The sequence below is a fragment of the Amycolatopsis sp. cmx-11-51 genome (assembly GCF_047608665.1).
In the GTDB taxonomy this organism is placed as follows: domain Bacteria; phylum Actinomycetota; class Actinomycetes; order Mycobacteriales; family Pseudonocardiaceae; genus Amycolatopsis.
In genome coordinates this window covers 508,772-563,100 of sequence record NZ_JADNQO010000003.1, presented here as the reverse complement: position 1 = coordinate 563,100, position 54,329 = coordinate 508,772, and the positions used below count along the sequence as shown (strand labels likewise).

57 protein-coding genes, 4 pseudogenes and 2 riboswitches (2 of these 63 running past the window's edge) are annotated in these 54,329 nt (G+C 68.8%); of the genes and pseudogenes, 28 read left to right on the top strand and 33 right to left on the bottom strand.

The window, feature by feature from the left end; genetic code table 11:
• Nucleotides 1-1,287, bottom strand: partial view of an amino acid permease gene (locus ACM6LU_RS16095; protein WP_414938475.1) — the 5' portion only. Its footprint begins 99 nt before the window's first position; the window shows 1,287 of its 1,386 coding nt (coding positions 1-1,287); it begins with the start codon at nt 1,285-1,287; its stop codon lies off the left edge, out of view.
• Between the two features lie 170 nt (nt 1,288-1,457).
• Between ACM6LU_RS16095 and ACM6LU_RS16090 the strand changes: the two genes are divergently transcribed.
• From ACM6LU_RS16090 to ACM6LU_RS16080, 3 genes are read left to right on the top strand one after another with little or no spacing between them, the layout of a single operon-like run.
• Nucleotides 1,458-2,363, top strand: coding sequence for a glutaminase (locus tag ACM6LU_RS16090; protein WP_414938474.1), 906 nt, complete (start codon nt 1,458-1,460; stop codon nt 2,361-2,363).
• Nucleotides 2,364-2,405: 42 nt separating this feature from the next.
• A complete protein-coding gene (locus tag ACM6LU_RS16085) occupies nt 2,406-2,894 on the top strand; it encodes an MSMEG_6728 family protein (protein WP_414938473.1) in 489 nt (162 codons plus the stop codon).
• 2 nt (nt 2,895-2,896) lie between these two features.
• Nucleotides 2,897-3,106, top strand: a complete 210-nt coding sequence (locus ACM6LU_RS16080; RefSeq protein ID WP_414938472.1) for a DUF2945 domain-containing protein — start codon at nt 2,897-2,899, stop codon at nt 3,104-3,106.
• Between the two features lie 86 nt (nt 3,107-3,192).
• Here the strand turns inward: ACM6LU_RS16080 and ACM6LU_RS16075 are convergent, their stop codons facing one another.
• Together ACM6LU_RS16075 and ACM6LU_RS16070 are read right to left on the bottom strand one after the other, a co-directional pair.
• Nucleotides 3,193-3,609, bottom strand: a complete 417-nt coding sequence (locus ACM6LU_RS16075) for a hypothetical protein (RefSeq protein WP_414938471.1) — start codon at nt 3,607-3,609, stop codon at nt 3,193-3,195.
• Between the two features lie 39 nt (nt 3,610-3,648).
• The gene (locus ACM6LU_RS16070; protein WP_414938470.1) at nt 3,649-4,509 is read right to left on the bottom strand and encodes a LysR family transcriptional regulator; all 861 of its coding nucleotides are present in this window, start codon (nt 4,507-4,509) and stop codon (nt 3,649-3,651) included.
• Nucleotides 4,510-4,591: 82 nt separating this feature from the next.
• On the opposite strand from ACM6LU_RS16070, the gene ACM6LU_RS16065 reads away from it, so the two are divergent.
• The gene (locus tag ACM6LU_RS16065) at nt 4,592-5,533 is read left to right on the top strand and encodes an MBL fold metallo-hydrolase (protein ID WP_414938469.1); all 942 of its coding nucleotides are present in this window, start codon (nt 4,592-4,594) and stop codon (nt 5,531-5,533) included.
• Here ACM6LU_RS16065 and ACM6LU_RS16060 read toward each other — a convergent pair.
• The 4 genes from ACM6LU_RS16060 to ACM6LU_RS16045 all read right to left on the bottom strand — a co-directional run bounded on the left by ACM6LU_RS16060 (nt 5,480) and on the right by ACM6LU_RS16045 (nt 9,308).
• Nucleotides 5,480-5,656, bottom strand: coding sequence for a hypothetical protein (locus ACM6LU_RS16060; RefSeq protein ID WP_414938468.1), 177 nt, complete (start codon nt 5,654-5,656; stop codon nt 5,480-5,482). The genes ACM6LU_RS16065 and ACM6LU_RS16060 overlap by 54 nt on opposite strands.
• A gap of 127 nt (nt 5,657-5,783) precedes the next feature.
• Complete coding sequence (locus ACM6LU_RS16055) at nt 5,784-6,557, bottom strand: hypothetical protein (protein ID WP_414938467.1); 774 nt, start codon at nt 6,555-6,557, stop codon at nt 5,784-5,786.
• On the bottom strand, nt 6,544-8,076 hold the full coding sequence (locus tag ACM6LU_RS16050; RefSeq protein WP_414938466.1) for a substrate-binding and vWA domain-containing protein: 1,533 nt from the start codon (nt 8,074-8,076) through the stop codon (nt 6,544-6,546). The genes ACM6LU_RS16055 and ACM6LU_RS16050 overlap by 14 nt, the downstream gene beginning before the upstream one ends.
• The gene (locus ACM6LU_RS16045; RefSeq protein ID WP_414938465.1) at nt 8,073-9,308 is read right to left on the bottom strand and encodes a hypothetical protein; all 1,236 of its coding nucleotides are present in this window, start codon (nt 9,306-9,308) and stop codon (nt 8,073-8,075) included. The genes ACM6LU_RS16050 and ACM6LU_RS16045 overlap by 4 nt, the downstream gene beginning before the upstream one ends.
• Before the next feature lie 182 nt (nt 9,309-9,490).
• Between ACM6LU_RS16045 and ACM6LU_RS16040 the strand changes: the two genes are divergently transcribed.
• A complete protein-coding gene (locus tag ACM6LU_RS16040) occupies nt 9,491-11,143 on the top strand; it encodes a glutamate--tRNA ligase (RefSeq protein WP_414938464.1) in 1,653 nt (550 codons plus the stop codon).
• A 471-nt stretch (nt 11,144-11,614) separates the two neighbouring features.
• Here the strand turns inward: ACM6LU_RS16040 and ACM6LU_RS16035 are convergent, their stop codons facing one another.
• Complete coding sequence (locus ACM6LU_RS16035) at nt 11,615-12,331, bottom strand: hypothetical protein (RefSeq protein ID WP_414938463.1); 717 nt, start codon at nt 12,329-12,331, stop codon at nt 11,615-11,617.
• A 304-nt stretch (nt 12,332-12,635) separates the two neighbouring features.
• Between ACM6LU_RS16035 and ACM6LU_RS16030 the strand changes: the two genes are divergently transcribed.
• Both ACM6LU_RS16030 and ACM6LU_RS16025 read left to right on the top strand, forming a co-directional pair.
• Complete coding sequence (locus tag ACM6LU_RS16030) at nt 12,636-14,111, top strand: SulP family inorganic anion transporter (protein WP_414938585.1); 1,476 nt, start codon at nt 12,636-12,638, stop codon at nt 14,109-14,111.
• A 58-nt stretch (nt 14,112-14,169) separates the two neighbouring features.
• Nucleotides 14,170-14,391 (top strand): hypothetical protein, encoded by a 222-nt coding sequence (locus ACM6LU_RS16025; protein WP_414938462.1) that lies wholly within the window; start codon nt 14,170-14,172, stop codon nt 14,389-14,391.
• Nucleotides 14,392-14,409: 18 nt separating this feature from the next.
• Here ACM6LU_RS16025 and ACM6LU_RS16020 read toward each other — a convergent pair whose 3' ends face one another.
• Nucleotides 14,410-14,643, bottom strand: a complete 234-nt coding sequence (locus ACM6LU_RS16020; RefSeq protein ID WP_414938461.1) for a hypothetical protein — start codon at nt 14,641-14,643, stop codon at nt 14,410-14,412.
• A 214-nt stretch (nt 14,644-14,857) separates the two neighbouring features.
• On the opposite strand from ACM6LU_RS16020, the gene ACM6LU_RS16015 reads away from it, so the two are divergent.
• Nucleotides 14,858-15,862 (top strand): ferritin-like domain-containing protein, encoded by a 1,005-nt coding sequence (locus ACM6LU_RS16015; RefSeq protein ID WP_414938460.1) that lies wholly within the window; start codon nt 14,858-14,860, stop codon nt 15,860-15,862.
• Nucleotides 15,863-16,276: 414 nt separating this feature from the next.
• On the opposite strand, the gene ACM6LU_RS16010 is transcribed toward ACM6LU_RS16015, so the two are convergent.
• A complete protein-coding gene (locus ACM6LU_RS16010) occupies nt 16,277-16,639 on the bottom strand; it encodes a hypothetical protein (protein WP_414938459.1) in 363 nt (120 codons plus the stop codon).
• 132 nt (nt 16,640-16,771) lie between these two features.
• Complete coding sequence (locus ACM6LU_RS16005) at nt 16,772-17,404, bottom strand: hypothetical protein (RefSeq protein WP_414938458.1); 633 nt, start codon at nt 17,402-17,404, stop codon at nt 16,772-16,774.
• Nucleotides 17,405-17,767: 363 nt separating this feature from the next.
• On the opposite strand from ACM6LU_RS16005, the pseudogene ACM6LU_RS16000 reads away from it, so the two are divergent.
• Together ACM6LU_RS16000 and ACM6LU_RS15995 are read left to right on the top strand one after the other, a co-directional pair.
• Nucleotides 17,768-18,814 (top strand): annotated as a pseudogene (locus ACM6LU_RS16000) (DUF222 domain-containing protein).
• A gap of 105 nt (nt 18,815-18,919) precedes the next feature.
• Nucleotides 18,920-19,072, top strand: a pseudogene (locus ACM6LU_RS15995) (IS110 family transposase); the annotation flags it as partial.
• A gap of 63 nt (nt 19,073-19,135) precedes the next feature.
• Here the strand turns inward: ACM6LU_RS15995 and ACM6LU_RS15990 are convergent.
• Nucleotides 19,136-19,792: a TetR/AcrR family transcriptional regulator gene (locus ACM6LU_RS15990; protein ID WP_414938457.1), complete on the bottom strand. Its 657-nt coding sequence runs from the start codon at nt 19,790-19,792 to the stop codon at nt 19,136-19,138.
• A 137-nt stretch (nt 19,793-19,929) separates the two neighbouring features.
• On the opposite strand from ACM6LU_RS15990, the gene ACM6LU_RS15985 reads away from it, so the two are divergent.
• A complete protein-coding gene (locus tag ACM6LU_RS15985; RefSeq protein ID WP_414938456.1) occupies nt 19,930-20,574 on the top strand; it encodes an SRPBCC family protein in 645 nt (214 codons plus the stop codon).
• A 44-nt stretch (nt 20,575-20,618) separates the two neighbouring features.
• Complete coding sequence (locus tag ACM6LU_RS15980) at nt 20,619-20,984, top strand: hypothetical protein (protein ID WP_414938455.1); 366 nt, start codon at nt 20,619-20,621, stop codon at nt 20,982-20,984.
• Between the two features lie 38 nt (nt 20,985-21,022).
• Here the strand turns inward: ACM6LU_RS15980 and ACM6LU_RS15975 are convergent, their stop codons facing one another.
• From ACM6LU_RS15975 to ACM6LU_RS15950, 6 genes are read right to left on the bottom strand one after another with little or no spacing between them, the layout of a single operon-like run.
• A complete protein-coding gene (locus tag ACM6LU_RS15975; RefSeq protein ID WP_414938454.1) occupies nt 21,023-21,856 on the bottom strand; it encodes an ECF transporter S component in 834 nt (277 codons plus the stop codon).
• Complete coding sequence (locus ACM6LU_RS15970; RefSeq protein ID WP_414938453.1) at nt 21,853-23,448, bottom strand: ABC transporter ATP-binding protein; 1,596 nt, start codon at nt 23,446-23,448, stop codon at nt 21,853-21,855. The genes ACM6LU_RS15975 and ACM6LU_RS15970 overlap by 4 nt, the downstream gene beginning before the upstream one ends.
• A complete protein-coding gene (locus ACM6LU_RS15965) occupies nt 23,445-24,572 on the bottom strand; it encodes an energy-coupling factor transporter transmembrane component T (RefSeq protein ID WP_414938451.1) in 1,128 nt (375 codons plus the stop codon). The genes ACM6LU_RS15970 and ACM6LU_RS15965 overlap by 4 nt, the downstream gene beginning before the upstream one ends.
• Nucleotides 24,572-25,495: an ABC transporter substrate-binding protein gene (locus tag ACM6LU_RS15960; RefSeq protein WP_414938450.1), complete on the bottom strand. Its 924-nt coding sequence runs from the start codon at nt 25,493-25,495 to the stop codon at nt 24,572-24,574. The genes ACM6LU_RS15965 and ACM6LU_RS15960 overlap by 1 nt, the downstream gene beginning before the upstream one ends.
• A gap of 14 nt (nt 25,496-25,509) precedes the next feature.
• Nucleotides 25,510-26,091 (bottom strand): flagellar hook-length control protein FliK, encoded by a 582-nt coding sequence (locus tag ACM6LU_RS15955; protein ID WP_414938449.1) that lies wholly within the window; start codon nt 26,089-26,091, stop codon nt 25,510-25,512.
• Nucleotides 26,088-28,754, bottom strand: a complete 2,667-nt coding sequence (locus ACM6LU_RS15950) for a hypothetical protein (RefSeq protein ID WP_414938448.1) — start codon at nt 28,752-28,754, stop codon at nt 26,088-26,090. Before ACM6LU_RS15950 ends, ACM6LU_RS15955 begins: the two co-directional genes overlap by 4 nt.
• Before the next feature lie 103 nt (nt 28,755-28,857).
• Nucleotides 28,858-28,926: riboswitch (cobalamin riboswitch) on the bottom strand.
• Nucleotides 28,927-29,057: 131 nt separating this feature from the next.
• A riboswitch (cobalamin riboswitch) is annotated at nt 29,058-29,188 on the top strand.
• A 31-nt stretch (nt 29,189-29,219) separates the two neighbouring features.
• On the opposite strand from ACM6LU_RS15950, the gene ACM6LU_RS15945 reads away from it, so the two are divergent.
• Nucleotides 29,220-30,227, top strand: a complete 1,008-nt coding sequence (locus ACM6LU_RS15945) for a prenyltransferase/squalene oxidase repeat-containing protein (protein ID WP_414938447.1) — start codon at nt 29,220-29,222, stop codon at nt 30,225-30,227.
• A gap of 232 nt (nt 30,228-30,459) precedes the next feature.
• Here the strand turns inward: ACM6LU_RS15945 and ACM6LU_RS15940 are convergent.
• From ACM6LU_RS15940 to ACM6LU_RS15930, 3 genes and pseudogenes are all read right to left on the bottom strand, one after another.
• Nucleotides 30,460-30,939: pseudogene (locus tag ACM6LU_RS15940) on the bottom strand (LLM class flavin-dependent oxidoreductase); the annotation flags it as partial.
• A 119-nt stretch (nt 30,940-31,058) separates the two neighbouring features.
• On the bottom strand, nt 31,059-33,437 hold the full coding sequence (locus ACM6LU_RS15935; RefSeq protein WP_414938446.1) for a LuxR C-terminal-related transcriptional regulator: 2,379 nt from the start codon (nt 33,435-33,437) through the stop codon (nt 31,059-31,061).
• Between the two features lie 47 nt (nt 33,438-33,484).
• Entirely contained in the window at nt 33,485-34,081 is a 597-nt protein-coding gene (locus tag ACM6LU_RS15930; protein ID WP_414938445.1) for a QsdR family transcriptional regulator, read from the bottom strand.
• A 140-nt stretch (nt 34,082-34,221) separates the two neighbouring features.
• Between ACM6LU_RS15930 and ACM6LU_RS15925 the strand changes: the two genes are divergently transcribed.
• The 6 genes from ACM6LU_RS15925 to ACM6LU_RS15900 all read left to right on the top strand — a co-directional run bounded on the left by ACM6LU_RS15925 (nt 34,222) and on the right by ACM6LU_RS15900 (nt 39,805).
• Entirely contained in the window at nt 34,222-35,079 is an 858-nt protein-coding gene (locus ACM6LU_RS15925; protein WP_414938444.1) for an alpha/beta hydrolase family protein, read from the top strand.
• Between the two features lie 80 nt (nt 35,080-35,159).
• Nucleotides 35,160-35,909, top strand: a complete 750-nt coding sequence (locus tag ACM6LU_RS15920; RefSeq protein WP_414938584.1) for an ABC transporter ATP-binding protein — start codon at nt 35,160-35,162, stop codon at nt 35,907-35,909.
• Nucleotides 35,896-36,600, top strand: a complete 705-nt coding sequence (locus ACM6LU_RS15915; RefSeq protein ID WP_414938443.1) for an ABC transporter ATP-binding protein — start codon at nt 35,896-35,898, stop codon at nt 36,598-36,600. Before ACM6LU_RS15920 ends, ACM6LU_RS15915 begins: the two co-directional genes overlap by 14 nt.
• Before the next feature lie 10 nt (nt 36,601-36,610).
• Nucleotides 36,611-37,489 (top strand): branched-chain amino acid ABC transporter permease, encoded by an 879-nt coding sequence (locus tag ACM6LU_RS15910; RefSeq protein ID WP_414938442.1) that lies wholly within the window; start codon nt 36,611-36,613, stop codon nt 37,487-37,489.
• Nucleotide 37,490: 1 nt separating this feature from the next.
• The gene (locus ACM6LU_RS15905) at nt 37,491-38,495 is read left to right on the top strand and encodes a branched-chain amino acid ABC transporter permease (RefSeq protein ID WP_414938441.1); all 1,005 of its coding nucleotides are present in this window, start codon (nt 37,491-37,493) and stop codon (nt 38,493-38,495) included.
• Nucleotides 38,492-39,805 (top strand): ABC transporter substrate-binding protein, encoded by a 1,314-nt coding sequence (locus ACM6LU_RS15900; RefSeq protein ID WP_414938440.1) that lies wholly within the window; start codon nt 38,492-38,494, stop codon nt 39,803-39,805. Before ACM6LU_RS15905 ends, ACM6LU_RS15900 begins: the two co-directional genes overlap by 4 nt.
• 19 nt (nt 39,806-39,824) lie before the next feature.
• Here ACM6LU_RS15900 and ACM6LU_RS15895 read toward each other — a convergent pair whose 3' ends face one another.
• Complete coding sequence (locus ACM6LU_RS15895; RefSeq protein WP_414938439.1) at nt 39,825-39,986, bottom strand: hypothetical protein; 162 nt, start codon at nt 39,984-39,986, stop codon at nt 39,825-39,827.
• 6 nt (nt 39,987-39,992) lie between these two features.
• On the opposite strand from ACM6LU_RS15895, the gene ACM6LU_RS15890 reads away from it, so the two are divergent.
• From ACM6LU_RS15890 to ACM6LU_RS15880, 3 genes are all read left to right on the top strand, one after another.
• Nucleotides 39,993-40,475 carry a MarR family winged helix-turn-helix transcriptional regulator gene (locus tag ACM6LU_RS15890; protein ID WP_414938438.1) on the top strand — a complete coding sequence of 161 codons (483 nt, stop codon included), beginning with the start codon at nt 39,993-39,995 and terminating at the stop codon, nt 40,473-40,475.
• Between the two features lie 130 nt (nt 40,476-40,605).
• Nucleotides 40,606-41,040 carry a DUF6292 family protein gene (locus tag ACM6LU_RS15885; RefSeq protein ID WP_414938437.1) on the top strand — a complete coding sequence of 145 codons (435 nt, stop codon included), beginning with the start codon at nt 40,606-40,608 and terminating at the stop codon, nt 41,038-41,040.
• Between the two features lie 77 nt (nt 41,041-41,117).
• Nucleotides 41,118-41,831 (top strand): ANTAR domain-containing protein, encoded by a 714-nt coding sequence (locus ACM6LU_RS15880; protein WP_414938436.1) that lies wholly within the window; start codon nt 41,118-41,120, stop codon nt 41,829-41,831.
• A 27-nt stretch (nt 41,832-41,858) separates the two neighbouring features.
• Here ACM6LU_RS15880 and fahA read toward each other — a convergent pair whose 3' ends face one another.
• The 3 genes from fahA to ACM6LU_RS15865 form a co-directional block, all read right to left on the bottom strand.
• On the bottom strand, nt 41,859-43,040 hold the full coding sequence (fahA, locus tag ACM6LU_RS15875) for a fumarylacetoacetase (RefSeq protein ID WP_414938435.1): 1,182 nt from the start codon (nt 43,038-43,040) through the stop codon (nt 41,859-41,861).
• On the bottom strand, nt 43,037-43,882 hold the full coding sequence (locus tag ACM6LU_RS15870; protein WP_414938434.1) for a hypothetical protein: 846 nt from the start codon (nt 43,880-43,882) through the stop codon (nt 43,037-43,039). The genes fahA and ACM6LU_RS15870 overlap by 4 nt, the downstream gene beginning before the upstream one ends.
• A gap of 91 nt (nt 43,883-43,973) precedes the next feature.
• Nucleotides 43,974-44,507: a MarR family winged helix-turn-helix transcriptional regulator gene (locus ACM6LU_RS15865; RefSeq protein WP_414938433.1), complete on the bottom strand. Its 534-nt coding sequence runs from the start codon at nt 44,505-44,507 to the stop codon at nt 43,974-43,976.
• A gap of 139 nt (nt 44,508-44,646) precedes the next feature.
• Here ACM6LU_RS15865 and ACM6LU_RS15860 point away from each other — a divergent pair, with 139 nt between their 5' ends.
• The 3 genes from ACM6LU_RS15860 to ACM6LU_RS15850 are packed head-to-tail and all read left to right on the top strand — an operon-like array spanning nt 44,647 to nt 47,251.
• Nucleotides 44,647-45,261, top strand: coding sequence for a DUF1989 domain-containing protein (locus ACM6LU_RS15860; protein WP_414938432.1), 615 nt, complete (start codon nt 44,647-44,649; stop codon nt 45,259-45,261).
• A complete protein-coding gene (locus ACM6LU_RS15855) occupies nt 45,258-46,385 on the top strand; it encodes an NADH:flavin oxidoreductase (RefSeq protein WP_414938431.1) in 1,128 nt (375 codons plus the stop codon). Before ACM6LU_RS15860 ends, ACM6LU_RS15855 begins: the two co-directional genes overlap by 4 nt.
• Nucleotides 46,382-47,251, top strand: coding sequence for a polysaccharide deacetylase family protein (locus ACM6LU_RS15850; protein ID WP_414938430.1), 870 nt, complete (start codon nt 46,382-46,384; stop codon nt 47,249-47,251). The genes ACM6LU_RS15855 and ACM6LU_RS15850 overlap by 4 nt, the downstream gene beginning before the upstream one ends.
• A gap of 36 nt (nt 47,252-47,287) precedes the next feature.
• On the opposite strand, the gene ACM6LU_RS15845 is transcribed toward ACM6LU_RS15850, so the two are convergent.
• A complete protein-coding gene (locus tag ACM6LU_RS15845; RefSeq protein WP_414938429.1) occupies nt 47,288-48,856 on the bottom strand; it encodes a PucR family transcriptional regulator in 1,569 nt (522 codons plus the stop codon).
• A 116-nt stretch (nt 48,857-48,972) separates the two neighbouring features.
• Here ACM6LU_RS15845 and ACM6LU_RS15840 point away from each other — a divergent pair, with 116 nt between their 5' ends.
• From ACM6LU_RS15840 to ACM6LU_RS15830, 3 genes are read left to right on the top strand one after another with little or no spacing between them, the layout of a single operon-like run.
• Complete coding sequence (locus ACM6LU_RS15840; RefSeq protein ID WP_414938428.1) at nt 48,973-50,157, top strand: serine/threonine-protein kinase; 1,185 nt, start codon at nt 48,973-48,975, stop codon at nt 50,155-50,157.
• A 56-nt stretch (nt 50,158-50,213) separates the two neighbouring features.
• A complete protein-coding gene (locus ACM6LU_RS15835) occupies nt 50,214-50,840 on the top strand; it encodes a ClpP family protease (protein WP_414938427.1) in 627 nt (208 codons plus the stop codon).
• Nucleotides 50,837-51,427 carry a ClpP family protease gene (locus ACM6LU_RS15830; protein ID WP_414938426.1) on the top strand — a complete coding sequence of 197 codons (591 nt, stop codon included), beginning with the start codon at nt 50,837-50,839 and terminating at the stop codon, nt 51,425-51,427. The genes ACM6LU_RS15835 and ACM6LU_RS15830 overlap by 4 nt, the downstream gene beginning before the upstream one ends.
• Here the strand turns inward: ACM6LU_RS15830 and ACM6LU_RS15825 are convergent.
• The 7 genes and pseudogenes from ACM6LU_RS15825 to ACM6LU_RS15795 form a co-directional block, all read right to left on the bottom strand.
• On the bottom strand, nt 51,424-51,762 hold the full coding sequence (locus ACM6LU_RS15825; RefSeq protein WP_414938425.1) for a helix-turn-helix domain-containing protein: 339 nt from the start codon (nt 51,760-51,762) through the stop codon (nt 51,424-51,426). The genes ACM6LU_RS15830 and ACM6LU_RS15825 overlap by 4 nt on opposite strands.
• 127 nt (nt 51,763-51,889) lie before the next feature.
• Entirely contained in the window at nt 51,890-52,066 is a 177-nt protein-coding gene (locus ACM6LU_RS15820) for a CsbD family protein (protein WP_414938424.1), read from the bottom strand.
• Nucleotides 52,067-52,162: 96 nt separating this feature from the next.
• The gene (locus ACM6LU_RS15815; protein WP_414938423.1) at nt 52,163-52,555 is read right to left on the bottom strand and encodes an ATP-binding protein; all 393 of its coding nucleotides are present in this window, start codon (nt 52,553-52,555) and stop codon (nt 52,163-52,165) included.
• An 85-nt stretch (nt 52,556-52,640) separates the two neighbouring features.
• Entirely contained in the window at nt 52,641-52,847 is a 207-nt protein-coding gene (locus tag ACM6LU_RS15810) for a hypothetical protein (RefSeq protein WP_414938422.1), read from the bottom strand.
• Entirely contained in the window at nt 52,844-53,266 is a 423-nt protein-coding gene (locus tag ACM6LU_RS15805) for an ATP-binding protein (protein ID WP_414938421.1), read from the bottom strand. Before ACM6LU_RS15805 ends, ACM6LU_RS15810 begins: the two co-directional genes overlap by 4 nt.
• 225 nt (nt 53,267-53,491) lie before the next feature.
• Entirely contained in the window at nt 53,492-53,842 is a 351-nt protein-coding gene (locus tag ACM6LU_RS15800; RefSeq protein WP_414938583.1) for a hypothetical protein, read from the bottom strand.
• Between the two features lie 136 nt (nt 53,843-53,978).
• Nucleotides 53,979-54,329: pseudogene (locus ACM6LU_RS15795) on the bottom strand (MFS transporter) (its annotated part continues 453 nt past the right edge of the window); the annotation flags it as partial.

Sequence of the window (54,329 nt, the reverse complement as noted above, 5' to 3'; positions counted from 1 at the left end):
GTCGGAGAAGCCCATCAGGACCACCACCAGCGCGAGGAAGCCCAGCGTCGCCCAGCCGCTGTAGGGCGCCCACGGCATCCGGTAGGACGGTCGTTCCAGCTCCCCGCGCAGCGCCGCCTGGCGCATCCGCATCTGACAGAAGATCAACGTCGCCCACGTCGTGATCACCCCGAGCGAAGCGATCGCGATCGCGATGTCGAAAGCGTCCTTCGGCACCAGGTAGTTGAGCACCACGCCGAGCACGTAGGCGCCGGAGGTGAACAGGATGCCGCCGTAGGGCACGTGACGGCCGCTCATCTTGCCGACGAACTTCGGCGCCTCGCCCTTGTCCGCCAGCGCGCGCAGGATGCGGCCGGTCGAATAGAGCCCGGAGTTGCAGCTCGACAGCGCGGCGGTGAGCACGACGGCGTTCATCACGTCGCCGATGCCCGGGATACCGAGCCGCGAGAAGACGGTGACGAACGGGCTCTCACCACCGTTGTAGAACGGCCAGGGCAGCAGCATCGCCAGCATCAGCACGGAACCGACGTAGAACACGCCGATCCGCCAGACCACGCCGTTGATCGCCTTCGGCAGCACCTTGCGGGCGTCCTTGGTCTCGCCCGCCGCGATGCCGACGACCTCGATCGCCGAGTACGCGAAGATGACCGCCTGCAGGGTCATCAGCGCGATGCCGATGCCTGCCGGGAAGAATCCATTGTGTGCGGTCAGGTTGTGCACACCGGCCGTGGTGCCGCCGATGTCGGCGCTGGTGAGCACCAGCCCGATCGCGGTGACCAAGAAGACCACGATGGCGAGCACCTTGACCACCGAGAACCAGAATTCCAGCTCGCCGAACAGTTTCACCGAAAGGAGGTTCACCAGGATCAGGACGCCGAGGGCGACCAGGGCGCTGATCCACTGCGGCACGTCGGGCAGCCATTTGTGCACGTAGATCGCCACCGCGGTGATCTCCGCGATGCCGGTCATCGCCCAGTTCACCCAGTACATCCAGCCGGAGGCGAAACCCGCCCACGGCCCGATGAACTCGCGGGCATAGGTGACGAAACTGCCGGAAGTCGGCTCGTGCAGCACGAGCTCACCGAGCGCGCGCATCACGAAGTAGGCGGCGATGCCGCAGAGCGCGTACGACAGGACCAGCGACGGTCCGACCTGCTGGAGCTTGCCACCGGCACCGAGGAACAGCCCGACACCGATCGCGCCGCCGATGGCGATCATCTGCACTTGACGGTTGCCCAGTGCTTTTGAGTAGCTTTCACCTTTTTCGGTGAGCAGCGAGGGATCCATGGTTGCCAGACGCTAGAGCGTGTGCGGCACGTCACCAACCTAGCTAAGGAAGACTTAAGGTGTGCGGGACGTCACCCTGGCGGTTTTACTGGTATTTCCCTTTTCGATTTGACAATTTCACCCGCGAACCCCGATCTTCGCGCGCGAAGGCGGCCTCCTACGCTACGGCCGTGGACCTCGCAGCGCTGCTGGACCGGATCGCCGACGACGTCGCGCCGGAGATCGGCCGCGGTGCCGTCGCGGACTACATCCCCGCTCTGGCCAGGGTCGAGCCAAGGCAGTTCGGCATGGCGGTGGCCGAAGTGGACGGTGAGGTGCATGGAGTCGGCGACTGGGAAGTGCCGTTCTCCATCCAGAGCATGTCGAAGGTCTTCACCCTCGCGCTCGCGCTCTCCCACGGCGACGGCGTGTGGACGCGGGTGAGCCGCGAGCCGTCCGGCAACCCGTTCAACTCGCTGGTGCAGCTGGAGAACGAGGACGGGATCCCCCGCAATCCCTTCATCAACGCCGGGGCGCTGGTGGTGACCGACGAATTGGCGCACCACGGCGACGCGGCGGAAACCCTGCTTCGGTTCCTCCGTGAGGAAAGCGGTCGCGCGGACATCGGAATCGACGCCGAGGTCGCCGCGTCGGAAGCCGAGCACGCCGACCGCAACCGCGCCCTCGCCTACTTCATGGCGTCATACCGGAACATGCTCCATCCGGTGCCCGCCGTCCTCGACCAGTACGTCCGCCAGTCCTCGATCGCGATGACCTGCGGAGACGTCGCACGCTCGGCGGTGTTCCTCGCCCGCCACGGCGTCCGCAACGACGGCACCCGGCTGCTCGGGCTGAGCGCCGCCAAGCGGATCAACGCGGTGATGCTGACCTGCGGAACCTACGACGCGGCCGGCGAATTCGCCTACCGTGTCGGACTACCCGGCAAGAGCGGGGTCGGCGGCGGCATCGTCGCGATCGTCCCCGGCCGGTGCGCGGTCTGCGTGTGGAGCCCCGGGCTGGACGCGCGCGGCAACTCCGTCGCGGGCGTCGCGGCGCTGGACCGGTTCACCACGCTGACCGGTTGGTCGATCTTCTAGCCGATCCGGTTTCGGATCCCGGCGGGTGGGGAAGCCGCCGATGTGCAGACGTTCCTTCCGTTCGCCGACTTCCGGGCCTCCGCCACCGCGCTCGACCAGCAAAGGCTCGGCAAACAACGCGTCGAGACCATTCAGGTGCTGCGCGCACTGACGGTGCCGGGCTACGGCTGGCGCCACCATCCGGCCGCGGCGATGTGGGCGGGCTACGAGGAGGCGCTCGTCCGGTACGGATTCGACATCTGCGAGGTCTGGTGCGCGACGGGAAGGCAGGACACCTGTCGCGAAACACTGCGGCTCGACCTGCTCCGCGCCACCGGGCTGGATCGGGTCCGCACTCGAGCGGAACTGGCGGACGGACAGGACCTCCCGCCCTGGCTCGGTGACGCCGACTTCCACCGGAGTCATCGCTCCGCCCTGGTCCGTAAGCAACCGGAGCACTACCGCGCACAGTTTCCGGACGTTCCCGACGACCTGCCCTATGTCTGGCCCGCGTCCGATCGTCCACGACGGACACCCGCCGAGAAGGAGTGACGATGACGAAACGCTTTCACAAAGGAGACAAGGTCCGCTGGAACAGTCACGGCGGGCAGGCCGAGGGCGAGGTTCTGAAGGAGATCACCTCCGACACCGAAGCGGGCGGCCGCACGGTACGGGCGTCGAAGGAGGAGCCCCAATACCTCGTCCGCAGCGACAAAAGCGGTGGTGAGGCCGTCCACAAGCCCGACGCGCTGGAACACCTGTAGCCGCCTCTCTTGTCCGGGACTCGCCGTGAAGGCCTCCCCTGACCTCAAGGTGGGAGGGAGGCCTTGATGGACCTGCCACCCGGCCCTCAGGTGCTGGGCCGCCCCATCTCGTGTCCCGGCCGCCCGTCGGTCCGCCGCCGCCGCTTGATCCGCTCTTCGTGCAGGTGCCGCCGCCCGCCGGCGAGGTCACCGCTGACGTCCCGCGTCAGCTCGCGGAAGGCCGCGTAGTAGCCGTCGTCGTACTCCTCGACCAGCTGGAAGGTCCACCGCTCCGGCAGCACGTTGAGCCCGATCAGCTCGCTCTGGATCTGCTCGGCCCACTCGGAGTGCCCTGCCTTCCGGAGCGCCTCCGCGGCTTCGTCGAGTGCGAAGTCGGCGCTTCCCGTGAGGCGATGGAAGGCGTACAGCTGGCCTCTCGCCTGCTCGACCGTTTCGAACGCGGCGACCAGCTTGCCGACGGCGTCGACGGTCGCTTCGTCGGGTTCAGAAGGTGATTCCGGCATGACCTTTGATTCCCTGGACCGAGCGGTTTCACACCGCCCTCATCGGTGGCTTTCGACGGCGATCCGGGCGAACGAGCGGATCAGCGGGCTCTCCCGCCCGGTCACCCACGCCACGACGAGCGGGCTCGGCGGCATGTCGGCCAACGGCACCCAGGTGAGTCCGTCGGGCAGGGCGTGCCCGAGCGGCGCGATACCCGCCGTGCCGTTCCACAGGACGGCTTGCAGGCATTCGCTGACCGTGCGCACCACCGGGCCGGCCGGCCGCTCCCCGATCGGCGCCGCCCCGTTCCAGTACGCGCGCCACAGCGGGTCCGTCCCGTCCGGCAGCTGGAACCAAGGTCGATCGGCGACGTCGGCCAGCCGGAGTGACTCACGACCGGCGAGCGGATCGCCGGTACGCAGGACGAGCCCGACCGGGTCGGAGCGCAGGACACGGACGCTGATGCCGGTTTCGTCGAACGGCGACCGGGTCAGCGCGACGTCGGCGAGTCCGGCGCGCAAACCGGTGGTGGGGTCGGTGAAATCCGCCTCGCGGAACCGGATCGAGACCTCGGGATGACGTCGCCGGAACGCCGCTGCCAGCCGGGTGCCCGCCTCCCCCGCTCCGTCGGCGAGTGTGCCGACGGTGAGCGTCGCGGGGCCTGCCGCCGCCGTCACGCGAGCGCGGCCCCGCTCGGCCTGGTCCAGCAGGGTACGGGCCTCGGCGTACAGGGTGGTTCCGGCCGCGGTGGGCTCGACGCCGGCGGCCGAGCGGAGCAGCAGGACGACCCCCAGGTCGCTTTCCAGCTGCTGGATGGCCCGGCTCAGCGGCGGCTGGGTCATGTGCAGCCGCGCGGCGGCCCTGCCGAAGTGCCTCTCCTCGGCGACGGCCACGAAGTAGCGCAGCAGGCGGAGTTCCATCACCGGCGATGATACCCAGCCGGTATCGGGCCGGGAAGATCGGACTTGGACGGCGGACGGGTACCGGCGGCACATTCGGATCATGCCCTTCGAACCAGTCACCCACGAACCCGTCGTCAACACCGGCCAGGCCGGCGAAATCGCCCGCGACGTCGTGGTGATCCCGAACCTCGGCGTCGACCTCGTCCCCAATATCGGTGTCATCGGCGGCGAGCACTCGGTACTCGTCGTCGACACAGGACTGGGGCCGCGCAACGCCGAAAAGGTGCTCGCCTTCGCGGCCGAGCACGCCCGCGGCCGCAGGCTGTACCTGACCACCACGCATTTCCACCCCGAGCACGCGTTCGGCGCGCAGACTTTCGCGGAGCACGCGACCTACCTCGTCAACAGCGCGCAGGCGGCGGACCTGATCCACAAAGGACCGGCCTACCTCGAGATGTTCCGTGGCCTCGGCGCCCCGGTCGCGCGGCACCTGGAAGGCGTCGGCCTGGTCGTACCGGACGTGGTCTACGACGACCGGTACGACCTCGATCTCGGTGGACGGGTCGTACGCCAGGAGGCCACCGGACGCGCCCACAGCAAGGGCGATCAGGTGGTGACCGTCCCCGACGCGGGCGTGCTGTTCACCGGGGACCTGATCGAAGCGGGCCAGTTCTCGATCTTCCCGTGGTTCCCGCCGTACGACACCGACGTCTCGGGACCGCGGTGGATCGAAGTGCTGCGACGGCTGGCCGCCGCCAAGCCGGACATCGTCGTCCCCGGCCACGGCGACGTCTCCGGACGCCGGATCCTGACCGACGTCCGCGAGTACCTCGAAGTGCTGCGCGAAGAGACCTGGAAGCGGCGCGACTCGGCTCTCGCCGAGGAGACCATCGCCGCGGAGGTCGAAGCGCTGATGATCGAACGCCACCCCGAGTGGGAAGGCCGGGACTGGATCGCGAAGGGCGTCGGCTGCTTCTGCGCGGAACACTCAGGCCATGAGGCAGCAGGCGCCGGTGAAGCAGCCGAAGGCCCCTCCGCTTGACACGTTCTTCCAGTTGTCGAAGTGATCGATCACGATGTCGACTTCGGTCTGTCCCACCGTGGTGACGTCGAACGCGGAGTCGGCGAAGAAGCGGCGGATATCGTCGGAAACGGCGGTCTGCATTGGATTCTCCCCTGTCGAACCTGCGGTGTTCGGTACCGGAATCGTGCAGGTTCGGCCCCGCCGTCCGACAGTGCGAAGCGCCATGGGCGACGTGTGGGTTTCGTCTGCTCCATTCGGCCGTGGAGGGTTACTTGAAGATGGCGATGGGATGGACGACGAGTTCGCCGCTTTCGGGGTCCCAGTCCTCGACCTTGCCGAGGCATCGGGCCCGGAACGCGCCGGCGGGCACGGTGTCCCGCAGATCGCCGGTCACGCAGGTGAACCGGATCCGCCTGCTCTTCTCCGGGTCGTCCGGATTTCCGTACGGGGCGACGAAAACCGTCTCGCCGTCGGACTGGGATCGTTTCCGGAACAGGCCCTTCACCGAGACGAACGCTTCGACGCCACGCAGCCGTGTCTTGAGCTGGCGGGTGCTCTCGGCACCATCGGACCAGCCGAGTTCCTTGACCAGCGCGCGATTATGGACGAGTTCCTGTTCCGACAGGTCGACGTAGATGATGTCGTGGTGTTTCTCCAGCACCTTCATCACGATGCCGATCACGGTGATCGGTTCGGCCTTGTGGATGTAGCGCCGGAACTCCTCGTTGGTGTCGGTGCGTTCCGATTCTCCTCTGAGCAGACCGAATCCGCCCGATCCCCAGAACCGCCAGCCCCGGCTCCGCCGTTTCTCCACTTCCTGCTCCAGCGCCTCGTTGTAGCGGTGCAACTGGTAGAGGCCCATCACGGATTTCGAGTGCAGGTAGAAGCCGATACCCCGGATCATCCCCTGATCGCCGTCGGACCGCGTGCGGCGCCAGTGCTTCACGAGGATCACGATCGCGACGACGAAGGCGACCAGGGTCAGCACCCAGACGGCCAGCCACATTCCCCAGACGTCCCACCACAGATTATCGGCAGCCACGGATCTCCTTGAACGCGTCGAGCAGGGATGTCGAGTTCGCGTCGACCAGGCGGCCACCAGTGGCCACGGCCGCACGGCCGAGTTCGGCGGGATTCGCCTCGCCGAACCGGATGGTGTACGTGGGCACGCCGGATTCCTTTGGTGTGCGAAGGAAATCTTCGATACCCTGGCCGGCGTTGCTCTCTCCGTCGGTCATCAGCACGATCGAGACGTTCTGGCCGGGTTCGGCCCGGCGATGGGCGCCGGCCTTCGCGTAGGCCTCACCGAGCGCCGACCAGACGGCGGTGTCGCCGTCGAAGTCGTCGGTGGCGATGAAGGCCCGCAGTGCGTCGAGATCCCGCGGCCCGTTGATCGTGAAATCCCGGTCCCCAAGTATTCTCCCGCCGAAACGGAGGACCGTGAGCCGTTCGCCACGGTAGAAGCGATCGAAGCCGCCACCGGAATTGCTCAGCCCCGCGAAGGTCGCCCTGAGCGCGGCGATCCGCGCCCCCTTCATCGAACCGGAGAAATCCAGCACGAAAATCACCCGCCCGGGTTTCCAGCTCGCGGGATCGGCGTAGTCGGCGAGCAGTTCGTCCACCACGGCCGGGTCGTCGGGGAAGTACAGTGAGTTCCCGGTCGAGGCGGGCAACCTCGGATCGAGCCCCACTTCACCGATGACCGGCCGCCGGAGGGTTCTTTCCATCAATTTCTTCTGTGTCGCCGGACTTCTGACCCATGAGACGACCTTGTCGTACACCTCCCGTTTGGCCGGGTCGAGCAGGAGGATCGGGTATTCCGCCTGCACGATGCCATCGCGCGGGTACACCAGTTCCAGCGGCGCCTTGAGCCTGCCGCTGCCGTTCAGGCTGAGCAAAGTGGACTCGTAGCCGATGATCGCGTCGACTTCCTGGCGCTCGGCGAACCGATCGGTCAACGCGGCCGACGTGTCCGCGGTGATCGTGTGCCCAGTGCGGAAACCCTGCAGTTTGTCGCACTTCACGTCCTCCAGCCGCAGAGCCGCCCCGGTGCCCGCGGCCGCGGTCGCCACCCCGACGAGAGAAATGAGCCCGCTGGTCGCCGTGGCGGGGTTCGCCATCGCGAACCGGAACGAACCGCTCGCGGCGGCGTCCGCGAGGTCCGCCCAGGACAGTTTGCCGTCCGGTTTGCCGCGGCGGAGTTCCGCCGCCTTCGCCGACGTCATTCCGACGACGACCGGCGAGATCATGGTCTTGGTGGCCAGTGGCCGTTCGCCCTTGTCCGCGGCCCGCCTGAAGTCGAGCTGGAAGAACCGGTCGGTGGAGATCCAGGCGAGATCGTGCGTGGCCCTGCCGGGGATGAGGGCGGTACTCGTGTTGACGGTTCCCTGGAAATCCATCTCCAGGTCGATTCCCGTTTCCCCGCGGAGGTCGTCGAGGATCGGCCCGAGATCGGCGAGTTCGGGACTGGCCAGGACGCGCAGCTTCACCTTCTGTCCACCGCTCGTACACGCGCCCGCCACCAGCAGCAGGCAGCACAGGACCATCAGGAATCGCTTCATGAGCAGTCCCCGACGGTCTTGATCATCTCTTCCAGCACCAGGTTGTCCGGTAATGGCGTGGTGCTGTCGTTGTCCGCGATGTCCGGGGTCGGCAACCCCTGTTCGCGCAGGAAGTCGTACAACCGCGCGCTTTTCGTACTGCCGGCCGGGGTCGCGACACCGAACCCGAGCTCCATCGCGCGGCGCTGCAGATCGGGATCGAAGGTGATCAGTTCGCCCAAGCGTTCCGCTGCCGGCTTCAGGGCGAGGAACTGCGGCTTCGTCAGGATGTTGTCCTTGGGGTACAGCAGGACGCGGTCAAGGTCCGGCCGCCCGCTCTGCGCCTTGGCCCGCAACTGCATGGCGAGGTACTGGTGCTCGTAGATGACGACGATCGGTCTGTCACCCTCCGCCAGATTCGCGTAGGACTCCGACAGGTCGGTCGACGGGAAGCCTTGCGCGGCCACGAGCGGCTTGACCCGGCCTGCCAATTCCTTGGCGCTCGACAGGTTCGGCGGCCCGGCGGGCGCACCGGCCCGTTGCGGATCGACGACCGGGACATGGCGGCCGTTTTCGAGGAACGCCAGGAGAACCAGGTACGTCGCACCGGAATTGGAGTCGCAGATGTTCGAGGTCTGGGCCAGCACCTGGTTCCCGTTCGCCGCGCCGAAGTCGCCGACGCCCAGCGAGTCCCAGGTCGCCTTCCTCCTCATCGCCTGGATGAACTTCTCGGTGTCCAGCGTGTAGTAGAGCGGGTCCTGCCCCGGCGGTTTGAAAGCGATCTCCTTGCGCGCCAGTGTTTCGGCGTAGCGGCGGTACGTGGCGAGGACGATCGGACTGGTGAACGGCTGCCGCGCGCTGCCCGTCCACTGGTTCGCCCTTGACCGCCGGACGAGGCCCGCGGCGGGCTCGCCGGACATGAACACGAAGTCGTACTCGCTGAGGTCGTGGGTGGCGGCGTCCCGTGAGCCCGCCCTGGTCACGTGGACCCGGATGTGACGGCGCATCAGGATCTCCTGGATCTTCGCGTCCTCGAAGAGATCCGATTTGGAGCCCATCTTGCCGCGCAGGACCAGTGTCTGCTGAAAGGGCACCACGACCGTCCCGGTCAGGAGCAGCACGATCAGGCCGCTCACGGCGAGGGCCAGCGCGGGCCCGAAACTGCGCAGGAAACGGCGGCGCAAAAAGAACGCCGAAGGCTTTGGTCGGATGGTGAGCTGGGGTTCTTCACGAAGTGATCTATCGGTGGTCACCGATTTCCTCCCCGAATGTCCGGCGAGGCCCATTTTACCGGGTTGCACCGACGGAAAAGCACGTCTCGATTCGGCTTCCTCCCGCTTCAGGACCCACCCCCACCAGGCCGGGAGGCCGGACGGTTAGGCTCTTCGGTGGCGAAAACAGCCATGCACCACGACGCCGGGAGATCTGAACCGCCATGCTGGACCGAGCAGTCATCGACGCCCTCTTCCCCGCCGACCTGCCCGAACCCGAGCACTGGGAACAGCGTTACCCCGCCCGCGACCTCCCCGAGGGCGCCATGGTCACCCGCTTCGGCCCGTCGCCCACCGGATTCGTCCATATCGGCGGGGTCTACGTCGCCACCATCGACCAGGACGTCGCCCGCCGCAGCGGCGGCCGCTATCTGGTCCGGGTCGAGGACACCGACCGGTCCCGCGAGGTCGAAGGGGCCATCGACCAGTTCGAGCGCGGCTTCGCCTACTTCGGTCTCGCCTCCGACGAGGACATCCACCGCGGCGGCGACTACGGCCCGTACCAGCAGTCCGAGCGCGAGCAGATCTACCTGACCTACGTCCGTCATTTGCTCCGCCTCGGCCGCGCGTACCTCGACTTCGCCACCAAGGACGAACTGGCGGCGATCACCACCCGGCAGCAGGCCACGAAGCTGCCCACCGGCTACTACGGCTCCTGGGCGATCTGGCGTGACGCCGACCCCGCCGACGTCCAGGCCAAGCTCGACGCCGGCGACCCGTACGTCGTGCGGTTCCGCGCGCCGGACGACACCGGCGCCCGCGCCAGGTTCACCGACGCCATCCGCGGCCCGCTCGAAGCCGAGGCCAACCGCAACGACGTCGTCATCCTCAAGAGCTCCGACCAGAGCCCGCGGCTGCCGACCTACCACTTCGCGCACGCCGTCGACGATCACCTGATGCGCGTCAACCTGGTCATCCGCGGCGACGAGTGGATCTCGTCGGTGCCGACGCACCAGCAGCTGTTCGACGCACTCGCCTTCGAGCCGATCACGTACGCGCATATCGCGCCGCTGATGAAGCAGGAAGGCGGCAGCAAGCGCAAGCTGTCGAAGCGCAAGGACCCGGAAGCGAGCGTCGACTTCTACATCGAGTCCGGCTACCCCACGAAGGCCGTCCTCTACTACCTGCGCGGCCTCGCCAACGGCCGTCTCGCCGAGATGCCGCTCGAGCAGGCCCTGACCGAGCCGATCAACCTGGACGAATGCGGCGTCGCCGGCCCGCTGGTCGACCTGGTCAAACTCGACGACATCTCGGCCGACCACATCGCCACGTTGCCCGGCGCCGAGATCCTCAAAGAGGTCAGTACCTGGGCCGAGCGGTTCGACCCCGCGCTGCGGACCGTCCTCGACGCCGAGCCCGACCTCGCTCTCCGGGCGCTGGCCGTCGAGCGTGACGGGGCCGAGAACCCGCGCAAGGACCTGAAGAAGTGGAGCGAGTTCCGCGCCGTCTACGGCTTCTTCTTCCCGCAGCTGCACGCCGCCGTCGAGAGCCCCGGCGACGAGCGCATCGCCGCCCTCGGCGTCGACCGCGACGTCGTCCAGGCCGTGGCGCGCGACTTCGTCGAGAACTACCAGCAACTCGACGACGGCCAGGAGTGGTTCCAGCAGATCCGCGACGTGGCCGCGAAGCACGGCTTCGCGAAGAACGCCAAGGAGCTCAAGAAGGACCCCGAGCGCTACCCGGGTTCCATCCGGGAGGCTTCGCAGATCATCCGGATCGCGATCACCGGCTCGACCCGGAGCCCGGACCTGCACTCCATCACGCAGGCGCTGGGACGCGAGGAGACGCTGGGGCGGTTCGCCGGTCTCATCGGCTAGGTCTCGCGTCTCACGCGCTGAAGGGGACTTTCCCCGCGTGGCATGCGGGGAAAGCGCCCTTCGCGTGGCGAGGTGTGGCGATCCGCCCCCACGCCTGGTCGCGACGTAGTGAAGGCCTCCCTTGCCTTTCCTCAAGGTAGGAAGGAAGCCTTCACGTACTGGGGAGGCGTGTCGTTGTGACTGATGGTGCTGCTGGGACTGCTGGGACGTTCACCAGCGAGTGAGGGGAACTTCAAGAGACCCAGAGTCCCTCAAGGAGTCCTCCACGGACTTCAGATGGACGACGGCATCAGCCGCATGAAGAACACGAAGGCCCCTTCACTCCGCCAGACACAACGAAGGAGGCCTTCACCCACTGCGAAGCGGCCTTCACCCACCACCCTTGTGACTGATGGGACTGCTGGGACTGCTGGGACGTTCACCAGCGAGTGAGGGGAACTTCAAGAGACCCAGAGTCCCTCAAGGAGTCCTTCACGGACCTGCGAGCACGGTCTGAGGCAGGAACTGGTCGTAGAACGCCATCTTGACCGCGAAAACCGCCTGTTCGGTTTCGTGGAACCGCTCCCTGGCCTCACGCGAGTCGATCAGCTGCACGAGCCGCAACCCCAGCCGGTCCGAAAGCGGCGACGCGGCGGCGAGCGGGTGGGACGTCGCGTCGTGCATGTGGCGCGGATAGTAGAAGACGGACTTGTCGCCGAGCACCGGGCCGATCCGGCGCCACAGTTCGCCGTACTCGACGGAGGCCAGCACCTCGCCCCAGAGTCGCAGGATCGTCAGCAGTTCGACGTCGGCGTGCCCCGAGTCGCCGGCGGTGGCGATCAGTTCCATGGTGGTGTCGACGCAGGCCGACGTGGCCAGCGACTTCCTGGACCGCACCAGCGTTTCGCGGGGGACGCCGAGCGCGAGGATGTCGGCCATCATGTCCTCGCGGTGCGAAGGTGTGCTGCCGGGAGAGGTGTTGTCCGGGTACTTCTCACGGATGATGACGCGGGCGATCCGGATGGACCGCTCGTCAGTGAGCAGGTCGATCGCCAGGTCGTAAACCATGGTGCACGCCAGCGACAGGAACCGCCGCTGCAGCAGGACGTTCTGCAGCTCCTCCTGCGGGAGATCGGTGACGCCGCGCAGCGCCGGGTGATTCCGGAATTGGTCGATCAGGCCGTCTTCGAACTCGTCAAGGTCGCGCATCTCCACCCCTCTTGTTCGGAAACGGACCGTGTCGATACCTCAGTTTCCCACGATCCAAGAGGTTTCCGTGATCGGGGTCACCGCCTTGCCGCAAGACCATTCCTCCTCCGAAACCCAAGAAAAGAACCGAATCCTGAGCGGAATCCGCAGTGTGAAGGGAAATCCCTGATCGTGACCCAGACCTCACCACCGGGGAGGCGGCTGTTCGCACCCGCACGCGCGGGCCTAACCTGACTTCTCGCATCCCACTCCGATCACGTCAGGTTGCCGCGTGCCCTCATCGTCTTCGCTGTCGTTGTCCCGCATGCGGCCGTCCAGGCCTTCCTGGCTTTCGCCGAAGGTCGCCCGCATCGAGATCCTGGGTGGACTCGTGGTGGCCATGGCGCTGATCCCGGAGGCGATCTCGTTCTCGATCATCGCGGGCGTCGACCCGAGCGTCGGATTGTTCGCGTCGTTCACGATGGCCGTGGTGATCTCGGTCGTCGGCGGCAGGCCCGCGATGATCTCCGCCGCCACCGGCGCGATCGCGCTCGTGGTCGCTCCGATCGCCCGCGAACACGGCCTCGGGCATTTGATCGCCACCGTGATCCTCGGCGGGCTGTTCCAGATCGCGCTCGGTTCCCTCGGCGTGGCCAAGCTGATGCGGTTCGTCCCGCGCAGCGTCATGGTCGGCTTCGTCAACGCGCTCGCCATCCTGATCTTCCTCGCGCAGGTGCCCGAACTCATCGACGTGCCGTGGCCGGTCTATCCGCTGTTCGCCGCCGGCCTGGTGCTGATGGTGCTGTTCCCCCGCTTCACCAAGGTGGTCCCGGCGCCCTTGGTATCGATCGTCGCGCTCACCGCGCTGACCATCGGCGCCGGGATCGCGGTCCCGACCGTGGGCGACAAGGGCGCGCTGCCGTCCTCCCTGCCGGTGCCGGGACTGCCGGACGTCCCGTTCACCATGGGTACGTTCGCCCTGCTCGCCCCGTACGCGCTCGCCTTCGCACTGGTGGGGCTGATGGAATCGTTGATGACGGCGAAACTGGTCGACGACATCACCGACACCCGTTCGAACAAGACCCGCGAGGCGATCGGCCAGGGTGTCGCGAATGTCGTCACCGGCATCTTCGGCGGCATGGGCGGCTGCGCGATGATCGGCCAGACGATGATCAACGTGAAGACCGCCGGTGCCCGAACGCGGCTGTCCACGTTCCTGGCCGGGGCCTTCCTCATGGTCCTGTGCATCGTCTTCGGCCCACTGGTGTCCAGGATCCCGATGGCGGCGCTCGTCGCGGTGATGGTGCTCGTCGCCTTCGGCACCTTCGACTGGCACTCGATCGCCCCGGCGACGCTGAAGCGCCTGCCCGCGGGCGAGATCATCGTCATGGTCGTGACCGTGGCGGTCGTCGTGGCCACCGACAACCTCGCCATCGGTGTCGTCCTCGGCTCGATCGTCGCGATGGTCATCTTCGCGCGCCGCGTCGCGCACCAGGTCGAGGTCACCGCGGTCACCGACCCGGACGGCTCGCAGGTCGTCTACGCGGTCACCGGCGGATTGTTCTTCGCCTCCAGCAACGACCTCGTCCACCGGTTCGACTACGTGAACGACCCGGACTCCGTCGTCATCGATCTCACCGGCGCCCGCATCTGGGACGCCTCCACCGTCGCCGCGCTCGACGCTGTGACCGGCAAGTACCGGGCTCGGGGCAAGACCGTCGAGATCATCGGTCTCGACGAGCACAGCGCCACCCTGCACGGCAAGCTTTCCGGAGAACTCACCGGCGGCCACACAGGGTGAAACGCTCGGGGCCCGACAGACGACTTACTCAGTACGCAAGTACGGAAAGTTGTGGTCGATGAGCGCTGAGCGCGTTGTCCAGCTGCGCTGGGAGTCCAGGCAGGTGGCCGCCGGGCACTCGGCGCTGTCGTATTCCGGTATCGCCGTGGTCCGCCATCACGATGGCGAAGTCGTAGACCGGACCTGGGTGCCGATCGGCGACGAACCGACCTTCGACGACGACGAGGCCCTGATCGCCGCCCTGCACGCCGCTTGGCGATGGAGCAGGCCCGCCGCCTGACCATCCACTTCGGACGGTTTACTCGTCGACGGCCTTGTACCGGCGCCGGAGTTCTTCGTCCTGTTCACGCGGCGACTTTTCCACCCAGCGCCCGTGGACCAGGTCGTTCTCCGTGTAGTCCGCCCGCCGCGAGGCCCAGCTCGGCAGCATGAACTTGCGGGTTCCGCCTCGCCCCCGGTCGCGCAGATCGGTGAGCACGGCGATGCCGATCACCAGGACGAGTACGCCGAGCCCTATCCAGATTCCGACCATGTCCGCTCCCCCGCAGATGAAGTCAGTTTCCGCAAGGGTAGCGCCGAACTGTCCCAGGTCGGCATCCTTTTCCGGGCCGTGACCAATCCGATCGCCGAGCTGCCTCGAAATGGTCGGTCCACGAAGATCCAGCCCCCGCGTCGCGGTGACACCGCGGTGCTCGGGAATCGCCCGGTGATGTGCGGAGCCACCCCGGGCGGGAAGGAGATCGCCCGTGTTTGGCAAGCGCTACGCCGCTTCGATGATCAACCGCAGTGTGGAGAACGCACAGGACCGCCGCCGTTTCTTGCGGGCCGCGGGGGTGACCGGTCTCGGCGTCGTCGGGGCGGGGGCTCTCAGTGGTCTGGCCGGTCCGGCGGCCTCCGCCGTCACCTCGCGCCCGGCCGCCGTGAAAACCGCCGAAGCCGAGGGCGTCAGTGACGGCGCGGTACTCAACTTCGCCCTCAACCTCGAATACCTCGAAGCCGAGTTCTACCTGCACGCGGTCACCGGGAAGGGGCTCGCCGACTCGTCGACCACCGGGACCGGTACCCGCGGCGGGGTCACCGGCGGCCGGGCGGTGAAGTTCAAAACGAAGGCCGCGAAACAGTACGCCCAGGAGATCGCGGGCGACGAGAAGGCGCACGTCGAGTTCCTGCGCTCCGCGCTGGGTTCGGCGGCGGTCAGCCGTCCGGCGATCGATCTGCAGGCCAGCTTCACGGCCGCCGCGCAAGCCGCGGGCCTGGTCAAACGAGGTCAGAGCTTCGACGCGTTCGCCTGCGAGGAGAACTTCCTGCTGGCGGCGTACCTGTTCGAGGACGTCGGCGTCACCGCCTACAAGGGCGCCGCGCCGCTGATCAGCAACAAGACCTACCTCGAAGCCGCGGCCGGGATCCTCGCCGTCGAGGCATACCACGCCGCGAACATCCGCACCGCGCTCTACCAGCACACCGGCGGGCTGCTCGGGCTCGGCCTGCTCGGCAGGGACCTCCGCGAAGCCAGCGTCAAGCTTTCCAACGCGCGTGACAGCCTCGACGGCACCACCGACCTCGACCAGGGAGTCGTCGACAAGAACGGCCGGGCGAACATCGTGCCCACCGACGCCAACGGCATCGCTTTCAGCCGCTCCCCCGGCCAGGTCCTCAATATCGTCTACCTGACGCCCAAGGCCGCCACCTCCGGCGGCTTCTTCCCCAAGGGCGTCAATGGAGAGGTCAACACCAGCGCGGCCAACGGCTGAGCCCCGCTCACCCGATCGCTGCGACCGTTCCGCCGCGTTCCATCCAGGTACGCGGCGGAACGGGGCGGGCGGCCTGTGGCGACGATCGCGAGGAAACCGAGTTCGATCCGGTACGGGGAACCGGGGGCCAGCTCCCCGTTCGGCACCGGAGAGGCGCAGTACGAGCGCGGCCACGGGCAACCCCGGCGCACAGGCCGATCGGCCTCAGCCGGTTGACGATCACGACCTGAGATTCCCGGTGCCCTCCGGGTTACCACAACCTGTTCACCGATCCGGTGAGCATTCCTTTGTGCGCGTTTGGCCTCCGGCAGGAAGGGCATCGGACCGAAGAATACGCCTGATTACCCACTGTCGCGTGGGCATGACGGTAGCCGGTGTCCGCGAAGTCTCGCGGACACCGGCTACCGGGGGCGGTCAGCCCCGGGCGTTCGGGTCGATCGCGTTGCCGGCCAGCCCAGTGGCGGCGTCACCGAAGGCACCGGTGGAGTCGACGGCGCCCTGACCGGCCGCGGTAGCCGAGTCGACGGCGCCTTGACCAGCGGTGGTGGCGGAGTCGACGGCGCCCTGACCAGCGGTGGTGGCGGAGTCGACGACGCCCTGACCAGCGGTGGTGGCGTTCTCGGCGAGGCCCTGTCCGGTCTCGGCCAGGCCTCCGGTGGCCTGAGTGGCCTGGTCGGCGGCACCGGAAAGGTCGACGCCGGTCAGCTCGCTGACCTTGTCACCGGCACCACCCAGCAACTCGGCGGCCTTCTCCTTGAGCGAGTCGAACAGGCTCATCAGGGGTACTCCTCGGATCGGTCGAGCGGGTGCGACTGATGCTCACAGTACAGGACAAATCGGTCACACCGTGCGACGGGCCTTCAACCGTCTACAAGGGACGATGTGCTCACCGGTTCGGATAACCGGCGGTCAAAGGCAAGGCGGCCGATAGCGGTCGATCGCGAGGCCGCGGAAATCGAGCTTGTTCGGCGTCTTGCCGACGAAGACCAGGCCTCGCGCTTCGGCCAGCGCCGAAGCGAAGGAGTACGTGGGCTTACCCAGCTCTGGCAGCGTCGTCCACGCGTCGGGCGCGAAGCTGAAGAACTTCTTCTGGAGCTTCCCACCGGTCGACGGTACCTTCGTGAGCCATTTGTCGCCGCCACTCCAGTGCGAGGCCGGGCGCAGCTGGATGTAGAGATCGTCGGTCGCGCTGTAGGTCATCCAGAAACCGGCGGATTTTGAAAGATCAGCCTGCGCCTCGAACCGATTCCCCAGCCAGACGACGACCACGTGCCATTCTACGTTGAGGAAGGCCACCTTAACCGCGTAACCGCCGCGCTCACGGACGAGCAGACTGCCGGTCGCCGGAACCGTCGCACCCTCACCGGACGCGAGCCATTGCTGCAACCGGTCGATCGACGGGGTCGCACATTCGCGGCCGTGCCGAGGCGGATGCCCGCCGGACGCGTTCGCGACCGCTCCGGTGCCGATCAGCGAGACCATGAGCACGGACGCGGCCACCGCGAACGTCCGACCGAAAGGAACCCTGGATCCTCCGCGCATTCCGGGAAGCTAGCACAGGGATCGTCGAAAACCCTCGTACGGCGGGAAAGTGGGCCACGGTGCCCCACTCAGCGGAACCGTCCTTTGTGGATGATCAATCTCGGGCGACCCGGCCGCGATCGCGCACCAGTTGCCACGAGGGATGCAGCCTTGACGTTGCCTCACTGCCGGAACAACCTCGCCGCACAACCAGTCGACTAAATACGGTAATCGCGTCAAGCGACCGAACCACTCTTCAGTGGTAAATGTGCCGTTTCGCGGTAACGTAAAATTACGAACACCTGTTCGACAGGATTGCGGTATTATGGTGGGGTGTCCGAGACCCTCCCTGAACTGCCGCAAGAACTGTGACGTGCCGGCAAGCTGGAGCTTGCCCGCGGCGTGCAGCAGTTCCTGCAGGTGATGCGGGTGGCGTCCGCCGGTCTGGGCCAGTATCTGGCGGAGATCGAATCTCGTGGCGTTAAGGACTTGTACGGCCACCGCTACCGCGGCAGCCGAGGGTGCGATCGGGGAAGAACGGATCAAGCAGATCCTGGAGATCCTGCGGAGGATCCCGGCCGAGGTGGCCGTGGAGGATCGGGAGCATGCGGAGAAGACCTTCGCCACGTTGGCTCGGGACGCGGGTCCCCGGCAGGTCTCGAAACTCGGGGACAACCTACTCGCCTGACTCGACCCCGACGGCAACGAACCCAAGGATCCCGAACCCGCCCAACCCCGCCGCGAACTCACGCTGGAACGCCGCAAGGACGGCTTCTGGACACTGAAAGGCCTCCTCGATGACGAGGCAGGTGCCCGGACCGCGGCGGCACTGGAGGCTTACGCCAAACCCCGCCCGGTGGACGAGTTCGGCCAGGTGGATCTGCGTTCCAAAGCCGAACGCCAGGGTGACGCATGGGTCGACCTGGTGGATTTGGCGGTCGCCTGCTCCGATCAGCCCGGCACCAACGGCTACCGCACCCTCCTCCACATCACCATCGGCCTCGAGGAACTCAAAACCGGACTCGGAACCGCCTGCCTCGACTTCGTCGGCGAAATGACCGCCCGCGAAGCCGCATGGCCGCCTGCGACTGCCTCATGCTCCCCGTGGTCCTCAACGCCGCAAGCGAACCCCTCGACAGGGGGCGCCTCAGGCGGTTCGTCACCCCAGGCCAACGCCGAGCACTCAACATCCGAGACCGCGGATGCACCTTCCCAGGATGCCACCGCAAACCCAAAAACTGTCACGCCCACCACATTCACCATTGGGCAGACGGCGGACCCACCAACCTCACACTGCTCTGCGGTTTTCATCACCGCCTGATCCACCACGGCGACTGGGAAGTCCGCATAGCCCCCGACGGACTACCCGAATTCATCCCGCCCCAATACCTGGATCCACTGCGAAAAACCCGACGCAACACCCTGACCTGACCCGAAGAGCCCGCCAGCCACACGGCGACGAGCCCCTCGGCATGCCCGCACGAGACCCGAAGTCTCATTTCCTTCTTGCTGGCTTTTGATCAAAAGCCAGCAAGAAGGACCGGCAACCGCCGACTCGAACGCACGTGCTTCCTCGCCGCCTTCGCGGCCTTGCCCGACCCCACCAGCTGCGCTCACTACCAGCGCAAACGCGACGAAGGCAAGGACCATGAAGCCGCCCTCATCTGCCTCGCCCGACGACGATGCGACGGCTGCGCCGTCATCAACCTATCCATCGGCCACCCAGGCATCCCGTACGAGACCCGCCAAGAGTCACGCAACCCGAAGCCCTCCAGCCAAGAGGTCTTCCAGTTCGGCCGCGAAGAGCACGGCGGGATCGAACCCCATGCCCGCGAAGTGCCCGGCGAGTTCGAGGGACAGGACACCGTGGATCCGGGTCCAAAAAATCAGGGCACGACGGAGCACCGCGGACGACACCGGTTTGCCACCCACCCAGTCACGATGGTCGTCGAGATGGACCTCGAACGGCGTCGCCCGCCCACCCACGGTGCACGCGTCATGGACGTCGAGCAGCACGTCCATGATCTCGTTCGAGATCTTCGTGGTGTCGTCGGGCGCGCGGTAGCCGGGGATGGGCGTGCCGTAGACGAACAGGTATCGCTGAGGGGCCGCCAGCGCCCAAGCCCTTATGCCGTAGGCGACTTCGGCCGCGCCGCCTGACTCCGCGGCGGCTTGGACGGCGTCGGCGAGACTTCGGTAGGCATCGCGGATGAGGTCCGTGATCAAGTCGTCGCGGCTGGCGAAGTACCGGTACAGCGCGGGGCCACTCATGCCCACATGCTTGGCGATCGCGTTGAGGGACAACGCGGACACGCCCGTGGTGGCGAGTTGCTCCCACGCGTACTGCTTGATCTCCGCGCACACCTGAGCCCGGTAGCGCTCACGCGAGGTCTTCGCGTCCGTGTCCATCGACTGCTCCTTCCGGGCCCGCCGCCGTATTTAGTTAGAGGTTATCACTTTTCCTATTGACACTCACTCTATCTTGGTTATAGCTTCTAATTATCACGAGCGGCACTAACCGGCCGCCCCGGACAAGGAGAAGAACCATGACGGACACCCAGCCCGCCCCCAAGACCCGCCACCGCACCGCCGCCCGTGCCGCCGTGCTCGCTCTCCCGCTGGCCATCGGTCTGCTGGGCGGCGCCGTCACGCCGGCCCAGGCCGCCACCGCCGCCGCCCCGGCCCCGCTGTCGTGCCAGGGCAAGACCATCGACACGAAGGCCCCGATCCACTACCGAACCGAGACCATGATCAAGGCTCCGCTGAACAAGATCTGGCGGCTGCAGACGGACGTCGAGCGCTGGCCGTCCTGGCAGGAGCCGGTCCTGACCACCAAGCGCCTGGACTGGGGCCCGCTCCGGAAGAACTCCCGGTTCCGCTGGACCACCCCGGTGCCGCCCACCGCCACGACCCCCGCGACCACGCTGTCGATCACCTCGACCGTGCACCAGATCCAGCGCGGGAAATGCATCCGCTGGAGCGGTCCCGCGGTCGGCGAGGGCCTGAGCATCGACAACGGCATCCACGTCTGGAACTTCACCGAGGTCAAGGGCGGCGTCCTCGTCCGCACCGAAGAGAACTGGTCCGGCGCCCAGGTCGAGGCCAACGTGCCCACCGCGACCAAATTCCTCGGCTGGGGTCTCGAAGCCTGGCTGAAGGACCTCAAGGCCACCGCCGAATCCCACTGCTGACCCACACCCACGAACCCCGCCCCGCCCCGCCTTCAGGAGAAACGATGTCCACCCAGACGCTCGACCGCGAAACCATCGTCCGCCGCGCCCCGCGCTCCGTCATCATCTCGGCCTGGGCCGTCCCGATCATGATCATCGGCCAGTTCGCGATGATCGCCATCGTCCCGGTCGCTCTCGTCCTGATCGGCACTCTTCGCGACACCCGGCTCAAGGCGCTTCGCTGGGGCGCGATCGCCCTCACCGCCGCCTACCTCACGCCCCTGACCCTCTGGGCGATCGGACCAGAACGCGCCCAGAGCCTGTCCAAGGACATGCACCCCGTCTTCGCCGCGATCATCGTGGCCGTCGGCACGGCGTTCGCCGTCGCGTACCACCTCCTTCGCAGGAAGTCCCGCGCCGACGCCGCCTGATCGCCATCGCACGAAAAGCCACAGCAGCAAGTTTGCGCCTAAATGCGCGGCCGTCCGTCCGTGAACGAAGGAATCACGCCGTACGAAGCCTTTCGCGAAGCCCGCCGCAGGGTCGCCAGCACGGCGGGCCCCAGCACCAGGATCGCGACGGTGTTCGTGATCGCCCGCCCGGTGTCCCAGCCCGCCGTCGAGGTCAGCAGCGTGAACACGGCGAACCGGTGCAGGTTCTCCAGCAGCGGAGCGCCGGGAACGTACGAAATGTGCCCGTCGTGGTACGGCACTTGGGCGTCGGTGATGAACGGCCAGAACCACAGGTTCATCAGGAATCCGAACACATACGCGACGAAGATCCCGTAGGCCACCAGCATCGCGATCTCGGCCTTGCCGGTGACCCGGCGCGGCAGCAGTCCCGCGCCCATCCCGATCCACGCCGAGCACATCATCTGGAACGGCAGCCACGGCCCGACTCCAGCGGTCAGCAACGCCGACGCGAACAGTGACGTGCAGCCCAGCACGAAACCGAAGCCGGGACCGAGCACGCGTCCGGCGAGCACCAGCAGGAAGAACACCGTCTCGATGCCCGCGGTCCCCGCGCCCAGTGGCCGCAGCGCCGCGTTCACCGCCGAAAGCACGCCGAGCATCGCGAGGGCCTTCGAATCCATGCCCCCTTCGGACATTTCGGCCAGCACGATGACGATCAGGATCGGGAGGATGCCGATGAACACGAACGGCGCGTCCGGGCCGTGCTGCATCGACTGCGGTTCGACGCGGACCAGCAGCGGCCACACGAACATCATCAGCCCGGCGAGCGACGCGAGCCCGAGAACCGTCGCCGAGCGCGGGCCCAGCCGGACGGCGGGGGCGGTGTTCACCGGACCTCCTGCGGGAGCGCCGAGCGGACGTCGTCGACGGTGAGCCACGGTTCGCCGAGGATCTTGGCGACCTGTGTCGCGAACGACGGCGAGCCACCGAGCACCTCGCCGGTCGGGCCGTCGGAGACGACCTCCCCTTCCGCCATCACGACCACGCGGTGCGCGATCGTCGCGACGAACTCGACGTCGTGCGTGGCGACGACCACCGCCTTGCCTTCGGCCGTCAGCGACGCGATCATCTGCGCCAGCGCGGATTTCGCGGTGTAGTCGAGGCCTCGGGTGGGTTCGTCCAGCAGCATGATCCGCGGTGCGGCGGACAACTGCACCGCGAGCACGAGCGCGAGACGCTGCCCCTCGGACAGGTCGCGGGGATGCGACGTGGGGTCGATACCCGCAGCGAGCCTGTCGAGCAGGCCCCGGCAATAACCCGGTTCCGCGCCCGACTCCTTGTCGGCGGCCTCGCATTCGGCGGCGACGGTCTGCAGGTACAGCAGGTCGCTCGCGGTCTGCGGCACCATGCCGACGAGGGCGCGAGCCGCGGCGCTGCTCAGGGTCTTCGGGTCCTTGCCCTCGACGGTGACCTTGCCGCCCTGCCGCGGGCCGGAGCCCTGCACCGCCCACAGCAGCGACGACTTACCGGAACCGTTGCGGCCCATCATCGCCAGCACCTCGCCGGCACGCAGGGTGAGATCGACCTCCCGCACCGCGACCTTCGGCCCGTACCGCACGACGACTCCGGACGCGGTCAGCAACTTCTCACCAACGGTCACGGTCCGGACCGGCGGGATTCCCAGTGACAGTGAGCAAGCCCGGCGACGAGCGTCGCGCACCGTCATCGGCAGCGGGACCCAGCCCGCCAGCCGTCCCAATTGGACGATCGGCGGCGCGATCGGCATGTCCTTCAGCACCTCGGGTGGCGTACCGTCCACCACTCCCCCGGTGCCGGGGACATAGATCATCCGGTCCGCGAACGGGATCACGCGTTCCATCCGGTGCTCCGCCATGAGCACCGTCGTGCCGAGGTCCTCCACCAGTCTGGCCAGCGTCGCCAGTACCTCTTCGGCCGCCGTCGGATCCAGCGCGGACGTCGGTTCGTCCAGCACGAGCACCTTCGGGTGGGTGGTGAGCACCGAGCCGATCGCCACCCGCTGCTGCTGCCCGCCGGACAGCGTCCGCAAGGCGCGCCTGCGTAGTTCGGCGATACCGAGGAGATCCAGGGTTTCCTCGACGCGGCGCCGCATCACCTGCGGGTCGAGGCCGAGTTGTTCCATGCCGTACGCCAGTTCGTCCTCGACGGTGTCGGTGACGAAGCCCGCGAGCGGGTCCTGGCCGACGACGCCGACCAGGTGTGCGAACTCGCGCGGCGGCCGGGACCTCGTCGTGATGCCGTCGACGGACACCGTGCCGTCCAGATGACCGCCGGTGAAATGCGGGACGAGACCGTTGATCGTGCCGAGCAGCGTCGACTTCCCCGCCCCCGTCCGACCCGCGAAAAGCACGAGTTCGCCTTCACCGATGGACAGCGTCACATCGGACAGCACCGGCTCGGAACGGCCGTGGTAGGTGAAGGAGACCTGATTCAGTTCGATCATGCGTGCGCTTCTTTGTCGTGCGCTGCTTCTTCGAGCGCGGCGTGCGGGGGTTCGGGCACCGGGGTCAGGAAGGCGGGCAGCACGCCGATCAGCACCCCGAGCAGCGGCCCCCACGACAGCAACGGCCAGGACAGGTTGATCAGTGACGGGTTCATGTTCATCGGGTTCACGGCGGATGTCGTGAACAGGACCGCCGCCACGCCGATCCCGCTCGCGGCCACGACGAGTTCGGGCAGATGCCAGCGATCGGGCCGGTAGCGGGTGCGCTGGACCCGTTTGCCCGCGGACCAGAATCCGGCGAGCCCGACCACCACTCCGGCGGAAAGCACCGGCGCGGCGAGATACCGGGGTGTCGAACCGTCCAAAGTGGCGTAAACGCCGACACAGACGCCGATCAGGCCGATGATCATCAGTGTTCCGGTGAGCAGCCGGGCACGCGCTTCGACCATTCCCGCGCGGCCGTAACCGCGTGAGTCCATCGACGCGGCGAGCTGCAGCGAGCGGGAGAGCGCGTCCTCCAGCACCGGGATGAGAACGGTGTGCAGGGCCTTCACCTTCTTCTTGCCCGAACCACCCCGCAGCTTGCGGGCCCGTCGGACCCGCAGCACGCTCTCGGCGAGTTGCGGGAACACCGACAGCGCGACGATCACCGCGGTGCCGACCTCGTACAACGCCGGCGGCATCGCCTTCAGCAGGCGTTTCGGGTTCGCCAACGCGTTGGCCGCACCGAGGCAGATCACCATCGTGGCCAGCCGCATCCCGTCGTAAAGCCCGCCCAGCAACGATTCCGCGGACACGTCACCGAAGAGCCGGATCCCGGCCGCCCATTCGGGCAGCGGGATTTCGGGCAGCCGCAGGATGATCGTGGACCCCTCGGCGCCGCCGAACACGATGCGGAAGAACACGCGGATCGCCACGATGAACGCGCCGAGACAGAGGTAGAGCCGGAACGCCAGCGCCCACGGCGCTTCGGAGCGCCGGGCCACGACGACGTACCCCGCGACGGCCACGATGGTCAGCAGCAGCCACGGGTTCGTCGTCCGGGTCGCGGCGACGGCGAGCCCGAGCGCCCACACCCACCAAGCGGCCGGATGCAGGTCGCGCGGCAGGAAATAGGACGTCATCAGGCTCCCTGCGCGCTTTTCCGTCTGCGTGCCAAGAGGAATCCGGCTACGCACAACGCCAGCACGGCGCCGCCCGCGACCCAGGGTGCCCAGTCATCGGCACCGGACTCGCGTTTGATCACCGCGTTGACGTCCTCGGCGTTCTCGCCGCCGGTGAACGCGACGTTCGTCGACGGATCCTTCGCCTGCGGCCGCGCCGAGGCACTCGGACGCGGCTTGGGCGGCGGAAGCGCACCGGAACTCGGGCCCGCGGCGGGGGTTTCCCCTGGCCCCGCCCCGGCTTCCGCTGTCGACTGCTGTCCGTCGCCCGTCTGCTGCTGCCCGTTGCCGCCCTGCGGTCGCTGCTGCCGCTCGTTGGGGTCGTCGGTGACCGGCTTGGCCTCCTCACGCGGTATACAAGGCTGGCTCTCGGTTCCCGGGCGCACGGCGGAGACCCGTGGGATCGGGTTGGCCTCCGCGGTGGCGTTCAGCGAGAACGACCAGCCTTCGAAACCGCCGGGGATGAAGTCGCGGTTCTTGACACCCCACTGGCTGTAGTCCCACGCGCAGTTGTTCGAGGCGTGCCAGTACGACCAGTAGGCCTGCGCCGGTGGCGTGTCGATGCACAGCTCGCGGTACCTCTCACGGCCGGCGATCGGGACGTTCTCGGCCGCCGACGGCCGGTTCTCGACCCGGCAGACGAAGGCCTCGCCCCACCGCTGCACGCCCGCGATCTGGAAACCCGCGCCCCTGAGCGCGTCCAGCCCGGTACCGCGGGTGGGCTGCGGGTCGCAGCGCACGATGGTCGTGCCCCCGAGTTGCTGGAAGTCGACGACCACGGTGACCCCGGTGGCGTCCTTGCAGAAACCCGGGTGCCCCTTGCTCTGGTCGACCGCGTGGGCGGCTGGGGCCGAGGCGGCGATCAGGAAGATCACCGCCACCACCCCGAAGACCCTCCTCATTGGACAGTGCGAGCCGGATTGGTCGGCGTGACACCGGGCGGCGGGTTGGTCGTGGCCGACTTGTTCAGCGAGAACGACCAGCCCTCGAAACCACCGGGGACGACGTTGCGGTTGAGCGCGCCATAGCTGCTGTAGGTCCAGGTCGACCCGGAACCGTCGGCGTTCCAGTAACCCCAGTACGCGCCGGCGGGCGGGGTGTTGACGCACGGCTCCTTGTAGTTCGGGTTGCTCGAAAGCGGGACGGTCTCCGTCGCGGACGGACGGCCCGCCAGGCGGCATACGAAACTGAGACCCCAGCGAGCGGTGCCCGCGACGGCGATCCCGGCGTCCTGCAACGCCTTGATGCCGGTGCGGTCGGTGCCGGGGTTCGCGTTGGGCGAGCACCGGGTGATCGTCGGCGCGGCGGTGCCGCCGAGCTCGCCCAGTTCCTGGAAGTCGACCACGACGGTGACGCCGGTGAGGGCGTCGTTGCCGGTGCAGATCCCGTTGTACCCCGCGGCCTGTGCGGGCGCGGCCACGGCGGTGGCGAGTCCGGTCAGTCCGATGAGGACGGACGAGACGGCGAGCAGTTTTCTCACGGTGTTGCCCCCTTTGTCTTGATGAAACGGCGAAGCAGGAAGACGAGCACGATCGCGGCGGCAAGCAGGAGCACCGCGATACCGACGAGCCCCCAGGTCATCCACATCGGCTGAGTGGACTGGGCGGCGGCCTGCAACTGGGTGCCGGACGCGGCGTTCGCGGCGTCGACCTCCGAGAGCGGCAGACGGATCGCGGGCGACAGCGGCGAATCCGCGGCGGTGAGCCAGGATCGGCCCGCGACACCCTGCGCGGCGGCCAAACTGGTCGGGAAGTCGGTCTTCCCGTCACTAGCCACGACGGATCCCTTGGCGAAACCGCCGTCGGCCTGCACCAGCTTGCCCAGTGACCGCGCGGTGCCGCTCGCGTCGAGGCCCGCGATCTGCCGTGCGGCCGCGACGGAGGCGCTGAGCGCGACATCCGGCTCACCGGCCTCCCCGGTCACCATGCCGGCGCCGGTCGGCCGGACGCCGAGCGCGCCCACCGCGGAGACGAACGCCGCCACGCGCCGCTCGGACCAGCCGTCCGGCCGTTCGGTCGGCGGTGCCGCGTCGGTGAACGGCCGCACCGCGAGCGCGGTGACCGCGGCGGCGGTCGCACCGAGGTCCCCGGAGCCGCATTCCGCGGTGTCGAGGTGCTTCGGGAAAGTGCCGTCGGCGCATTGGCGCGAGAGCAGCAGTTCGATCGCGGCGCCGGGATCGGCGGCGGTGGCGAGAAGCGCCCAAGCGTGCCGCTCGACCGTCTCGTCGGCGTCGGCGAAGGAACCGGTGTCGGTGAACTTGCCGTCCTGGCCGCGGAGCTCCACCAGATCGGCGCGCAACTGACCGGCGACGTCCGCCTTCGCGAATTCGGCGACGAGCACGAGTTTGGCGAGCGGTTCGGCGTAGGCCGCCCCGCTCTGTTCGTACGGCGCACCGTGGGCGTAGGCCCGCACGGCTTCGGGGGTGAGCAGGAACTTCGACGCGCGAGCGACCGTGTCCGGCCGCTCGTCCAGTGACCTCAGCGCCAGCACGAGATCGGCGGTGGCGTCGTAGTCGACGTAGGTCTTGCCGTCCTCGGTCACCTCGACGTGGTCACCGCCGACGAGCCGGTTCGTCAGGTACGCGCCCAGCCGGGAGGCCGGGATCGCGCCCGTGGCCGGAACCGCCGCGGACGGCGGAACCCGTGCGCCTGTGGAGGCCTTCGGTGTGGCCGCCTTCTTGGGCTTCGGCGTGGTGTTCTTCGGCGCGGGCTTGTTCGCCTCGGGTTTGGCCGCGGGCGGGGTGTTCGTGACGATGACCGTGCTCGGCGCCGGCGGGCTGGTGAAGAGAGAGGAAGACGTTCCCGGTGTCGGCGTCACCGACGTCGTGGTGGTCGTGGTGGTGGTGGTGGTCGTGCTGGTCGGCGCGGGATCGCTCGTGGCCGACGTGGGCAAGCCCGTCGTCTCGGTCGGGGCGGTCGTCGGGCTTTCCGAGACGCTGCTCGTCGGCGGCACGGTTCCCTTCGTCATCGCCGAGAACCCGATCTGCGAGAGGCCGAGTGAGGCCTGGGCGCCGGAGCGGATCCAGGTGTCGAGTCCGCCGATCCCGTTGGCGCGCGCGGCGACGTAGGAATCCGGGTTGTAGGCGATCGCGCCGAGGTCACCGGCGAGCCTGTTGCCCGAGTCGGCCGCGGCGTTCGCCTGCGCGGATTTGAGGAACCGCACGCCCTTGTCCACCGCCGCGTCCGCACCACCGACGTCGGCGAGCGCTTGGAGGATCAGCCCGGTGCTGTTGGTGTTCGGGGCTTCGGTGCCGACGCCGCCACCCCAGCCACCGCCGGGAGTCTGGTTCGCGACCAGCCAGGACACCGTCTTGGCGATCGGGCCGTCGAGCCCCGCGGCACCCGCCTTCCGCGCGGCCAGCATCGCCGACAGCGCGAGACCGGTGGCGTCACCGTCCGAGGGAGACAGGTCGAACGGCTTGCCCTCGTCGCAGGTCGAGACCTTGTAGCCGGTCGGCGTGACGTGATCACCGGTCTCGGTCGTCTTGATGTAGCCGAAGAAGACCCGGAAGTAGCCTTCGGAACACTGCTGCGTCACCAGCTTGCCGATGGCGAGCTGGTCGTTCTCACCCACCGCGGCGAGCCCGATCACGCCGAGCGCCTGGCCGAACATGTTCGCGTTGTTGCTCAGGGAATCGGCGAGGGCGGGGTCTTTCGAGTAGTCGCTGACCCGGCCGATGTCGGGGCCCTTGCGCATGATCGCGGCCTTGGTCTCGGCCACCATGTCGTAGCCGTCGAAGTTCCGGGGATCCCGGCCCGCGACCTCGGCGGCGACCAGGGTCTTGGCCGCGGCGCCGCCGACGATGACCTTGTCGTACCCGGCGCCGGGTACGAGGCCGTCCCAGGTGAAGTAGTCGGTCGCGTGGCCCTGCTCGTCGAGGAACTGCACGATCGGCTCGGCACGCGCGCCCTCGCCCGAGGCGTACATCGCGAACAGCACGTCGAGCATCAGACCGTGGTCGGGCAGCTCGCCGCCGCTGGGGTTCTCGAGGGTGCCGTCCGGCTTCAGCTTCGTCGCGAGCCAACGGGAGTTCGCTTGCGCCGCGTCGCGGTCGCTGGCGGCCGTCGCCGTGCCGGTGAGCAGTGCGGCGACTACGCCGACACTGACGGCGAACGCCGATGCGGCCAGGTACCCGCGGCGCATGACTCCTCCTTGCGGCCGTGACGGAGGACAGGCGCGGGGCGCCGCAGTCACCCCTGTTATCGCGACAGTGGTTCGGACTTCTGGATCGTGCATCCACCCGTGCGGCATCCCGGCTCGCCCTGGTCAAGGGGCCCACGGTTGCGCGACAGCGCCGGATTTCGACCGGCTTCCCCGTCACGGGCGGCGGTGTTGAAGTTGTCGAGCCCGCCGAGGTTAACACCCGATTACCCGAGGCAGGCACCGCTGACCAGGTCGGTCGCCAGGATCACATCGATACTCGCGCCCGGCGGTACCCCGGCGCTTGCCAGGGATGAGAGTCTTCGGATCGTCAATTCAGCGCGGCCGTGGGGGAAGTCCGGTGAGAGTCCGGCGCTGTCCCGCAACGGTATGCCTCCAGGCGAGCCCGGTCACCCACGTCGCGCGGTGTCACCGACTCCTGTCGTGGACGTGCGGGAAAGGGTTCTCATGAGACGTTTGGTCCTCACTGTCGCCATGCTGTGCGGCATCGGACTGGTCGCCGCTCCGGCGGCGACCGCGGCCACCCACAACAAGGCGGACGCCGCCGCGGGATGGCTCGCCAGGCAGATGACCGACGGGGAAAGGTTCGAGGCCGATTTCGGCGGCCAGAAGTTTCCCGACCAGGGCTTGACCATCGACGCCATCTTCGCGTTCGCTGCGGCGGGCGTGTCGAACACGAACGCGGGCAAGGCGATCACCTGGCTGGCGAAGCCGGAGATCACCACGGGGTACGTCGGCAGCGGCACCGAGGCCTACGCGGGCGCGCACGCCAAGCTGATGCTGGCCGCGCAGATCCGGGGCAAGAACCCGGCGTCGTTCGGCGCCGTCGACCTGAAGGCGGGGCTGCTCTCGCTGCTCGTGCCGTCCGGCCGGTTCTCCGACCGGTCCGAGTACGGCGACTACTCCAACGCCTTGTCGCAGTCGCTCGCCCTGCTGGCGCTGGACCGCACGCCGTCGGGCGCTCCCGCGTCGGCCGTGACGTTCCTCGCGGGCACCCAGTGCGCGGACGGCGGTTTCCCGCTGAACTTCGGCGAAGCGACGTGCGTGAGTGACGTCGACTCGACCGCGACGGTCGTGCAGGCCTTGCGCGCCACCGGTGACGCGGTGAACGCCGGCGAAGGCACCTCCTGGCTGGTCACCAAGCAGCACGCTAACGGTGGCTTCGGCGTCGGCGCGAACGCCCCGAACTCCAACAGCACCGGCCTCGCCGCGGAAGCGCTGGCCGGTCACCGTCCCGCCGCCGCGGTCAAGGCGCGGGAATTCCTGCGGTCGCTGCAGACCGGCTGTACCGGTGCCGTGGCGGACCGCGGTGCGATCGCCTACGACGCCACCGGCCTGAACCCGGCGACCGCTCCGCGCGCGACCGCGCAGGCGATCCTCGGCCTGGCAAGGGTTCCGTTGAGCGACCTGCACGGCGGTGGCCGTCCGCAGGCCCCGGTGCTCGCCTGCCCGTGACGTCACCTCGTGAGCGGTGAGGACGGTTTTATCGAGGGGTAAGGGCAACTGTCTCGTGTTCGTGGGCGGGTCGCCGAAGGCTCCCTTCGCCGTTTCGTGGCGACGCGGTCCGGGGCTTCTTCATGAAGGAATCGGGACCTTGAGCGTCCCGATTCCTTCATGAACGCGGATGGCGCTGGAGAGCCCGGCGCAGGTAGGCGAATACCGATCCGCCTCTACGCTATTCACCCACTCACGAGCCTTGGACGCGGAGCGGCTCGACGGTCTTCGCCAGCTCGTCGAGGTGTGCCAGTGTCTCGGCCTCCGGCAGCGTCGGCAGCATGAGGGAGACTTCGTCGACCCCGGCGTCGGCGAGTCGTCGCAGCAACTCGGGATCGGCCGGGGCGCCGAACACGCTGATCCGGACGTCTTCGCGGCCCTGGTCGGCGAGCCAGGACCGGACCCGGCGCAACTCCTCCGCCGGCGTCACGAAATACGGCGGCCAGCCGTCGGCGTGCTCGGCGAGCCGGTTGAGCCCGGCCGGGCCCTGACCGGCGACGTAGATCGGCGGATGCGGTTTCCGCACCGGCTTCGGCCAGGCGTAAACCGGGTCGAAGTCGACGTGCTTCCCGTGGAACTCGGCCTCGTCCTCGGTCCAGATCTCCTTGAGCGCCTGGAGTTGTTCGGTCAGCAGCGCGCCTCGCGTCCGCGGGTCGACGCCGTGGTTGCGCATTTACTCTGCAACGACTCCCCTGGCCTGCCCGGTATTCCCGCTTACCGCCATTAGAGGACTACTTGCGGCGGTCGGTGTGCCCCAACGACCGCCATTAGAGGACTACTTGCGGCGGTCGGTCACTCCCCGGCGGCGACGCGGCGCGCGAGTTCCACGCGTGACCGGACCCCCAGGGCCGTGAAGATGTTCCGCAGGTGGTGGTCCACGGTCCGGTGGCTGATCACCAGCCGCCGCGCGATCTCCTTGTTCGTCTCCCCCGCCGCCACCAGCCGCGTGATCGCGTCCTGCTGCGGGGTGAGTCCGGCGAGGGACCGGTGCGGCGCGTCGACGGTCTCGCCGGTCGCGCGGAGCCCGGCGCGGGCCCGGTCGGCGAACCGGGTCGCGCCGACGTTTTCGAAGCCGCGCAAGGCATCGCGGAACTGGTCGCGCGCGTCCCTCGTCCGCCGGTGCCGTCGCAGCAGGATGGCGTAGGCGAACCGGGTCCTGGCGAGTTCCACCGCGCCGCCCGCGCGCCGGTGCGCCTCGATGGCCAGCCGGAAGTGCCGCTCGGCCACCATCGGATCCGACGCGGTCAGCGCGTGACAGCGATGGCTGAGGGCGAGCCAACACGGCTCCGCCCCCGCCAAGGTCCAGCGGTCGAACACTTCCAGCGCCGTCCGCGCGCGCTCGGGCCGCCCGGAGTGCACCGCGGCCTCGACCAGTTGCGGCGTGGCGAGCACGCGGATCACCGGCTGGTCACCGGAAACGCCGGACGCGAGATCTTCGAGCCTGCTCAGGGCGTCGTCCGGCCGGTCGTCGGCGAGGTCGAGGCAGGCGTTGGCCCACGCCGCGACGGCGGCGGGCCTGCCGAGACCGCGTTCTGCGATCCCTTCGGTCGCTTCGTCCAGCTCCGGTACGCGGTCCCCGAGGAGCGCGGCGGCGAGCCCGAGCAGTGTCAGGTGTTCCATCCGCAGGTTGTGGGGCGCGCGCGAGCCGTCGCGGGACGCCGCCCGCGCGCACGGGATCCGGTCGAGCGCGATCGCCGAGAGGGAGAGGTAGATCAACGCCCACGGCAGTTCCGCGTGCCGCCTGCCCAGCCGCGCGCGGCTCACTGCCGCGGCCGCGTACTCATGGGCCCGTTCGGCGTGCCCACGGGCGAAGGCCGCTTCGGCGGCCCAGACGGCTCCGGCGACGTCGGCGCCGGACATCCCCCGGCGGACGGCGTCGTCCAGCGGCAGGTCGGCGTCGTCGTGACGTCCGGCGTAAACCGAGGTCATACCGTGGAAGTGCGCGAAGGCGAGGCCTTCTCCGGCCGGAATCGTCCGCGCCAGAGCCCGGTAGCCGCTCAGGTCGCCGCCGAGCCGCCGCGCCTCGCCCGCGAGCAGGAGGGCGGACGCGGGATCCGTCAGCAGTTCCGCCGCCGTGCCGAGTTCGTGGGTGGCGACCGCGGGGTCGCCGTCGCGCAGTTCGATCTCCCCGTGCAGCAACGCCACCGCACCCGGCTCGGCGTCGACCCGCGACAGCAGCAGCCGCGCCCATCCCGGTCTGCCCGCCTGCCAAGCCGCGTCGGCCGCGGCCAGCAGTCGTCTCGCCCGCATCGACGGATCGGCGGTCAGGACGGCGGCGCGTTCGAGTTGCCGCGCCGAGGCCGCGTAATCCACCGCGGAGGCGGCCGCGAGTTCGTCGGCGAGGGGCGCGGACGGCACGGCGGCCGCCATCGCCCGGTGCCAGAGCACGTCCGGTCCCTCCCCCGCGGCGGCCAGATACTCGTGCGCCGCCCGGCGATCCGCCGGTGACGCCGCCGCGTACCAGGTCGCCTGACCCGCCGAAACGTCCATGCAGGTGACGAGAAAGCGCACCCGCTCGGCGGGCGGCATCGCGTCGAGCCGCGCCGTGTACCCGGGCAACCGCTCCCGCAGGATCGGCGAAACCGGCTCCCGGCCCGCCGCCTGCGCGGGAGTCAGCGAAGCGGCCAGCGCGACCAGATCGGCCGGATTACCGCCACCGAGTTCGACCAGTTGCGCCCGGACCCCGGCGGGCACACCTCGGTCGCGCAACAACAGGCCGGCGGCGGAATCGTTCAACGGCGTCAGCTCGACGGTCTCGAACTCGTCCGATCCGGATCGCGACGCGACCACCATCCCGACCGGGGCCCCGGTCAGCCGCCGGGCCGCGAAACCCAGTGCCGAGAGGGATTCCGGGTCGACCCACTGCGCGTCGTCGACCCAGCAGATCGTCGGTGCCGAAAGCGCGCTGAGCCGATCACGCGCCTCCACACCACCGGACACCGGGGCACCGAACATCCGATGCAGGGCGCCATACGGCAACGCGCGTTCGGCCCGCAGGCCCCGCACGCCGACGAGGCGGACACCGAGCGTGGCGCGCAAAGCGGTGAGCAAGGCCGACTTGCCCAGCCCTTCCGCGCCGCGGACCAGCACGGCACGCCCGGCGACCGACCGCAGCCCACCGAAGAGGTCGTCCCTGCCCCGCAACGGGTACACGACGTCCCGGACAGGCATCGGCGCCTCCTCGAATCCCCTTCGATGAAACACCAGGCGCAAGTGTTTCACAAGGTCCGGCTGGGTACCCGCCCCTCCACGAGCGCTCCGAGCAGCGTCGACGCCGCGTCGAGGTCGGGTGTCCGTGACGCGAGGACGTCCGAATACAGGAACGCCTCCCCCAAGCGGACGATCGCGTAACAGAGGCTGTCCAGGCCGACCGCGGGCACGAATCCGCCGTCGTCGACGTCGCGGCGCAGCAATCCGACATGCGCCGCGATGACCCTTGGCTGGACGCGTCCGTCCGGGTCGGTGAGCAGCCGGATCGCCAGCACCGGCTCGTCGTCGAGGAAGCGGCGGAACCCGGCACTCGCCGCGAGTACGGAGCGGTACTCGCGCATGATCGCGAGACAGCGCAGTTCACCGGCCGCGTTGCGCACCACGTCGCCCTCTTCGCGCTCCCAGGTGCTCACGGCGGCCGTCAGGGTGCGCTCGGACAGGTAGTAGAGGGCATCACCGAGCAGGTCTTCCCGGTTGCCGACGCGGCGGAACAGGGTGCTGCGTGAGATGCCCAGATAATGGGCGAAGGCGGAGGTGTCGACGCGGACGCCGCGATCGATCCACCGCGCCGCGGTACGGACTATGTCCTCGGCTGAGCGATTCACGATCGCCGATCGTACGGGCGCCCTGCCCGGCTAGTGCGGCCGCGGACGAAGACTGGCGATTTCGCCGATGCGGTCCCTCGCGTTCGTTTGCCACAGTCCATCACCACGGACTGTGTTCAACGGCGAACGGAGAGGGCACCATGCGTTGTACGACCCGGATCCTTTGTGGACTGGCGACCGTCGCGGCACTCGCTATCGCTCCGACGGCCTACGCCGCCGAGAACCCGTACGAACGAGGCCCGGACCCGACGGAGAACAGCATCGAGGCCTCCCGCGGCTCGTTCGCGGTCTCGGAGACGTCGGTGTCGCGGCTGTCCGTCACCGGTTTCGGTGGCGGCACCATCTATTACCCCACCAGTACCTCGCAGGGCACCTTCGGCGCGGTCGCCATCTCACCGGGCTACACCGCGACCCAGTCGAGCATCGCGTGGATCGGCCCGCGGCTGGCGTCGCAGGGCTTCGTGGTGTTCACCATCGACACCAATACGATCTACGACCAGCCCGCCAGTCGCGGTGACCAGCTCCTGGCCGCGCTCGACTACCTGACCCAGCGCAGCACCGTGCGTTCCCGCATCGACACCTCGCGCCTGGCGGTGGCAGGCCACTCGATGGGTGGCGGCGGTTCGCTCGAGGCGGCACAGGACCGGCCGTCGCTGCAGGCCGCGGTGCCGCTCGCGCCATGGAACACGCAGAAGTCGTGGTCCTCGCTGCGAGTGCCGACGTTCGTCATCGGCGGCGAATCCGACGCGGTCGCGCCGGTGGCTTCGCACTCGATCCCGTTCTACACCAGCATTCCCGCCGCCGCGGAGAAGGCATACATGGAACTGGACAACGCGAGCCACTTCTTCCCGAACACGGTGAACACGACCATGGCGAAGTACACGATCTCGTGGCTGAAGCGGTTCGTGGACAACGACACCCGCTTCGAGCAGTTCCTCTGCCCCGCCCCGGACGACCGCGCGATCAGCGACTACCGGGACACCTGCCCGCACGCGTGAGCCCCTCGGGTCCCGGCGCCCTCGCGCCGGGACCCCCTTTCGCCGTTAGGAGTTCTTGCGTGACCCTGTCGACCTTCGAGATGTCCGGCGTTTCGGTGACCTTCGGTGGTCTCGTCGCGCTGTCCGACGTCTCCCTGACCGTCGCCCCAGGCCAGGTGCTCGGGGTGATCGGCCCGAACGGGGCGGGCAAGACCACGCTCTTCAACGTGGCGTGCGGTTTCGTCCGGCCGGACACCGGCACACTGACCTGGCGCGACACCGAACTGCGGCGGCTGCGCCCGCATCACCTCGCCGGCCTCGGTATCACCCGCGGTCTTCAGGAACTCGGCCTCTTCGACCGGATGACGGTGCTGGACAACGTCTTGGTCGGCGCCGACAGGCACGCGCGGAGCGGCTTCTGGTCGTCACTGGTTGGCCGGACGCGGGACGAGAAGGCCCTGACCGAGCGGGCGATGGCGCAACTCGAAGACTTCGACCTCGCCGACGTCGCCCATCGCTATCCCGCCAGTCTTCCTTATCCCGTCCGGAAACGTGTCGCCCTCGCGCGGGCGCTGGTCAGCGAACCGGATCTGCTCCTGCTCGACGAACCGGCGGGAGGCCTGTCGTCGGCCGAGATCGGCGAGCTCGGTGAACTGGTCCGCGGCCTGACCGACCGCATGTCGGTGATGCTCGTGGAGCATCACATGGATCTGGTGATGAGTGTGTGCGACGAGATCGTGGTGCTGGACTTCGGCAAGGTGATCGCCCGCGGCGCCCCGGACGAGATCCGCGCGGACCCGGCGGTGCAGGCGGCTTACCTCGGCGAGGAGGTGGCCGGTGCTGACCGTTGAGCACCTCTCGGCGAGCTACGGCCCGGTCCGCGCGCTCGATTCCGTGAGCCTGTCCGTCGCCGAAGGCGAGATCACGGCCGTCCTCGGCGCGAACGGCGCGGGCAAGACCACCTTGCTGCGCGCCATCTCCGGACTCGTCCGGCCGACAAGCGGCAAGGTTTCCCTCAACGGCGAGGACATCACCAGAGTGCCCACAGAGGACCTACCCGGACTGGGCCTCGCCCATGTCCCCGAGGGCCGTGGTGTACTGGCCGAACTGACGGTCGAGGAGAACCTGCGGCTCGGCGCGCTCGGCTCCGGCAGCCGCGCGACCCCCCGTCAGCTGCGCCGGATCTACGACCTCTTCCCGGTGCTCGCCGAACGAAAAACCGGCCTCGCGCACGTGCTTTCCGGCGGGGAACGGCAAATGCTGGTGATCGGCCGCGCGCTGCTGTCCCGGCCGAAAGTGCTGCTGCTCGACGAGCCGTCGCTGGGCCTCGCCCCGCGGATCGTGGCGCAGATCTTCGACCTGCTGCGCGGTCTCGTCCGCGACGACGGGCTGGCCGTCGTGCTGGTCGAGCAGAACGCGCGCAGCGCGCTGTCCATCGCCGACCACGGCGTCGTGCTCAACCTCGGCGAGGTCGTCGTCCGGCGGGACGCGGCCGCCCTGGTCGCGGACGACGGCCTGCGGCACGCCTACCTCGGATTCTGAAAGGAGCCTCGTGCAGCAACTGCTGACCACCACGCTCACCGGGCTGACCCTCGGCGTGGTCTACGCCGCGTTCGCCCTGGCGCTGGTGCTGATCTGGCGGGCGACGCGGATCGTGAACTTCGCGCAGGCGCCGATGGCGATGATCACCACCTATCTCGCGCTGGTGCTGATCGACGCGGGCTGGTCGTACTGGCTCGGTTTCGCCGTCGCCCTGCTCTCGGGACTGGTGCTCGGCGCGGTGGTGGAACGGTTCGTGGTCCGGTTCGTCTCCGGCAAGGCCGAGATCAACGCCGTGATCCTCACCCTCGGCCTGTTCATCGTGCTGCACGCGCTGGCGGCGCTGGTGTTCGGCTCGCGGTACCGGTCGTTCCCGGCGCCGTTCGGGCTCACCGGTTTCCAGGTCGGCGGCACGACGATCGCGCTGACCGGGTTCGGCGTGTTCACCATCGTCGCGGTCGGCGTGGTGCTGACCGGGCTCGTGTTGTTGTTCCGTGGCACCGATCTCGGCCTGCGGATGCGGGCCGCGGCCTTCGACCAGGAGGTGGCACGCCTGCTGGGAGTGCGGGTCGGGCGGATGCTCACGCTCGGCTGGGCGCTGGCCGCTCTCGCCGGTTCGCTTTCGGGGCTGCTGATCGCCGGTGGCGGGCTCGTCCACCCGTCCTATATGGACGGCGTGGTCGTGTACGGGTTCGTCGCCGCGGTGCTCGGCGGACTGGACAGCCCGGTGGGCGCGGTCGTCGGCGGCGTCTTGCTCGGCCTGTCACTGAGCCTGGTCAGCGGGTACATCGGCTCGGAACTGGTGCCGCTCGCCGCGCTGGCGATCCTCATGGTGGTGCTGCTGCTCAAACCCGGCGGGCTGTTCGCGAGTGTCCGCGAACGGAGGGTCTGACGTGCTGCGCAGACATCTGCTGTTCGCCCTCGCCGCGCTGGTCGTCGTCGTACTCGTGCTCGAGAACACCGGCCCGTTCCTCAACGCGCAGTTCACCGCGATGGCGTACTTCGCGATCGCGGCGGGTGGCCTGACCATCCTGACGGGACTGAATGGCCAACTGTCGCTCGGCCACGGCGCGCTCATGGCTGTCGGCGCGTACTCGACGGCGTTGCTGCTGAAGTCGGCGGATGCCTTGCCGCTGCCGGTGATCTTGCTGCTGGCGGTGATGGTCACCTTGGCCGTCGGAGCGCTCGTAGGTGTCGCCGCGGCCCGGCTGCACGGGCCGTATCTCGCCGGCGCGACACTGGCGCTCGCCGTCGCCATACCTGGGATCCCGTTGTTCTTCGGCGAATCGCTCGGCGGCGAGCAGGGCCTCGCCGTCCGCCTGCCGGAAATCCCCGGCAGGCTCGCGGACGCCGCGTACTTCGTCACCGGCCAGGAACTCACGTCGATCCGTTATCTCGCCTACGTTTCCTGGCTCGCCGTGCTCATCGTGTTCGTGCTGCTGGCGAATCTCTCCGGTAGCCGCGTCGGCCGCAACTGGCGGGCCGTGCGCGATGGCGACGTGGCCGCCGAACTGGCCGGGATCGACCTCGGCCGCACGCGGGTGCAGGCCTTCGTGGTCAGCGCCGGCTGCGCGGGGCTCGCCGGGGCGCTGATGGCGTTGTCCGCGCGGCTCGCCGCGCCGAGCGGGTTCGCGCTGACGTTGTCGCTACTGCTGGTGTCCGCGGTCGTGCTCGGGGGGTTGGGCAGTCTCGTCGGCGCGCTCGCGGGAGCGGCGCTCCTGACCTTCCTGCCGCCGCTGGTGACCGGCGCGGGAACGGATCTCGGCCTGTCCGACGTCCAGGCCGCGCATCTGGCGCCGTTGATCTACGGCCTGGTCACCGTCCTGATCGTGCTGCTCGCACCGGCCGGACTGGCGGGCGGGCTGCGGAAACTCATCCACCGGAGGAAAAGCCCATGAAGCGCTTGACCAAGATCGTGGCCCTCTTCCTCGCCGTCACGGTCACCGCCGCCTGCGGCGCGGGCGGCAGACCCGAGGGTGAGGAGAAGGGCTCGGCCGTCGGCGTCACCGACACCACCGTCAAGATCGGGGCGCACTTCCCGCTCACCGGCGTCGCCGCGCCGGGCTACAGCGAGATCCCCAGCGGGCACCAGGCCTACTACGACTACGTGAACGCGAACGGCGGGATCAACGGCCGCAAGATCGAGTTCGTGGTGAAGGACGACGGGTACAACCCGACCAACACCAGCGCGGTCACCAACGAACTGGTGCTCAAGGAGGAGATCTTCGCGATGGTCGGCGGCCTCGGCACGCCGACGCACAGCGCCGTCGTCGATTTCCTGAACAGCTCGAAGATCCCGGACCTGTTCGTGTCGTCGGGATCGCTGCGCTGGGGTAACGATCCGAAGAAGGCGCCGTTCACCTTCGGCTGGCAGCCGGACTACGAGAGCGAAGGCAAGATCATCGGCGACTGGGTGCGGAAGAACCTGCCGAACGCCAAGGTCGGTCTGTTCGTGCAGGACGACGACTTCGGCCGCGATGGCGAGAAGGGCGCACGCCGCTTCCTGGACAAGCAGATCGTCGAGGTCGCGAAATACTCGCCGGGCAACACGGACATCGCGCCGCAGATCGCGAAACTCAAGGCCGCGGGCGTGGATCTGGTGCTGGGCTTCAACGTCCCGTCCTACACCGCGCTGTCGCAGCTGGCGTCGCTCAAGATCGGTTTCAAGCCAAAGTGGTTCTACAGCAACGTCGGTTCCGACCCCGCGCTCGTCGGCTCACTGCTCGCCCGGTTCTCCGAAGGCAAGGTGACCAACGGCGCGTCGCTCATCGACGGCGTCCTCACCACCGAGTACCTGCCGGGTGTCGACGCCCAGGACAACGCGTGGACGAAGCTCTGGCAGAAGGTCTGGAAGGCACACGGCAAGGGCGGCGACCTGACGAACTACCGGATCTACGGGATGGCGCAGGCGTACACGTTCGTCCAGGCACTGCAAGCGGCCGGGCGGGACCTGACCCGGGAGCGCATTGTCGAGGTGATCCGGCAGTCCGGCAAGACGTTCGAGGGCCCCGGCTTGGCGCCGTTCCGCTACACCGGCGACAGCCACATGGGCATCTCCGGCATGTCGGTGGTGGAGCTGCACGGCGGTGTCGGCAAGGACCTGACGCCGGTACTGGTGACCGACATCGGCGACGCGCCCATCGAGGCGAACGACTCCGCCGCCAGCGACGCGCCGCCGCCGAACGGCATTCCGGGAGCGGGCAAGTGAGGGGGTTCCCGCAGGTTGTTCAGGTGATGATGTCGGCGAGCCGGTCGACCTCGTCGATATCGAGGTCGGCGTACTCCGCGATGGCCTGTTCGATCGTCCCCCGAGTGGTGCGGAGTACCGCGTTGGCCGCGATCTCCTCGAGGGCCAACCGATAGAAGTCCGAAGCACCACATGACAGCATTCTGTCATGTCCGGTAAGCCAGTGATACGACAGCATACTGTCAAAGTCGGTGATCAAGTCTGCGACGCCTACACCGCCCTGATCGACCAGGTCGGCAGGCTCACCAAGGTCGTCGAGGCGATCGGCAACGGCATCGCCCGGCCCACCGGCCAGAGCTTGGCGCGCTGGCAGGTCCTCGCCGAGATCGACCAGGAAGCCGCGCCTGTCGGGACCATCGCCCACCGGCTCGGCCATACCCGCCAGAGCGTTCAGCGCGTCGCGGATCTTCTCGTCGACGACGAACTCGCCCGCTATCGGCCCAATCCCGCGCACCAGCGGGCCAAGCTGCTCGAAGTCACCCCGGCCGGCCGCGCCGCCTCGCACCGGATGCGGGCGGCCTCCACCCAGCTCGCGTTGCGCACCACCGAAGGCCTCGACCCGGAGAGGCTCGACCTCGCGCGCGAAACCCTCAGCGAGCTACAACGTCGCCTCGAATCCGAACTGCCCTGACCCTTCGGCAGCTTCGGGTTTGAACCGGCCGGTTTCTGGACACCCAGTAACCCGTTGGCGTGAACCTCATTGCCGCGTCAAGCAGACGGCGTCCGATGACGGAGCACCGAGCGTGAGGTGGAGATCGAGCATGGAAGCGGATTTCGGCGAAGCGGCTTTGCACGGCCTTCGACGGTATGTGCGCCGCGTGAGCGAGGAACTCGGGCTCCAAGGGGAGGCGTTCAACGCGCAGACCGAGCCGACCGCGAGCGCGTATCTCGCGCTGGACCGGCGGCTTCCCGACCGGCCCGACCGCGATGTGGCGTTACTCTGGACCGAGCGGCATGGCTGGGCGTTGACGATCGAGACGAACGCCGGTGAGGACCTCGTCGTCGCCGGCTACCTCACCGCCGAATCGCTCCCACCGCCTCAGGTCGTCGCCGAATTCGCCAGAAGCCTGCTCTCGGGCGAACGCTCGCCGAGACCGGAACCGCCGCCCCAGTTCGACGGCGAGGCCGATTTGGCGCACAGACTGGCGGCGTACCCGACTCCCGACGCCGAACCCGCCTTCCCTCGGCACGGGTGATCACCTCGCTCCGTTCTGCGACCTCGTGCCCCGGTGGGTGATGATGGGGCCGGATTCCCGAAACGGAGGTGGCGACAGTGGACGGTCGGCGCCGAAAGCGGCTGTGGCGGCTCGTCACCGAACGGGTGGCGGACCGGGACCCTGGCACCGGGTGGGTGGGTGTCGTCTGCGCGGTCGCCGTCGGGGAACTCGACGTCGACGGTTCGGCGGTCTCCCTGCGCCTGCGGGACAACGACCAGGAACTGGTGGCCGCGGACGGCCCGTGGGCCACGTCGCTGGAAGAACTGCAGTACACGGTTGGCGAAGGCCCCGGCGTCGAAGCCTTCGCCGTCGGTGATCCCGTGCTGGTCGACGAACTCGTCAGCGGCGAACAACGCTGGCCGGGGTTCGCCGACGGGGCAGCGGCGAGCGGAGTCGGCGCGGCGTTCGCGTTCCCGCTGGGAGTCGGCGCTCTGCGGCTCGGCACCCTGGACCTCTACCGCCGCGAGCCCGGAACACTGGGCCAGGAGGGGCTGGGCGACGCGCTCGCACTGGCCACCATCGCCACGACGGCGCTGCTCACCGACAGCAACGGCGGCGACCCGAACGCGCGATGGGCTCGGCACGACGTCGCGGGCCACTACGACGACGTGAACGTGGCCACGGGGATGCTGGCCACCGACCTACGGATCAGTCTGGAAAACGCCATGCTGCGGTTGCGCGCCCACGCCTTCAGTCACCGGCTTCCGGTGACCGAAGTCGCGCGAGCGGTGCTCAACCGGCAATTGCGCTTCGACGCTCCGCGGGAATGAGCCGGATTCGGCCGAGACCGCAACCAGTCACCTACTCGCGGACGGCAGCACGCGGCCCCGGACCTCGCCGAACCCGATCCGCCCGCCGCCCGCGCCCGGCGCGGTCCCGGTGATCACGACCTCGTCCCCGTCCAGCAGGAAGGTGCGCTCCTCCCCCTTCACCGTGAGCGGTTCCTTACCACCCCAAGACAATTCGAGGAACGCGCCGCGCTGGTGCTTCTCCGGTCCGGAAATCGTTCCGGAGCCGTACAGGTCTCCCGTACGCGACGACGCGCCGTTGACCGTCAGGTGCGCGAGCATCTGGGCGGGCGACCAGTACATCTCGCGGAAGGGCGGACGGCTGACCTCCTCGCCGTTCCATTCGACGACCAGGTCGATGTCGAGGCCCCACGGGTCGCTCTCACGCAGGTACGACAGCGGCACCGGATCCGTCTGGCCCGGCAGTGGGATCCGCGCGGCCTCCAGTGCCAGGATCGGTACCACCCAAGGAGAGATCGAAGTCGCGAAGCTCTTGCCGAGGTGCGGGCCCAGCGGAACGTATTCCCATGCCTGGATGTCGCGGGCCGACCAGTCGTTGAGCAGGACCGCGCCGAAAACGTGGCGGGGGAAGTCGTCCGGGGCGATCGGGGTGTGCAGCGGGGTTCCGGTGCCGACGACGAAACCCAGTTCCGCCTCGATGTCCAGCCGCGTGCTCGGCCCGAACACCGGCACCGTGTCGACGGGGGCCTTGCGCTGACCGCTCGGGCGCACGATGTCCGTGCCGGAGACCAGGACCGTGCCGGACCGTCCGTGGTAGCCGACCGGGAGGTGCTTCCAGTTGGGCAGCAACGGTTCCGCGTCGGGGCGGAACAACCGGCCGACGTTCGACGCGTGGTGCTCGGAGGCGTAGAAGTCGACGTAGTCCGCGACCTCGATCGGCAGGTGCAGGGTCACCCGCCCGACGGGATGCACCGCACCGTCGGGGACTTCACCGGAGACCAGCTCGCGGATCCGCTCCCGGACCGCCACCCAGCGGTCGTATCCCTGCGCCATGAACGGGTTCAGCGACGGCGCGGCGAAGACGTCGTCGTCGAGCGCCGCGGCCAGGTCGAGGACCGAGTCACCGACACGCACGCCGACGCGGGCGGGATCGCCGTCGACGGAGAACACACCGTAGGGCAGGTTTTCGATCCCGAACAACGAGCCGTCGGGGATGTCGATCGTGGTCATGCCTCTCCTCGGGGCGTCTCGAGCAGGCCGAGTCCGGCCAGCTCGATCAGGGGGTCGGTGATGCTGCAGGTGCCGAACGACGTGAAGCCCGCGCGGGCGGCGGCGACCCGGTCCGCGTCCAGTGCCAGCAGGCGCGCGGCGACGACAGCACCGTCCCGCTCGGCGAGCAGGGCTTCGGGGTCGCCGTCGGCGTGGAGGACGGCGTCGGTGGCGAGCAGCAGGTTCAGGAACCCGTGCTGTTCGAAGCCGGTCTCCGGATCGGTGTTGCGGAGCGCGTGGTGCAGCCCGGCGGTGGCCTTGAACGGAACGTCCGCGCCGACGGCCGCCCGGACCGCGGCGGCGAGTTCGGCCTCGTCGGGATACAGCTCGGCCCGGACGCCTCCGGTGCGGAACTTCGCGCGGTGACCGGTTCCGGAAAGGGCGGTCAGCAACGGGACGCGCCGGTCGTCACGCGGGATTTCGACGTGAACCGGTGCGGTGGCGGCGGAAATCGCGGCGAGCACCTCGTCCGGTCCCATGCCGTCCGGCACGGCGATTTCGAGCGCGTCGAGGTTCACCGGCAGCGCGGCGACGGCCTTGAGCACGCCGTCGAGTTGCGCGGGCCCACCCGGCAGCGTCACCGAGACCGGCAAGGGGACTTCCCGCCCCCCGAGGACACCGTCGAGGTCGTCGAGTGCCGTGGCGGCGACCACCAGCGGCCCGACGAGGCCGGCGTACCAGGCGGCGACGTGCTCGTCGTGCGCGACGACGGCGTCCGGCAGTGGAGCCAAACCCGGTGGGAACACCGCGGCGTCGTCGCACAGCCCGGCGAAGAGCGCGGGAATCCGCCCGCCGTCCACCATGGTCTCCTCCTCGCCGATTTAGTTCACACTTTGACTAACTGCTGGGCAGCGTAGTCCGGTCCTCCGGGGGCATGAAAGAGGCTGAAGGGGACTACTTGCGGCTGCGGGTGCCGAACTCGGCACGGCTCGTGATCAGCTTGCCCAGCAGCATCACCAGGATGCGCTGCTCGGTCTCGGTCAAGGCGTTCGTCCAGCCGAACTCGCGCTCGTTGTGCTCACGGAAGACCGAGACCATCTCCTCGTGCCCGGCCTCGGTCAGCGAGAGCTGTACGGACCGGCCGTCCCGTTCGTCCGGGACCCGGTGGAGCATCCCCTCCGCGACCAGCGACTTCACCAGATTCGACACCGCCGCCCTGCTCATCCCGGTCAGCCGCGCCGCGCTCGTCGGTTCGAGCGGACCGGCGAGCCAGACGACGAACAGCAGCCGGAACGCCGACCAAGACCGGCCGCGCGGCCGGTGCACGGCGGCTTCGAGGTCATAAGTGACCAGGTCGGAGGCCCGATTGAGGGTCAGCAGCACCTCGGTCGCCAGCTGGTGCCGGAAGCCGTACTCCTGCGCGAGCCGCTGGTTGGCCAGCGCCACGAACGACCAGAAGTCCAGCCGGGCCGCGTCCACGTCTTCCATCGCCGAACATTAACCTCTCCTCGTGAAACTGGTCAAAGTCGAAACTAGTTTCCGCAAATAGCGATACCTCCATCAGCAAGCCATGATCATAGAGATTCCTCCATGGCACGTAGCCCGCCCGAACCGGTTTGCTGAAGACATGACCAGAACGGAAGTACCGCCGGGGACCGCCCGGGCCGTGCGAGTGGCCGCGGGTGACCTCGTGCGAGTGATCGACGTCGAAGGAGGCCAGGTCGGTGACGTGTTCGCGTTCAAGGACAGCGGACGCGAACTGGCCGAGCATCACAGCGCGGCGCACACTCGCGCGGCGATCGACCGGCTGTTCCCCACCCTCGGCGAGTCCTTCGTGACCGACCGGCGCCGCCCGATCCTGACCCTGGTCGAGGACACCTCCCCCGGCGAGCACGACATGCTCATCCCGGCCTGCGACCCGGCAAGGTACGCCGCGCTGGGGGCTCAGAAACACCGGTCCTGCGCGGAGAACCTGCGCGAGGCGCTGGCCGGAGCCGGACTGAGCTTCACCGGTCCGACCCCACAGCCGATCAACGTCTTCATGCGAATCCCGGTCGGCGAGGACGGGCGGCTGAGCTGGCTCACCGCGTCTTCCCTGCCCGGCGACGCGGTGACCCTGTGGGCCGAACTGGACTGCGTGGTCGTGGTCTCCGCCTGCCCGCAGGATCTCGTGAGCATCAGCGACGCCGGACTCTCCCCGCTCGCCATCGAAACCGTCCACAATGGAGGAACCCTGTCATGACCACCACCGTCGAACACGCCCATCCCGCGCTCGCCCCGATCACACTCGGCGGCCTGGCGCTGCGCAATCGCTACGCCGTCGCCCCCATGACCCGCGTCTCGGCGCGGCCCGACGGCACCCCGACCGGCGAGATGGCCGACTACTACGCCGAATTCGCCCGCGGCGGCTTCGGCCTGGTGTTCAGCGAGGGCACCTACCCCGACACCGCGGCCAGCCAGGGCTATCTCAACCAGCCGGGCCTCGCGGGTGACGAGCACGTCGCGGGCTGGCGCGTCGTCACCGCCGGAGTGCGCGCGGCGGGCGGCCGGATGATCGCCCAGCTCATGCACGCCGGGGCGATCACCCAGGGAAATCCGCATCAGGACCACACCGTCGGCCCGTCGGCCGTCCAGCCACGCGGGGAGAAGATGAGCGCGTACGGCGGTTCCGGGCCGTGGCCCGTACCCCGGGAGTTGTCCCCCGCCGAGATCGACGACGTCGTCGCAGGCTTCGCGGCGGCGGCCGAACGCGCCCGTCAGGCCGGGTTCGACGGCGTCGAGGTGCACTCGGCCAACGGCTACCTGCTCGACCAGTTCCTCACCGACTACACCAATCAGCGCACCGACGAATACGGTGGCCCGGTCGCCAACCGGATCCGACTGACCGCCCGCGTCGTGACCGCCGTCGCCGAAGCCGTGCCGGATCTGCTGACCGGGGTGCGGCTGTCGCAGACGAAGGTCAACGACTTCACCTACCGCTGGCCCGGCGGCCGCGACGACGCCGAGGTGATCTTCGCGGCGGTCGCCGAGGCGGGTGCCGGCTACCTGCACATCGCCAGCGAGGGCCGGAACTGGCTGGAGACGGCGAGGCTGGCCGGCGGTGGCACGCTCACCTCCCTCGCCCGGCGGGTCACCGGTCTGCCGGTGATCGCGAACGGCGGGATGCACGACCTCACCCAGGCGCACGAGGTGCTCGCCGGCGGGCACGCCGACCTGCTTTCACTCGGCCACGGCGCGCTGGCCAACCCCGATCTGCCCGCCCGCGTCGCCGCGGCGGAACCCCTGGAAGAATTCGACCGGGCGATGGTCTCCCCGACGGTCACGGTGGCGAACGCGCGCCGCTGGCGGGAGAGTCGGCAAGCGTGACGGAAACCAGCTGGCACGGCGGCGCGGCCGCGGTGGCGACCCTGACCTTCGACGTGGACGCGGAGTCCCCGATCCTCGCGCGAGGCCGGGGCTACGCCGAGCACCTGTCGACCATGTCGCATCAGGCGTACGGGCCACGGGTCGGGGTGCCGCGCATCCTCGACCTGCTCGACGAACTGGCCGTACCGGCGACGTTCTTCGTACCGGGCTGGGTCGCCGAACAGCGGCCCGGCCTGGCCGCCGCGATCGTGGAGCGCGGCCACGAGGTGGCCCACCACTCCTACAGCCACCGGCCGCCGACCGCGATGACCGCGGCCGAGCAGCGGGCCGATTTCGAGCGCGGCATGGCGGTCTTCGCGAGCCAGGGCATCGAGATCAGCGGGCATCGCGCGGCGGGCTGGGAGTCCACCTGGGACACTCCGGGGCTGGTGGCCGAGTACGGGCTGAGCTACGACTCGTCGCTGATGGCCGACGACCGGCCGTACCTCATCGAAACCGAGGCGGGCCGGATCGCCGAGCTGCCGGTGCACTGGTCGCTCGACGACTGGGAGCAGTACGCGTTCCTTCCCGCGCCGCAGATCGGCTCGGTGATCACCTCACCGGTGCGGGTACTGGAGATGTGGCGCGCGGAGCTGGACGCGATGCGCCGCTACCACTGCCTGTTCAACCTGTGCCTGCACCCGTTCCTATCGGGCAGGCCGGGACGGCTGGCCGCCGTACGGGCGCTCATCGAGTTCGGGCTCGGTCTCGGCGACGTCCGGTTCGCCCGGTGCCGGGACGTGGCGGCCGCGGCGCTGGCCGACCCGGCTCTGCCCGCGGAACCCTTGCGACGCCTGGAGATCGACCCGGCGGTCTACCCGGACTAGCTTGAGTTCCAACCTGCGGGCGGGTTGCAATTCAAGCTAGTCAGTCGACATCGAAGCCGCTTCCAGCGCCAGGAACAGGTCGACCCGGTCCGCGGTGCGCCCGACGTCGCGGCCGGTCAGCTCGGTGACCTTGGCCAGCCGGTTACGCAAGGTGTTGACGTGCACGAAAAGGGCGGCGGCGGTGGCCGCCCACTGGCCGTCGTGGTCGAGAAACGCCCGCAGGGTCGTCTCCAGGTCGCCGTCGCGGGCGCGGTCGTGCTCGCGCAGCGGGCCGAGCAGGGCCTCGGCGAAAGTGTGCCGCCACTGCTCGTCGTGCGACTCCAGCAGCAGCCGATAGCTGCCGAGTTCGGCGAAACTCGCCGCCACCGGCCCGCCGCGCCTGCCGCGGAGCACGCGGCAGGCTTCGCGGCTGCGCGACAGCGGCGTGCGCAGTTCGGCCGCGCCGGACACGGGGTCGGCCAACCCGACCACGACGCGCCCGCCGCCGAACCGATGCGACACCGCCGCCGCCAGCCGGGGCGCGAAGGCAGCGGGCGACTGCGTTCCCGAACGCCATGGCAGCACCGCCACGACGTCCCGGCTGCCCGCCGCCACGACCGCGGGCAACCCGTCCGCCAGCAGGAAATCCGTCACGGCCTCAGCCATCCCCGGCAGGGTCGCGGTGTCGTCGTCGCCCGCGAACGCCAGCGCGAGCACCGTCAGCGGCCCGTCCGGATCGACCCCGAAAGCACGCAGCCTGCCGGGCACCTCCGCGACGCGCTGCGCGCCCGAGAGGACCATGTCCAGCAACTCGACGGCGAACCGCATCTCGATGGCCTGCACCGCCTGATGCCGGGCCACCTCCAGGCTGAGGTAGCGGGCGGTCTGCTCCAGCGCGTCCCGCTCCCCCTGCGTCAGCTCGGCCGCTGGGCGCAGGCAGAGCAGCACGGCGTCCGCGTCGCCGATCGCGCCGACCAGGAACAGCGCCGCCCGCGTCCCCGCGCCCAGCTCCGCCTCCAACGGCGGCGGATGACCGGCCAAGGCCTCCGCCGCGGCGCGCAGTTGTCCGGCGTCCAGCTCGGCACCGGCCGCCGCCAGCTCGCGACCCATCCGGTCCACGACCACCAGTGGAAGCTCGTGCTCCCGGCGAAGGACCGCGAGCACCCCGGAAGCGCCGTCGCCTCTCGACAAGGCCGAGGTCAGCTCGTCCCCTCGCCGTACCAGCGACATCAGCGCGTTCTGCCTGCCCCTGGCCTGGATCGCCGCCGCCGCGCGGGTGACCGCCGTGAACGGCACCGCTATCGAGATCTCCAGCAGGGGCAGCGCGGCTTCCCGGCACGCCTCGGCGAGCGCCGCCGGAGTGTCGCGTTGTTCCACGCGCAGGCCGAAGATGATCCCCGCCGCTCCCGCGCGGACCACCCGTTCGACGAAGTCCGCCGGGCCGGTGCGGTCCAGCCACAGGCCGTTGGTCAGCACGACCTCGCGCTCGCGCACGTACGGCGCGGGGTCGGGCAGCTCGGTGTTGTGCACCCACAGCACCTGCTCGGCCAGTGCCCCGTCACGGCCGGGGACGACCACCCGCAGTTCGAGATCCGGGTCCGCGACCAGCGCCGCCAAGCTCAGCATGGCTGTGAATATATCCAGCCGAATCCGTCCATTATGGATGATCGGCCATTTCATCGGTTTTTCATGATCGCCGGTTAGCGTGCGTCGAAGACACTGCGGGATCGAGGAGACGAACTGTGACGGCAGTTTCACGCACGATCGCCGGGCGCTACACCCTGCTCGAAGAGCTGGGTCGCGACGGGACGGCCGTGCTGTGGCGAGCTGAGGACGAGTCGAATGGTCGTCAGGTCGCGCTCAGGGCGTTGCCATCGGCCGCGGCCTTCGAACAGCTCCGCCGCGAAGCTCTCGTCGCCCTGAATCATCCTTCGGCGGAAACCGTCCACGATGTGGCGGAGGCGGAGGACGGGGCGGCGTTCTTAGTGACGGAACTCCCGGAGGGTCGGCCTCTGCGGGACCTCGGCACGCTGTCCCCGAGTGCGCTGGCCGGTATCGGCGGTCAGGTGCTCGGCGCGCTGGAAGCCGCGCATACGGCGGGAATCGTGCACGGTGACGTGCGGCCCGCGAACATCCTGGTGCGCCAGGACGGCACGGTGAAACTGACCGGCTTCGGGCTCGACCCGACCGGTTCACCGGCTTTCCTCGCCCCCGAAAGGATCGCGGGGCACGAAGCCACTCCTCACTCCGACCTCTGGTCGCTCGGAGTGACGCTGCTCAGCGTGAGCGAGGGCGGGAATCCCTTCCACCGGGAGAACTTCGCGGCGACGCTGTATGCGGTGATCAACGATGAGCCACGGCCGGTCCGGACCCACGGACCGCTGGCCGCGCTCATCAAGGGCCTGCTGGCGAAATCACCGCGAGCGCGGATGCTCCCGGACCAGGCGCGGCCGCTACTGGCGCGGGTCACCGATCATCCGGTGCCCGTCCTGCCCGTGCCACCGCGGCCCGCACCCGGCCTGACCATGCCTTCCGTGTTCGCGATCCTGGCGGGGGTGGCTGGGATGCTGCTCGGTTTCTTCCTGCTGGGCGACGCGATGCTGATCCACCGGGTGTACTACCTGTTCGACCTGCTGTACCCGCCGCTCCTGATCGCCCGTGTCGGCATCGTCCTTGCCGGGGTGCTTTCGGTGGCCGGCGGTGCGCTCCTGCTCGCCAGGGTCCGCCCCGGGCAGGTCATGATCAGCGTTTCCGCCGGGTTGACGCTGCTCAGCGTGCTTCTGCTGAACGCGACCGACGACGAGCAGGAGTACTTCGCCCGCGCGCTGCAACCGGGTCTCACCCTCGATCTCGTCGCCCTCGCCTCCGTCGTCGTCCTGACGCTCGCCGTCTGGTTCGTCCCGGCCCGGCGTCCTGCTGTGGGCTGATCCGCTCACAGCAGAGAAACCGGCGGACGGCGGGTCCCCGGCGGCAGGGTCGGGGCATGAGCGACTACGAGAAGCAACCACTCTTCGACCAACGCCTCCGGGAACGGTTCTTCAGCCAGCGCGTGCTGGTCCTCGACGGCGCGCTCGACGACGACAACGGGACGGTGCTCACCACCCAGCTGCTGTCGCTGGCGAGCGAGGATCCCCGCAAGGACATCGCCTTGTGGATCCACTCGCCGGGTGGTTCGGTCCCCTCGATGCTCGCCATCCGCGACGTGATGCGGCTCGTGCCGTGCGACGTCGCCACCCTCGCGCTGGGACTGGCGTGCAGTGCCGGGCAGTTCCTGCTGTCGGCGGGGGCCAAGGGTAAACGGTTCGCCCTGCCGCACGCGCGGATCCTGATGCACCAGGGTTCGGCGGGCATCGGCGGCTCGGCCGTCGAGGTGGAGGTGCAGGCGGACGACCTGCGCTACACGCGGGACACGGTGCTCGGCCTGATTTCCGACGACACCGGGCAGCCCATCGAGCGGATCTTCGCCGACTCCCTGCACGATCGCTGGTTCACCACGGACCAGGCGCGCGAATACGGGTTCATCGACCACATCGTCGAAAGCCTCGACCAGGTCGTCCCCGTGCGCACCCACAAACTCGGCCTCGGCTCGGAAAGGACTGTCGGCGCATGAGCACCTACACCATCCCCAACGTCATCTCCCGCAGTCCCGCCGGCGAGCGGATCATGGACGTCTACTCGCATCTGCTGTCGGAGCGGATCATCTACCTCGGGACCGCGATCGACTCCGGTGTGGCGAACGCGTTGATCACCCAGCTGCTCTACCTGGAGGCGGACAACCCGGAGCAGGAGATCAACCTTTACATCAACAGCGAGGGCGGCGACCCGTCCGCGATGCTCGCGCTGTACGACACCATGCGCTTCATCAAGGCGCCGGTGGCGACGACCTGTGTCGGCCAGGCCGTCGCGGCGGGCGCGATCCTGCTGGCCGCGGGCGAGGCAGGGCGCCGGTTCGTGCTGCCCCACACCCGGGTGGTGCTGCACCAGCCGGCGGCTCAGGGCCGCGGCACCATCCCGGACCTCATCCTCCAGGCCGACGAGGTGGTGCGAGTGCGGACGCAGCTCGAGGAGATCCTGTCCTCGCACACCGGCCGCGCCGTCTCGGATCTCCGGCACGACACCGACCGGGACCGCGTGTTCGACGCGGCGGGCGCCGTCGCCTACGGGCTCGCGGACAGCGTGCTCGACAGTCGGGACTAGGCGGCCATGAGCACGGGTCCCGCCGGACGACGGCCGACCGCGAGACCCGTGCTGCCGCCCCGCCGGACCGTTCCCGCGATACCGAAGAGCAGATCCGCGAAATCGATCCCGAGCGCACCGGTGACCGCGGCGATCATCTCGCTGGACGGCTCTTTGCGGCCGCGCTCGATCTCCGAGAGGTACTGCGGCGAGATGCCGGCGCGTTCCGCGATGTCGATGAGGCGGCCGCCCTGTTCCTCCCTCGCCGCGCGCAGGCTCTGGCCCAGCACGTCACGCCACAGCGGTTCCGGCTCGGGATCCGCGCGCCTCTGCTGGAAAGGGAGAATGTCGGCCATACGGCCATCCTGACAGCGGGCCGGAGCCCGCGCGGGTCGTTCCGCTCAAGGCGAAACCCGGGTGGCCGCCGGGTCTCCGCACGCAGAAAAGGGCCCGCCCGAAGGCGGACCCTTTTTGACCACGAGGTCAGTCCCGAACGCCCTTCACGGCGTCCTTGAGCTTCTCACCGGCCTGCTTGACGTTGGCCTTGCCCTGCTCAGCCTTGCCTTCGGCCTGCCACTGCTCGTTGTCCGTGGCGTTTCCGACCGCTTCCTTGGCCTTGCCCTTGACTTCTTCGACCTTGTTCTCGGCTTTGTCGTTCATCAGGCCTCCATTCGTTGTCGTCCGCTACTTCTGGGTACCCGCCGGATCGATCTCGAAACGACCTGCTCGACGTGGCAACGGACACGTTTGAGTTCGTCAAGCCACGCGGAGCTCGGCCCACACGGTCTTGCCGTCGTCGCGCGGATCCTGACCCCACGTCGCCGCGCAGGCGTCGATGAGAGCCAAGCCGCGTCCACCGTTGTCCGAGGGCGGACGCGGGACAGCGGGTGTCCTGCCGGAGTCGTCGACCTCGATGCGCAGCCGGCCGGGTTGCCGCAGCAGGCGCACCCGCCGCGACCCCTTCCCGTGCCGCAAGGCGTTGGACACCAGTTCGTCCAGAACCAGGATGGTGTCCGCAAGGTCCTCTCCGGCGAGGTCCCGCAGTTCCGCACGCGCCCAGGCCCGTACCCGCGCCAGGTCGGTCAGGTCGTCGACGACGTCCAGGGACAGGACCTTGGCGACCACGGAAGAAGCCTGATCGGTGGGCACGGGGACCTCCCTGTTCTCTGCGGACCGTCGGGGATCTCGCGAACACCTAGTACCCCGAACGCCACGGAAATTAACGATCAAGCCCTTATCGCTCGCTACCGGTGTGGCCGCACGGGTAGACCGCGTTCGCGGCGAAGGCTTCACACGCTGGACAGTTGTTCACCGGCCGCTCGCGTCGGCCCCAGTAGGGACGGGTGGCCCCGCAGAGCGCGGTGACCAGGTCACCACGGCCGGGATCCGGAGTGCACACGGGACAGTAGGCGTGCGCGGCCCGCTCGATCTCGGCGGTCATCTGTCTCCTCCCGGAAGGTCGGTCGTCCAGGTCATGGTCACCGTGGTGCCGTCGCCCCGGTACCGGTAGTCGGAGTGATCCGCCAACCGAGCGATCAGCACCAGGCCTCGGCCGCGGATCGTGTCGGCGGGGTTCGCGGGCTTCCAGTTCCCGTAGTCGGTGACGACGATCTTGATCCCGTCCCGGTTCGAGGTGGCGTGGATGTCGATGACGCCGTCCAGGCCGTCCCGGTAGGCGTGTTCGGCGGAGTTGACCAGCGCCTCGTTGCTCGCCAGGACGATGTCCTCCCGCCGCTCCCTGTCCAGGCCGAGGCCGGTGAGCCACGCCGTCAGCTGTTTCCGGAGCCCGACGAGCCGTCCGGGTTCGGCCGGCACCTGATCGCGGAACTCCTCGTCGCTCCTGGCCCCAGATTCCGTCACCTGTCCATCTTGCCGGTGGACACGGGGTGCCGCCAGGCAGACGTCCGCCCGCATAGGGCGTTATACATACCTTCGACCCTGTTCATCGGGCGGCGGTCCCGAATCCGCGCGGTACACCTGACCGACTCCACGAATTCGCATCGGAGCCCATTTCGACCACCCGGCGAAAAGGAGTAATCGAATTTCTCATGGGCGTCGTGTTCATCGCACCGCTCGCCGTGCTGATCAACAAGCTGTTCGGCGTGCCCCATCTCTGGTGACGCTCCCCCGCTCCGGTCGGCGCACCTCCTCGTCCGCTCCGTCCCGAATCGTCCGCAAGGGGTTGACGAGGACGAACACCGCGCCGCAGCAGATGATTCCGGCCGACGCCACCAGTCCTGGCAAGATCCCGAAGACCGTGCCGACGAAGCCGGCGGCCAGGCCACCGAGTGTTCCGGTGCCGTAGACCACCGAGAGCGCGGTACCGTTGACGCGGCCCATCATCTCCGGCGGCGTAATGCGCTGGACCAGGCTGAGCACGTGGATACTGAAGACCGAGTCGGCGAAACCGATGAGGAACTGACTCACGATCAACATGGTCAGCCGTGGCGCCTTGCCCGCCTACGGGTAACAGCAGGAAACCCAGGCCGGTCAGCAGGATCGAAGTCGCCAACGTCCGGCCGAGGGTAAGCCTGCCGGCGATCGCGCCGGACGACACCGCGCCCAGGATGAGGCCCACCGTGCCGATCGCGAACGCGAGGCCGACGGCACCCGGGCTCAGCTTTCCCTGGTCGTAGGCGAAGACCAGCACGAGTGCGTTCGCCGTCGCAACGCCGAGATTCACCGTCGTGCTCGCGAACATCAGATTGCGCAGCCGGGTGTCGGACAGCAACACCGCCAGCCCCTCCCTGGCCTCCGCCAGCGCCGACCGCGGTTTCTCCGGCTTGACGACGGGCGACTCGCGGTGCCGCATCAGCAGCAGTGACACCAGCGAAGCGAGGAAGGACAGGGCGTCGGCCAGGATCGTGAGCGCGGCGCCGAGGATCTGCATCAGCCCGCCCGCGGCGGCCGCGCCACCGACCTC

Bases quoted from the DNA above. Each gene is read 5' to 3' on its own strand.
- ACM6LU_RS15980 (WP_414938455.1), top strand. From the start codon at position 20,619: ATGTCCACCCAGACGCTCGACCGCGAAACCATCGTCCGCCGCGCCCCG.
- ACM6LU_RS15860 (WP_414938432.1), top strand. From the start codon at position 44,647: ATGACCAGAACGGAAGTACCGCCGGGGACCGCCCGGGCCGTGCGAGTG.
- ACM6LU_RS16075 (WP_414938471.1), bottom strand. From the start codon at position 3,609: ATGCCGGAATCACCTTCTGAACCCGACGAAGCGACCGTCGACGCCGTC.
- ACM6LU_RS15935 (WP_414938446.1), bottom strand. From the start codon at position 33,437: ATGCCTGTCCGGGACGTCGTGTACCCGTTGCGGGGCAGGGACGACCTC.
- ACM6LU_RS16030 (WP_414938585.1), top strand. From the start codon at position 12,636: ATGCGGCCGTCCAGGCCTTCCTGGCTTTCGCCGAAGGTCGCCCGCATC.
- ACM6LU_RS15800 (WP_414938583.1), bottom strand. From the start codon at position 53,842: ATGTTGATCGTGAGTCAGTTCCTCATCGGTTTCGCCGACTCGGTCTTC.
- ACM6LU_RS15810 (WP_414938422.1), bottom strand. From the start codon at position 52,847: ATGACCGCCGAGATCGAGCGGGCCGCGCACGCCTACTGTCCCGTGTGC.
- ACM6LU_RS16025 (WP_414938462.1), top strand. From the start codon at position 14,170: ATGAGCGCTGAGCGCGTTGTCCAGCTGCGCTGGGAGTCCAGGCAGGTG.
- ACM6LU_RS15985 (WP_414938456.1), top strand. From the start codon at position 19,930: ATGACGGACACCCAGCCCGCCCCCAAGACCCGCCACCGCACCGCCGCC.
- ACM6LU_RS15990 (WP_414938457.1), bottom strand. From the start codon at position 19,792: ATGGACACGGACGCGAAGACCTCGCGTGAGCGCTACCGGGCTCAGGTG.
- ACM6LU_RS15890 (WP_414938438.1), top strand. From the start codon at position 39,993: ATGTCCGGTAAGCCAGTGATACGACAGCATACTGTCAAAGTCGGTGAT.
- ACM6LU_RS15885 (WP_414938437.1), top strand. From the start codon at position 40,606: ATGGAAGCGGATTTCGGCGAAGCGGCTTTGCACGGCCTTCGACGGTAT.
- ACM6LU_RS16020 (WP_414938461.1), bottom strand. From the start codon at position 14,643: ATGGTCGGAATCTGGATAGGGCTCGGCGTACTCGTCCTGGTGATCGGC.
- ACM6LU_RS15925 (WP_414938444.1), top strand. From the start codon at position 34,222: ATGCGTTGTACGACCCGGATCCTTTGTGGACTGGCGACCGTCGCGGCA.
- ACM6LU_RS15865 (WP_414938433.1), bottom strand. From the start codon at position 44,507: ATGGAAGACGTGGACGCGGCCCGGCTGGACTTCTGGTCGTTCGTGGCG.
- ACM6LU_RS15830 (WP_414938426.1), top strand. From the start codon at position 50,837: ATGAGCACCTACACCATCCCCAACGTCATCTCCCGCAGTCCCGCCGGC.
- ACM6LU_RS16005 (WP_414938458.1), bottom strand. From the start codon at position 17,404: ATGCGCGGAGGATCCAGGGTTCCTTTCGGTCGGACGTTCGCGGTGGCC.
- ACM6LU_RS16010 (WP_414938459.1), bottom strand. From the start codon at position 16,639: ATGAGCCTGTTCGACTCGCTCAAGGAGAAGGCCGCCGAGTTGCTGGGT.
- ACM6LU_RS15970 (WP_414938453.1), bottom strand. From the start codon at position 23,448: ATGATCGAACTGAATCAGGTCTCCTTCACCTACCACGGCCGTTCCGAG.
- ACM6LU_RS15920 (WP_414938584.1), top strand. From the start codon at position 35,160: ATGTCCGGCGTTTCGGTGACCTTCGGTGGTCTCGTCGCGCTGTCCGAC.
- ACM6LU_RS15855 (WP_414938431.1), top strand. From the start codon at position 45,258: ATGACCACCACCGTCGAACACGCCCATCCCGCGCTCGCCCCGATCACA.
- ACM6LU_RS16065 (WP_414938469.1), top strand. From the start codon at position 4,592: ATGCCCTTCGAACCAGTCACCCACGAACCCGTCGTCAACACCGGCCAG.
- ACM6LU_RS16070 (WP_414938470.1), bottom strand. From the start codon at position 4,509: ATGGAACTCCGCCTGCTGCGCTACTTCGTGGCCGTCGCCGAGGAGAGG.
- ACM6LU_RS15845 (WP_414938429.1), bottom strand. From the start codon at position 48,856: ATGCTGAGCTTGGCGGCGCTGGTCGCGGACCCGGATCTCGAACTGCGG.
- ACM6LU_RS15965 (WP_414938451.1), bottom strand. From the start codon at position 24,572: ATGACGTCCTATTTCCTGCCGCGCGACCTGCATCCGGCCGCTTGGTGG.
- ACM6LU_RS16080 (WP_414938472.1), top strand. From the start codon at position 2,897: ATGACGAAACGCTTTCACAAAGGAGACAAGGTCCGCTGGAACAGTCAC.
- fahA (WP_414938435.1), bottom strand. From the start codon at position 43,040: ATGACCACGATCGACATCCCCGACGGCTCGTTGTTCGGGATCGAAAAC.
- ACM6LU_RS16050 (WP_414938466.1), bottom strand. From the start codon at position 8,076: ATGAAGCGATTCCTGATGGTCCTGTGCTGCCTGCTGCTGGTGGCGGGC.
- ACM6LU_RS16035 (WP_414938463.1), bottom strand. From the start codon at position 12,331: ATGCGCGACCTTGACGAGTTCGAAGACGGCCTGATCGACCAATTCCGG.
- ACM6LU_RS15825 (WP_414938425.1), bottom strand. From the start codon at position 51,762: ATGGCCGACATTCTCCCTTTCCAGCAGAGGCGCGCGGATCCCGAGCCG.
- ACM6LU_RS15870 (WP_414938434.1), bottom strand. From the start codon at position 43,882: ATGGTGGACGGCGGGCGGATTCCCGCGCTCTTCGCCGGGCTGTGCGAC.
- ACM6LU_RS15945 (WP_414938447.1), top strand. From the start codon at position 29,220: ATGAGACGTTTGGTCCTCACTGTCGCCATGCTGTGCGGCATCGGACTG.
- ACM6LU_RS16060 (WP_414938468.1), bottom strand. From the start codon at position 5,656: ATGCAGACCGCCGTTTCCGACGATATCCGCCGCTTCTTCGCCGACTCC.
- ACM6LU_RS15900 (WP_414938440.1), top strand. From the start codon at position 38,492: ATGAAGCGCTTGACCAAGATCGTGGCCCTCTTCCTCGCCGTCACGGTC.
- ACM6LU_RS15950 (WP_414938448.1), bottom strand. From the start codon at position 28,754: ATGCGCCGCGGGTACCTGGCCGCATCGGCGTTCGCCGTCAGTGTCGGC.
- ACM6LU_RS15820 (WP_414938424.1), bottom strand. From the start codon at position 52,066: ATGAACGACAAAGCCGAGAACAAGGTCGAAGAAGTCAAGGGCAAGGCC.
- ACM6LU_RS16040 (WP_414938464.1), top strand. From the start codon at position 9,491: ATGCTGGACCGAGCAGTCATCGACGCCCTCTTCCCCGCCGACCTGCCC.
- ACM6LU_RS15895 (WP_414938439.1), bottom strand. From the start codon at position 39,986: ATGCTGTCATGTGGTGCTTCGGACTTCTATCGGTTGGCCCTCGAGGAG.
- ACM6LU_RS15835 (WP_414938427.1), top strand. From the start codon at position 50,214: ATGAGCGACTACGAGAAGCAACCACTCTTCGACCAACGCCTCCGGGAA.